Genomic DNA, 57671 nt, shown 5'->3' on the forward strand with positions numbered 1-57671 from the left:
AGTATATGGAACAACAGATCCTGTTTTTACTTATACGGTTTCTCCAAGCTTAGTAAGTGGTGATTCTTTCACAGGAGCTTTAAGCAGAACTGCTGGAGAGAATATTGGAAACTATGCCATTACACAAGGAAACTTAAGTGCCGGTTCTAATTATAACATTACTTATGTAAGCAAAGATTTTACTATTACGGCAAAACCTATTACAGTAACGGCAGATGCTTCACAAACAAAAGTTTATGGAACAGTAAATCCTGTTTACACTTATACGGTTTCTCCAAGTTTAATAAGTGGTGATTCTTTCGCTGGAACTTTAACAAGGACTGCTGGAGAAAATGTGGGTGTTTACGCTATCACACAAGGAAGTTTGAGTGCCGGTTCTAATTATAACATTACTTACGTAAGCAAAGATTTTACGATTACGGCAAAACCAATTACAGTAACAGCAACTCCATCACAAACCAAAGTATACGGAACAACAGATCCTGTTTTTACTTATACGGTTTCTCCAAGTTTAGTAAGTGGTGATTCTTTCACAGGAGCTTTAAGCAGAACTGCTGGAGAGAATGTGGGTGTTTACGCTATCACACAAGGTAACTTAAGTGCCGGTGGAAATTATACCATTATGCATAATGGCTCTAATTTTACTATTACGAAAGCAGATCAGGTAATTACCTGGAATCAGACTTTGGGATTAGGGTGTAATGGAGAAACTAGTATTGTTTTGACTGCTGTTGCTAATAGTGGTTTAGCTGTAAATTATGCTTCTTCCAATACTAACATTGCTACTGTTTCAAATAATTCATTAATTTTTCAAAATTATGGATCTGCAACTATAACAGCTTCGCAACCAGGTAACATGAATTACAACGCAGCTCCGGCTGTAGTTTTACCGGTAGTATCTAGTCAGCCTAACCTGATTAGAAAACAATTTGAAGATGTTATCTTCTTTGACAATAGTTCTAAGAGTTTTAAATCGTATAGCTGGTATAAAAATGGGGTTTTAGTTTCGGGACAAACTTCACAATATTTCAAAGAAAGTGGTCCTTTGAATGGAACTTATTATGCCGTAGCAACAAAACTAGACGGAACATTAATTACAACCTGTACGTTGACTTTCTCTCCAACAATAGAAGAAGAGTACATAAGAATTGTTCCAAACCCTGTTAGAAGCAATGCAAGTTTCCAATTGATAACGAATGTTAGTACAAGCAGATTACAAAATGCACGTGTTGAACTTTATAATTTAACAGGTAACTTACTGACTACTATTACAAACCCAAGTCAAAATACTATTGACATGAGTGCTCCGAGCGCTGAAGGAATTTATATTATAAAAATGACCTTAGCAAATGGTAAATATTTTACAAAAAACCTTCTCGTTAAAAATTAAAAATAATTTACAGAATAATCCATCCTCATATTTAATGAATGAGGATGGATTATTCTAATTTAAAAACAAGTATGAAATCGTCATTAACAACAAATTTGTGTAAACAAAAAGCAATGAGTAAAAAGGCGACAACATATAGGGACACTAAAAAATAAATTTTACATCTATGAAACTCAATATTAAAAGCATAATTGGAACTATAGCTTTCTTAATTTCCCAAGGAATAGCTGCACAGTTTTATGTAGGTATACAGTCGGGAATAGGGAATATTCAGAGTGATATTACTGGTATACAAACAGGTAATCGCCTTGGCGGAGCTGTAAAAGCAGGTTATATCTACTCTTTAAATAATCATTTTGGTATTGGTTCAGGGCTAGAGTTCTCACAATACAAACAAGAAGTTTCTTTGTCTCAGCCTTCTGCAACACTTTCTAGTTTTGAAGTTGATGCTTCCACTTCGGCATTTGTTTATAACGTTACAACCAACAATTATAGAGAAAAACAAACTTTACATGCTCTGCAAATCCCTCTTTTTGTGCAGTATAAAACAAATATTAACAAGGGTATTGATTTTAATTTTAGAGCCGGAGCTAAATATTTTTTACCTGTAAACTATAAAATTAAAGCAACAGCCGATTACGTAAATGGTAGCGCTTATTATCCAGATGTAAACCTGACTATTGATGATTTACCAGAATATGGTTTTGGTAGTCAGGATAATTATTCCTCATCAGGAGAGTATAAAACCAAAGGAATTATAATGAGTTCTTTTGAGTTAGGATTTACATTTGATGTAGGCAGAAAGAATTCGTTATATGCGGCAATGTTTCTGGAAAATGGATATGGTTCAATTTTAGACCAAAACAAGAATGAATCCTATATTGGTTATAACCCAACATCTGCATCTGATAGGAAAATTAATGGCTTGTACAGTACGGATAAAGATGCTGAAATTAAACCTGTAGCTTTTGGTGTAACACTAGGATGGAATTTTAAATAATCTGTATAGTTATTTTAGGACGACACACATGGATAAAGCATGGATAGTGCATGAATAATACATGAAAAAAAATTGTGCTTCTCTAATTGTATTTTAAGATTTGCCGGTAATGCTTTTTCAGCAGCAATAGCAGTATATTTATAATCCGGCTTTTGTAATTGCCCAACGAATTGTTCTACTAAAATTTGTTCGGACTGCTTACTCATTTCTTACGGTTTAATTTGTCATTTTCCCACACGATCGGATTTTGTATAATGTAATTCGCTATTCTTTGATATTCAAAATCATTTCTGACAATATGGTCGTGGTAATTGGGTTGAAAAAAATGATTTTGTTTATTGTATTTTGGTATTGGTAAATGATGTTCATCAATATAATCATCAATTTTGTTATTTACCGCCGATTTAAATCCCGCAATAAACGACGAAATGGATTTGGATAATCGGACAGGACGATTCGGTTTTATCGATTCAGATTCATTACCGGAATCACATATTTCCACAACCATATGCAAATGATTGGGCATGATAATATAGTCGTGCAAAAACAATTCATTACGAATTTCAAATGATTTCAAAAATTCATTTTCTACAATTTTGCCCATTTCGGATAATTTTATTTCCCCGGCGATAATATCACCCAAAACACATTCCCTGTTTTGGGTAACAATGGTAAGAAAATATAAGGCCTTTGAAGAATAATCCCAATGACGTAATCGGTGTGATCCTATTCTATATTTATTCCTGAATTTAGCCATTTCAAAATGATAGTCTGCGAAAATAAATAAATTATACAAATTCTATAATCATTTATCTTACAAATCCTGATTGAAGTACTATCTAAATGGATTAATTGAAAGTGGAGGATTCAGTAAAAAGAGTAGATAACCTGAGAAAATCTTAATCCATAAACAATAAATCCATGACTTTAGGAAATAAAAAAACTCCAAAATCATAAGACTTTAGAGTTTTTTGTACTTTGTGGGGAGAGCAGGATTCGAACCTGCGAAGTTCACACAGCAGATTTACAGTCTGCCCTCGTTGGCCGCTTGAGTATCTCCCCAAATTTGAGTGTGAATCTACAATCTTTCAACACTCTGAAAATCGTAAAAAAAAACTCCTCAATTTCTTAAGGAGTTTCTTGGTGGGCGATGAGGGGTTCGAACCCCCGACCCCCTCGGTGTAAACGAGGTGCTCTGAACCAGCTGAGCTAATCGCCCTATTTTACTAGGCTGCTATCATTTTGTGATTGCGAGTGCAAATATACACCTAGAATTTGTATTTGCAAGCCTTTTTGATAAAAAATATAAAATAAAATTCACGAATACTTTTAGAAAGCTATTTTTCAGCTTCTTAAAAACGAAATAAAACCGTACCTTGTCTTAGCATTTAGTTAAAAAACGAAATCCGGAAAGCTAATTTTAATTATTCCTTTTGTATTCACTTGCTATAGTCATACATTTGCATACCTTAATTGTATACTCAAATGGCAAGATTTCAGGAAAATGATTTACCGAAAGCTAAATTAAACTCTAACTCCCTTCAAAAAGCAATCCGAATTTTTAAATATGCTAAAAACCACAAATGGAAATTCTTCCTCGGTTTAGTTTTTTTACTCTTAACCAGTGCCACTGCCCTTGCCTTTCCGAAATTAATGGGAATGCTGGTAAACTGCGTTGCCAATAAAGATCTTGACAAAGCAAACGAAATTGCCATAGCTCTTATGGGAATCCTGGTTTTACAGGCCATATTCTCGTTTTTCAGAATTTCTCTTTTCGTCAACTTTACTGAAAACTCCTTATCGAACATTCGTTTTGCGTTGTATGAGAATTTAATCAAACTTCCAATGTCGTTTTATTCACAAAAACGTGTTGGGGAACTGAACAGCCGAATCAGCGCTGATATTTCACAATTACAGGACACTTTTACTACAACAATTGCCGAGTTTTTACGTCAGTTTATTTTAATTATCGGCGGATTTATCATCTTAGGAAATATTAGTTCAAAGTTAACTTTAATGATGCTGGCCATTGTTCCAATAGTTGCTGTTGCTGCTGTTATATTTGGACGATTTATTCGTAAGTACGGTAAAAAAACGCAGGACAAAGTAGCCGAAAGCCAGGTCATTGTGGAAGAAACGTTACAGGGAATCAGCAATGTAAAAGCGTTTGCAAACGAATGGTACGAAATTCAGCGTTATAAAAACAAAATCAGGGAAATTGTAAAAATCGCTATCAAAGGCGGTCAGTACAGAGGATATTTTGCCTCCTTTATTATTTTATGCCTTTTCGGATGTGTGGTGGCTGTTGTCTGGTACGGCATTACCTTAACGATAAAAGGAGAAGTTGAAGATGTGGGAGATCTGATTTCGTTTGTACTGTACACTACTTTTATTGGGGCTTCTTTTGGCGGTATTGCCGAAATGTATGCGCAGATTCAAAAAGCGGTTGGTGCTACAGAACGTGTTTTCGAATTACTGGAAGAAACTCCAGAAGCCATCAATGCAAGCCCAAAAGCATTTCCTATAGAAAAAATTAAAGGTAATGTCACTTTTAAAAATGTGGCTTTCAGCTATCCTTCAAGAAAAGAAATTCAGGTATTGAAAGAGGTTAATTTCAATGCTGATTTTGGTCAGAAGATTGCGCTTGTAGGGCCAAGTGGCGCCGGAAAATCGACTATTTCTTCGTTACTATTACGTTTTTACGATATTACATCAGGAGAAATTTTAGTGGATGGAAAAAATATTTACGATTACGATCTGGAAAACCTGCGCGGAAATATGAGTATCGTTCCGCAGGATGTGATTTTATTTGGAGGAACTATCCGGGAAAATATTGCCTACGGAAAACCGGATGCTTCAGATGAAGAAATAATACTGGCCGCAAAACAAGCCAATGCATTGAACTTTATAGACGGTTTCCCTGAAAAATTCGAAACGCTGGTGGGAGAACGCGGTGTAAAATTATCAGGAGGCCAACGTCAGCGTATTGCAATCGCAAGAGCATTATTAAAAAACCCGAGTATTTTAATTTTGGATGAAGCAACTTCTTCTTTAGACAGCGAAAGCGAAAAACTGGTTCAGGAAGCTTTAGAAGTTTTGATGGAAGGAAGAACCAGCATTATCATTGCACACCGTCTTTCGACGATTAGAAACGCCGACAAAATTTTAGTTCTGGATAATGGAAGAATCACCGAAGAAGGAACACATCAGGAGCTGATTAACCTTGAAAACGGAATTTATAAAAACCTGAGCAATCTGCAGTTTAGCAATTCATAGTAAGTTTTGGAAATCAATATTTAAATGCAATAAAACGTTTGGTCTTATTGCATTTTTTTTTGCACTCATAAATAATTAAAACAAAATATCTTTATCCCTAATAGCCCTAGCCCTGATGGAAGCGACATCCTTTTATACCGGGGTTCGGTATAAAAGATACAGCGTACAGCAGGATTCGCTTCTCAAATTTATTTTTAAAAAAAAGTTTTTCAATTAAACCTTTTTTCAACACCAATGTCTAAGTTTATTAGCATTAGAAAAATTGAAACAAAATAGCTTTAAAAACACTTGTACATACAAGTGTTAAATAACCATTAAGCCCTTTTGTATTCATATCAAAAAACTAAATTTGTAATCACCAATTCGAGACATAAAACTCATTTACCTCAATTTTCATGAAACTAAAACACCTAATTTACGCCCTTATAATTATACTACTCGGGGGTTTTATCACTTACCGTGTGATATCCAACAAAAAGAAAAATGAAGAATCTAAAAAATTTGGCGATAAGGACAGACCTACAACTGTTACAGGAATTGTGATCAAAACTTCGGTTTTTGACAATAATTTATCGTTATCAGGATCTATTGAAGCCAATGAACAGGTTGAGATTCACAGTGAAATTTCCGGAATTGTTGAAGGGATCTACTTTAGCGAAGGAAGTAATGTAAAGAAAGGTCAGGTACTTTTTAAGGTAAATGATATTGAATTGAGAGCTCAGCTGAGACAGGCTCAGACAAAAGAAGGTCTGGCAGGCGAAAATCAAAGAAGAGCTAAATTATTGTTACAAAAAGAGGCTATAAGCCAGGAAGAATTTGATGTTGCCAATGCGGATTACGCTTCCGCGAAAGCACAGACACAATTGATAAGCGCACAGATTGCCAAAACTTCTGTAAAAGCGCCTTTTTCAGGAAAAATCGGATTGCGTTCTATTTCACCGGGAACTTATATTACGCCAACTGTTTTAGTAGCAAAACTGGTCAATACAGGCAAACTAAAAATCACATTCTCTATACCTGAAAAATATGCTGCTCAGGTAACTTCGGGTTCTGTTATTGATTTTTCTGTTTCAGGATCAGACAAAGTGTATAAAGCTAAAATATACGCCATCGAACCGGAGGTAGAAGTGGCAACACGTACTTTAAAAATCCGTGCCATTGCAGAAAATAGTGACGGAAAACTTTTTCCGGGAACCTTTGCCGATGTAAAACTGCCTTTAAACATTATTAAAGACGCAATCGTGATTCCATCAGAAGCTATTGTACCGATTCAGGATGGTAAAAAAGTATACATTGCCAATATGGGCAAAGCCAAAGAAATTAAAGTAGAAGCAGCCACCAGAACCGATGCTTCAGTTTTAATTTTGTCAGGATTAAAAGCAGGCGACACTTTAATTACAAGTGGTGTAATGTCTTTAAAAGACGAAGCTCCGATAAAAGTTAAAGTAAAATAAGTCTTAAAGTCTAAAGTCTTAAAGTCTAAAGTTTAGAAATTTAAATTTAGAGACTTAAAATCATAAAACAAAATGAGTTTATCAACCACAAGTATAAAAAGACCTGTTTTAACCATTGTACTGAATCTTTTAATTATTTTATTCGGCTTTATTGGTTATACTTTTTTGGGTGTTCGTGAATTTCCTTCCATTGATCCCGCTCAGGTTTCGATAAGGACCAATTACACAGGAGCTAATTCTGACATTATTGAATCACAGATAACCGAACCTCTGGAAAAAGCTGTAAATGCTATTGACGGAATCCGAAATATTACATCATCCAGTAATCAGGGAAGCAGTAATATTACCATCGAATTTAACTTAGACAAAAACCTTGAAGAAGCGGCAAATGATGTTCGTGACAAGGTTTCGCAGGCTGTTCGGAATTTACCACAGGATATCGATGCGCCGCCCGTTGTCTCAAAAGCAGATGCAGACAGTGAATCTATTATTTCGATGACGGTTCAGAGTGATACCCGAAGCTCTCTGGAATTGAGTGATTATGCAGAGAATGTTATTTCCCAGCGTTTAGAAACCATTCCGGGCGTGAGCGGTGTTCAGATTTGGGGACAAAAACGGTACGCCATGCGTTTATGGATTGATCCGGTAAAATTAACGGCTTACAAATGTACCGTAGCCGATGTTCGTAATGCCTTAAATGCACAAAATGTCGAATTACCTTCAGGTAAACTGACCGGAGACAATACTGAACTTACCGTAAAAACAATCGGAAATCTTTCTAAACCGGAAGAATTCAATAACATTATCATTCGTACAGAGGGCGATAAAATTATCCGTCTGAGCGATGTTGGAGGCGCAGAATTAGGACCTGAAAATATTGAAACTTCCTTGACATCATCAGGACTTCCCATGATTGGTCTGGCTATTGTGCCGATGCCTGGGGCTAATTATTTAGACATATCATCCGAATTTTATAAAAAATACGAAACCCTGAAAAAGGATTTACCGAAAGATATCAAACTAAATATTGCACTCGATAATACGCTGTTTGTAAAGAAATCGGTATTGGAAGTTGCTGAAACTTTAGGGATTTCTATATTGTTGGTAATCATCATTATTTACCTCTTTTTTAGGGACTGGGCAATTGCCTTCAGACCTTTAATTGATATCCCTGTTTCCTTGATTGCTACATTTTTTATCATGTGGATGCTGGGATTTTCCATAAATGTATTAACCCTTTTGGCTATTGTTCTGGCAACAGGACTGGTGGTGGATGACGGAATCGTAGTTACCGAAAATATCTTCAAAAAAGTAGAAGAAGGAATGTCGCCGATTGAAGCAGCTATAAAAGGTTCTAACGAAATTTTCTACGCTGTAATTTCGATATCCGTAACGCTGGCAGCTGTATTTTTACCGGTAATTTTTCTGGAAGGTTTCGTAGGACGTCTTTTTAGGGAATTTGGCGTTGTGATTGGCTCGGCTGTATTGATTTCTGCTTTTGTATCGTTGACTTTAACACCAATGTTAAATGCGTATTTGATGAAAGGCGGCGAACAGAAAAAATCAAAATTCTATATTAAGACGGAGCCATTTTTCGAAAAAATGAATAGCGCGTATGCAGAAAGTCTTTCTAAATTTATGGATAGAAAATGGATCAGTTTCCCGATTCTGATTGCCTGTTTTGGAATCATTTATCTATTTTTCACCATCCTTCCAAAGGAAACGGCTCCTTTAGATGACCGTAGTTCTGTTGTAATGCGTATGACAACTCCGGAAGGGTCTTCTTATGAATATACAGACCGTTTCATGCAGGAGATTTCAAAATTGGTAGACGATTCTATTCCTGAGAAAAAAGTGAGTCTGGTGATTACCTCACCGGGATTTGGTTCTTCATCCGTAAATAGTGGTTTTATCAGGCTTTCGCTAAAGCAACCCGACGAAAGAGTTCGTTCTCAAAAAGATATTGCGGATAAATTAACCAAATGGACCAAGCAATATCCGGACGCTAAAACATCTGTCATTCAACAGCCTACCATTGCCGTTAACAGACGTGGCGGTTTACCTATTCAATACATTGTTCAGGCACCTACCTTTGAAAAATTAAGAGAGAAAATCCCCGTTTTCATGGAAGAAGTCGGTAAAAGCGATGTGTTCTCTATTAGTGATGTGAATCTAAAATTCAACAAACCTGAAATAAACGTAAGTATCGATCGTGAAAAAGCGGAGAGTTTAGGGATTTCTATAATGGATATTGCACAAACTTTACAGCTTTCTTTAAGCGGACAGCGTTTTGGATATTTCATTAAAAACGGAAAACAATATCAGGTAATTGGCCAGTTTAATCAGGAAGACCGTTCCAAACCGCTTGATTTGACTTCTATTTTTGTAAAAAACAAAAACGGCGAATTGATTCAGATGGATAATGTGGTAAAAATTGTAGAACAAAGTAATCCGCCTCAATTGTACCATAATAACCGATACATGTCGGCAACAGTTTCTGCTGGTTTAGCACCCGGAAAAAGTATCAGCGATGGTATTGAGGAAATGGACCGAATTAAAGCGAAAGTTTTAGACCAGAGTTTCACCACTGATTTAAGTGGAGAATCACGAGATTTTGTCGAAAGTAGTTCCAATACTTCATTCGCCTTCGGATTAGCATTGTTGTTGATTTTCTTAATTCTGGCAGCTCAGTTTGAAAGTTTTATTGATCCGTTAATTATCATCTTAACCGTGCCAATGGCAGTTGCAGGAGCTTTATTCTCCTTATGGCTCTTCAATCAGAGCTGGAACATTTTTAGCCAGATTGGTACAGTAATGCTTATTGGACTGGTTACTAAAAATGGTATTTTAATTGTAGAATTTGCCAATCAGCTCCGGGAACAGGGAAAACCAAAATTAGAAGCCATTATGGAAGCATCAGAAGCACGTTTACGTCCGATCTTGATGACCAGTCTAGCCATTGCATTAGGAGCCTTGCCAATTGCAATGTCACTTGGAGCGGCTTCTACGAGCAGAATTGGTATGGGGGTTGTTATTGTGGGAGGTACTATTTTCTCTTTAGCATTAACCCTTTTTGTTATTCCGGCAATATATCTGATGTGGTCAAAAGCCCGAAAACATTATCCGGAATTTGATCATATTGACGAATACGAAAAAGAAAGCAAATAATTTATTAGCCTGGAATTCAGTTTTAAATTTCAGTCAAAAGAAAAAAATATGAATACTAAAATTCTATTCCGTAGTTCAATACTATTCTTCTTTTGTATGATTAGTATACAAGCGCAAGAAGTTTTGACCATTGAAGAGGCTATGAAAATAGCCTTAGAAAACAATTTTGAAATAAAGATTGCCAAAAACAATACAAAAATTAGCGAAACAAATGTAACGATTGGAAATGCAGGAATGCTTCCAACAGCAACGGCTTCAGTTGTTGATAATAATAGCATTACCAATTCAACCCAGGTACGTCAGGATGGGACCTCTACATCTTTGGATAATGCGAAAAATAATAACCTGACATATGGAGTAAGTTTGGGATGGACCGTTTTTGACGGAATGAGAATGTTTGCCAGATTAGACCAATTGAAAGAACTTCAAAAATTAGGTGATACAGAGTTAAAAAGGACAATTTTAATGAAAATTGGGCAAGTCAATTCTGCCTATTATGATCTTGTACAGCAACAGCAGCAATTAGCTGCCTTAGACACTACGATTGTAATCTCAAAACAAAGATTAGATTTGGCAAAGAACCGATTTACAATTGGGAAAGCTTCAAAATTAGAGGTTTTAAATGCACAGGTAGACCTTAATACCGATATGGTAGCTTTGTTAAGACAAAAAGAATCTTATGCAAATTCGAAAATTTTGCTGAACCAGCATTTGGCGCGTGACCCAAAAATAAATTTCACCGTAACTGATGAAGTTACGGTTGATAATAAATTACTTTTTGCAGATTTATTAGATCTGGCACAGAAACAAAATCCTGCCTTAGAGTTACAAATTATCAATAAACGTATTGCAGAACTGGAACTTAAACAAATAAAAGCAGACCGATACCCGGTTCTGAATTTAACCTCCGGTTATAATTTTACTGAAAGTCAGTCAAGTTTAGGATTTACCAGCGAAAATTCATCCAGAGGTTTTACGTATGGTTTTAATGCTTCTTTAAATATTTTTGATGGTTTTAACCAAAACAGAAATGAAAAAGTAGCAAAAATTCAAATTGAAAATTCAAAAATTGCTATCGAACAGCAAAACATGATCCTGAATACACAATTAAGTACTGCCTTCCAGACCTATTTAACCAATTTAGAACTTATTGAACTCGAAGACAGTAACGAATCTATTGCGAAACAAAATTTAGAAATCACTTTAGATAAATTCCGTATTGGAACAATCACTACTTTAGAGTTCAGAACAGCCCAATTAAATTATGTCAATGCAAAAGTACGTCACAGTAACGCAGAATATCAGGCAAAACTATCAGAAATTGCATTAAAAGAGTTAGCTGGTAATATCAGTTTTTAGTTTAAATTTGTTTCAAAATTAAAATTAAATGATCTCATATAATACTAAGGACTGGTTTTCTTTTATCTTTCGTTTTCATAAATCGGATACCGTTAGAAAACTCTTTCCCATTATGCTTGCCATAGGAGTGTATGCTGCAATTGTTGGGTATGTTGAAATTGAATATTTTAAAATTAGTAAGAACGACTATATTCATAATATTCCAATAATGCATGGAATGCTTGGATTTGTAATTTCGTTACTGCTTGTTTTTAGAACCAATACAGCATATGATCGTTGGTGGGAAGGCAGAAAACTATGGGGTTCACTTGTCAATAACAGTCGAAATCTGGCTATCAAACTTTCGGCTATTTTAAAAGACGAAAATGACAAGAAGTTTTTCAGGGAAATTATTCCAACTTACGCCTCATTTTTACAAAAACATTTAAAAGATGAGGAAACCAGCAAACAGCTTTTTGAAGATGTTGATCTCGAAATTGACCATCATAAACACAAGCCAAATCAGGTTAAAAGAATGATGTATCATAAAATTAATTCTTTGTACGAGGCAAAAAAAATTACAGGAGACCAACTTATAACGTTAAACGAAGAATTGCAATCTTTTACAGATATATGTGGTGCTTGCGAGCGAATCAAGAACACTCCTATTCCCTACTCATACAGTGCGTTTATCAAGAAGTTTATCTTTTTTTATACCATGACACTTCCTTTTGGATATTCAGTTAGTCTAGGATATTATGTAGCTCCTGTGGTGGTTTTCATTTTTTATGTATTAGCAAGCTTAGAACTTATTGCCGAAGAAATTGAAGATCCTTTTGGAGATGACGAAAATGATCTGCCAACCAAAAAGATAGCTGAGAACATTAAAAAACATGTTGAAGAACTGATTTAAACCTAAAATAAAAAAGCAAAACAAACACCTGTACAATAAAATTTTAACTTTACAATTCCGTTTTAAACCAGCATACATTAAGCAATACTACTACAGACAATTACAATTTAAGCTATAGTGGAAACGGCAGTTTCTGGATAATTGTACATGCCGGAGTTTGTACGACCAAATAATTTAAAACTGATAAATAAAGAGAGAATTTAAGTTCTCTCTTTATTTAATCTAATTTCATGTCTTTTAAATTTGAAAAATAGTCACAGGCAAAAAACAAAAAAATAGTTTCCAACTCCCGCAATCAATCCTTATATTTACACCTTTATTTAAGAACAATAGCGTTAACATGAAAATATCTTATAACTGGTTAAAACAATTCATTAAAACAGACTGGACATCAGAGCAAACCTCTGAATTACTGACGGATTTAGGTCTTGAAGTCGAAATTGTCGAAAAATATCAATCAGTAAAAGGCGGATTAGAAGGAGTTGTAGTAGGACACGTTCTTACTTGCGAAAAACATCCTGATGCAGACAGATTAAAAGTTACCACCTTAGATATTGGTTTAGAAAATCCAATTCAGGTAGTTTGCGGTGCTTCAAATGTTGCAGCAGGACAAAAAGTACCCGTTGCTACTATCGGAACCATTTTATATGATAAAGAAGGAGGAGAATTTACCATTAAAAAAGGTAAAATTCGTGGTCAGGAAAGCCATGGAATGATCTGTGCCGAGGATGAATTAGGTCTTGGATCCGGACATGAGGGAATCATGGTTCTGGACGAAGCTTTAAAACCGGGAACTCCTGCGGCTGATGTTTTTAAAATTGCCAACGATGAAGTTTTTGAAATTGGATTAACCCCCAACCGTGCCGATGCCATGAGCCATTTTGGTACAGCCCGTGATTTAAGAGCCGGAATGCTGCAACGTGGAGTAAACGTAGAATTAATCACACCTTCTGTGAGTAATTTTAGGGTTGACATGCGCACACTGAAAATTGATGTTAGTGTAGAGGAACCTGCATTAGCGCCAAGATATTGTGGTGTAACTATTTCCGGGATTACAGTAGAAGAATCTCCGACATGGCTAAAAGATCGTTTAAAAGCTATTGGATTAACTCCAAAAAATAACATAGTAGACGTTACGAATTATGTTTTACACGAATTAGGACAACCTTTACATGCTTTCGATGCTTCAAAAATCAACGGAAAAGTAATTGTAAAAACACTTCCTGAAGGAACAAAGTTTGTTACTTTGGATGATGTTGAAAGAACGCTACACAAAGAAGATTTAATGATTTGTGACGAAAAAGGACCACTTTGCATTGCCGGTGTCTTTGGCGGAAAAAAATCAGGAGTTTCTGACGGAACTACTTCTATATTTCTGGAAAGTGCTTATTTTGATGCTGTAAGCGTTCGAAAAACAGCAAAAAGACATCAATTGAATACAGATGCTTCGTTCAGGTTCGAAAGAGGAATTGATCCAACTATCACAGAATATGCTTTGAAGCGTGCTGCCCTTTTAATTCAGGAAGTAGCAGGTGGAAAAATCACGTCAGATGTTATAGAAGTATATCCTAAAAAAGTAGAAGATTTTTCTGTTTTACTGAATTTCAGCCATGTATCTAAAATTATCGGACAGGAAATTCCAAAAGATACTATCAAAAAAATATTAGTTTCTCTTGACATTAAAGTAAATAGTGTTTCTGATTCCGGCTTAGGATTAACGATTCCGGCTTATCGGGTTGATGTACAGCGCGAAATAGATGTAATCGAAGAAATTTTAAGAGTTTATGGTTATAACAATATTGAGTTTTCTAAAAAGTTCAACGCAACTGTTTCTAACTCACCAAGAACAGAAGATTACAAAGTACAAAATGTAATTGCGTCACAATTGAACTCTCAGGGTTTTCATGAAATGATGGCAAATTCGTTAACAACAGCTGCGTACACAAAATTATCTGCCGTTTTAAAAGAAGAACACAACGTTACAATGCTAAATCCTTTGAGCAGTGATTTATCGACGATGCGCCAATCATTATTATTCTCAGGTTTAGAAGCGATTTCATACAACATTAACCGAAGAAATTCTGATTTGAAATTATTTGAATTTGGAAAAACATACCATAAATACCTAAGCGGATACGAAGAACACAAACATCTTACTTTATTCATATCTGGAAACAGAAATAAAGAAAGCTGGACAAATCCACAAAAAACTACAGATTTCTTTTTATTGAAAGGATATGTAACCGGAGTTTTGAATCGTTTAGGAATTGAAAAAATTTCGAATACACCTTCTCAATCTGATATTTTCTCTGAAGGGACGGCGAAGGTATACAATAATGAGGTTTTGGTCGAAATTGGACTAATTAAAAAATCTATATTAAAACATTTCGGAATTAAACAAGATGTATTTTATGCCGATTTTAAATGGGATTTGATTTTAAAAATCATTACCGGAAAAATAAAATATACTGAAATCCCTAAATACCCTGAAGTTCGCAGGGATTTGGCTTTATTGATTGATGAAAAAACAACTTACGAAAGCATTTATAACCTGGCAAAACAAACAGAGAAAGCGCTCTTAAAAGATGTTAATCTCTTTGACGTTTACGAAGGCAAAAACCTTCCGGAAGGCAAAAAATCATACGCACTGAGCTTTACGATTCAGGACAATACCAAAACGCTTACTGATGGTCAGATTGATAAAATTATGACCAAATTACAGCAAACTTTTGAAACAGAACTTGGAGCAAGTTTAAGATAAGATGATAAAAAAAACACCGGCATTTGCCGGTGTTTTTTTTATACTGAATATTCTAGTTAACCTTTTTAAACAATTTCTTAAACAAATTCACAACAACTAAAACTACAAGTCCTAATACAAGCCCAACAACAAATTCTTTTATAATTGCAGGCATATTAATTTTAGGTGATAAATCATGAAAAAATGGAATGTAATGCACAAAAATACCTCCGGCAACTAATAATAAAGCGATTGTACCAATTACAGTTAAACTTTTTATAACTAACGGCAGTGCTTTAACCAAAATATTACCTATAAATTTTGAAACACTTTTATCTCTTTTACTAAATTTAATCAGCTTATAACCTGCTTCATCCATTCTGACAATAAGAGCTACAATACCATAAACACCAACTGTTGCTACTAAAGCAATTATTGAAGTCACGATAATTTGCTGAGTAATTGGTTTTCCAATTACAGTACCTAAAGCAATAATTACAATCTCTACTGATAATATAAAGTCAGTTACAATTGCTGATTTAATTTTACCTTTTTCAGCTTCCAGAATTTCTTCTTCCGTAAAAGTTTCGCCTGTTATTCCTTCTGAATCTTCATGCGAATGAGGAAATACAAATTCGTAGATTTTTTCAGCTCCTTCGTAAGCCAAAAACAATCCTCCAAGTACAAGAATTACAATAATTGCAAAGGGTAAAAATGCACTTAATAAAAATGCGATTGGCAAAATAATAATTTTGTTAAGAAGCGAACCTTTACTAATTGCCCAAAGCACAGGAAGCTCTCTCGAAGAAGCAAATCCAGAAGCTTTTTCAGCATTTACAGCTAAATCATCACCAAGAATACCGGCAGTTTTCTTTGCTGCAACTTTACTCATTACTGCAACATCATCCATGATTGCTGCTATATCGTCTAATAGTACGAAAAAACCTGATGCCATTATATTTTGTAGTTAAATTTTAATTGTGCGAATCTACTACTTTTTGATTATTTTATCTATAAAATTTTAACTGCATTGTCCTAAAAGGAACCAAAGAATAATAAAAATTATAATTGTTCCGAAACAACCGCCTCCTAATTTTTTCGCACCGTATCCGGCAAGCAATCCTCTAAATAAATTGTTCATGATATATATTTTTAATTGTAAGTAAATTTCAGAACTTAATCCGTAAACGCACTTATAAAACTTTTAAAATAAGTTTCATGATTTACGGATATAGTGAATCAATTCTATTCCGAAAATATTTTAATTACTTTAATACTGGTTAACTTTTACCAATTATGAGGTAATTATCTACATATTAAAAAAATAATTTTACTCCTAACTTGCTTTATCAATGAAAGTTAAAAGCCACAAGTAATTAATAAGCATTTTTTACACAAACAGAAATAGTTTACAAAACTTATTAATCCAGTCAGAAATTTTATTTCAAAAAAATAACAACCAAAAATCCCTATTATGAAAGAAAAAAAAATACTTCATTTTCTACCATTTCTATTTTTTAGCGTCATTATGCTATTTGCAGAAAAATTAAATGCACAAACGAATTTAGCTTTGTTAAATTCGACAAAAATTACTACATCACATGTGTCTCCTTGGGAAAGCCTTAATGCTGTAAATGATGGGTTTTCTCCGATTAGCTCAGAAGACAGAACTAATCCTGTTTATGGAAACTGGGACGGAGAAGCAGCTTACAACACTTATAACTGGATTGAATACGAATGGGATTTTGCCCACGAAATAAATTCTGTTGGAGTCTATTGGTTTACAGATTATGGTGGTATTGGACAACCTACAAATGCGTACATTCAATATTGGAATGGAATTAGTTGGGTAAATGCTGGTAACATTGGATTAACTTTAAACCAGTTCAATACTATCGAAAATCTAAGCTTTAAATCCAGAAAATTAAGAATCTATATGAAAAGCGCAACAGCAACGGGCGTAACTGAATTTCAAGCTTTTGGTATTCAAACCACTGAATGTAATGCTACTGAAGTTACAGCTAATCTTGTTGTAAATAACGGTCAGGAAAAAAATGTCAATTTTGCTGTAATTTCTTCAGACGATAACATACAATTTAAACCTTCGATAGCTAATATGGAAGTTGGTGCTAAAATGAAATGGTCTGGCCCAAATAACTTTACATCTTTGGATCAAAACATCACTTTGTCTAATTTACAGGAAGTAAATTCAGGAACCTATACGTTCTTATATATCAACAATTGCGGCACCGAAAGTTCTGTAGACTTTTATTTAACCGTTAAAGGAGAAAATAGTAATTTTACTTCATGGCCAGCTTATGACTCAACACTTCATTATGATTTTAAAAGCGATTATCCGGATTTTCCAAAACCATTAAAAAATTTAGAAGAAGACTATCCCGGATATAGTGGATGTAACAGTACTTCGTCAAGAAACTATGGTTCATGGACCTTTGTTAAAGGACCAAATGCCAACCCTTTAGTGACAGATGTTGCTGTAGATGCATTATTAAAACGTTTAGATGGAGATTTTACTTTCCTAAGGGATAATATGGGGTGGCCACCAGACAAATTGTACAGAGCAGGATATCGCAGTTCAGTATACTTATATGGATCTGGATTATGTACCGACACTGCATCGAATACAGATTTAGGAGGATGGCAAAGCGGAGTTGGCACTCCTGATGGTGAAAGTTGGCCAATGGTACTTTTATCTTATTATCCTGTAGCCAGTTTCGACCCTAATACTACTTTTCCCGATGCTCAATATCAAACAGGAGCTTGTACACATGAAGGTATTCATGCTATATACGCATCCTTGCTCGGATGCAGAAAATCAGCCTGGTTTCATGAGGGTTCTAACGTTTGGCTGCAAACTGTTTTGGATATAAAAAAAACAGGCAGCCAGAACTACAGCAATGTTGATTTGGGATGGTTAAGTGCCGGGTCTGTAATTGCTCCTTTTATTCCAATAGAATGTTACAGCGGATGGCTTCAGGATGGAACCTTTGGAGGCCCTTCTGCTGAAGGTGTAGATTCCGGAGTTCAGAATGAAAATGGTGTTACTTTAAGATTGACCAGAGATATTATTGGCGGCGTTCAATATAGTTCTGTATTTCCAACCTTCTTGGGTGAAATTGTTGGTGAAAAAAGTTTACCATGGATCTGGAATTATTGTGAAGGGCGTGTATTAGAAGGCATAGCAAATGGTAATGGAACCGTTAATGGCATTGGTGACACTAAAATGCGTAAAATGGTTCAGGAATACAGAGCCAGATTAGCATTGGCTGATTTCGGAAAATTCGAGCAGCCAATTTTAAGTTTATACCGCAATAATATGGGACGTGAATTAGGTCCTGAGCAACCGGCTCTTATAAATGTAGAAAAATGGAAAGCAACACCTTACGCTAAAACAACAACAGAAGAAAACGGATACTTAATCCCAGAAGAAAAAACCCTACCTGGCTGGTCAGGAGCTAATTTTATTCCGATTCATGTTCAAGGAAATCAGGCTACATTGTTTTTTGAACCATTAGGAAAAAATATGTCAATACAATTATGCTATCGTACCAAAGAAGGAAAAACCATATATTCTCAGCCCGTGTACGCCGGAGATTGCACAATTTCTTTCGATCAGGGTATACCGGCAAATGGGGTTATATTTGCAGTAATCTGCAATTCAGATTATATTTTTAAAGATGAATCTACCCGAAAAACTAAATTTAATTACAAAATTAAACTTGGAGAAGGTGCTATAAGTACAGCCGGAATAGATAAAAATTGGTGGGACTGGAAAGCTGTTATTTCTGAAAATCTTTCTGTAGTTAACAATTCAGGTTCAAATTTTATTATTTATCCAAATCCTACAAATATTTCTTCACTAATTAATATTAAATTACCCAATACCAACTCTGGTACTGTTGGCTTAAAAATAACCAATACTCAGGGACAGGTAATATTCGAAAAAAGAAATTATAATCCTGAAGAACAATATTATACAGGAGGTTTATCACAAGGAGTTTATTTTGTAACTGTAGAAACACAAAATTTCAAACAAACAAAAAAAATTATAGTAAAATAAATAATTCTGCACCTGTAAGATAAAGAAAACACCAACATTGCTGTTGGTGTTTTCTTTATTGAATTAATGTTTATTATGAATGCTCTACTCTTTCTGTTTGATTTCTAAAAACCAATTTACCATCAAAAGCATCAATTAAAATAATACTGTCTGTTGTAATATTTCCTGCCAGAATTTCTTTAGATAACTGATTTAAAACTTCTCTTTGGATTACCCTTTTTACCGGTCTTGCTCCAAATTCCGGATCATACCCTTTATCTGAAAGATATTTGATTCCTTCAGGTGTTGAATCCATTGTAATGCCTTGCAATGCCAGCATTTTGTTAACACTTTTAAGCTGTAAACTCACAATTCTAGAAATATTATCAACTGTTAATGGCGTAAACATTACAATTTCGTCGATACGGTTTATAAATTCCGGACGAACCGTTTGTTTCAATAAACCTAAAACTTCAACCTTTGCAGCTTCAGTTGCCGCTTCGACACTTCCTTTCAAATTTTCAAATTTCTCTTGTATAATCTGACTTCCCATGTTAGAAGTCATGATGATAATCGTGTTTTTAAAATCTGCCAGACGGCCTTTATTATCAGTTAGTCGGCCTTCATCTAAAACCTGCAACAGAATATTGAAAGTATCCGGATGTGCTTTTTCGATCTCGTCTAATAAAATCACAGAATACGGTTTTCTACGTACCGCTTCTGTCAATTGACCACCTTCATCATACCCTACATATCCCGGAGGTGCACCAACTAAACGGCTCACACTGTGACGTTCCTGATACTCACTCATGTCAATACGTGTCATGGCATTTTCATCGTCAAAAAGATATTCGGCCAATGCTTTTGCCAACTCTGTTTTACCAACTCCGGTTGTTCCTAAAAACAAGAACGTTCCAACCGGTTTTTTCATATCCTGCAAACCGGCACGACTTCTTCGAACAGCATCACTAACTGCTTCAATTGCTTCTTCCTGACCAACTACTCTTCTATGCAGCTCCTCTTCAAGATGAAGGAGTTTTTCCCTTTCTGTCTGAAGCATTTTCATTACCGGAATTCCTGTCCATTTTGCTACAACTTCTGCAATATCTTCGCGGGTTACTTCTTCTTTAATCAAAGAATTTCCGGATTGATATTCTTGCAATTGTTTCAATAAAACGTCAAGACGTTCCTGAGCTTCTTTGATCTTTCCATAACGAATTTCAGCCACTTTTCCGTAATCACCTTCTCTTTCAGCACGTTCTGCTTCGTGTTTAAAATCTTCAATTTCTAATTTCACTGCCTGAACTCCATCTACAACATCTTTTTCAGATTTCCATTTGGTATAGATTACATTTCGTTCTTCTTTTAAATTAGCCAGATCCATACGCAGGATTTTAAGCTTAGCTTCTTCTTTTTCACGTTTAATGGCTTCAATTTCAATTTCTAACTGCATTATTTTACGATCTAAAACATCCAGTTCTTCTGGTTTTGAATTGATTTCCATACGCAATTTAGAAGCCGCTTCATCCATCAGATCAATCGCTTTATCCGGTAAAAATCGATTTGTAATATAACGTTGTGAAAGTTCTACAGCTGCTATAATTGCTTCATCTTTAATCTGAACTTTGTGATGCGTTTCATATTTTTCTTTTATTCCACGTAAAATCGAAATCGCACTTTCAGTATCGGGTTCGTCTACTAAAACTTTTTGAAAACGGCGCTCCAAAGCTTTATCTTTTTCAAAATATTTTTGATATTCATCTAATGTCGTTGCCCCAATCGCTCTTAATTCACCACGAGCTAAAGCCGGTTTCAGGATATTAGCCGCATCCATAGCCCCTTCACCGCCGCCTGCGCCTACAAGTGTGTGAATCTCATCGATAAATAAAACGATATCACCTTCGGCAGCCGTTACTTCCTTAACAACAGATTTTAAACGCTCTTCAAATTCTCCTTTGTATTTTGCACCGGCAATAAGCGCTCCCATGTCAAGGGAGAAAACGATTTTGTTTTTTAGGTTTTCTGGCACATCGCCATCAACAATTCTGTGGGCCAAACCCTCTGCAATTGCTGTCTTACCAACACCTGGTTCACCCACCAGCATTGGATTATTTTTGGTTCTGCGGGTAAGAATTTGTAATACACGACGAATTTCTTCATCACGACCAATAACCGGATCCAATTTGCCTGTACGTGCTAGTTCGTTTAAGTTTTTAGCATATTTATTAAGAGCGTTATAAGTTTCCTCTGCTGAAGCCGAAGTTACTCTTTCGCCCTTTCTAAGTTCTTCAATAGTGGCTTTTAAAGCTTTTCCGGTAACCCCCTGATCTTTTAAAATTTGGGCAACTTTACTTTTTGAGTCAAAAATGGCTAAAATTAAATGTTCGATCGAAACATATTCGTCGCTCATTTTTTGTGCAATAATTTCGGCTTCATTCAAAGCTTTATTCGCATCTCTGGAAAGCAATATATCTCCACCCGAAACTTTTGGAAAACTCTGAATCGTACTATCCAGAACTTGTAAAAACAAAGGCACATTTACGTTGAGTTTCTTCAAAATGAATGGTGCCACATTTTCATCAACCTCAAAAATGGCTTTAAAAATATGTTCGTTTTCTATTTGCTGTTGTCCGTATCGTTGCGCCAATTGTTGAGAAAGCTGTATGGCTTCCTGCGATTTAGTCGTAAATTTATTTATATTCATATCTGTAAGATTTAGGATTGCATTATTATTTTTTAATACTCGATAACATTAAAATTAGAATTTATTGCATTACATTTTAACTTTAAATACCATAACTTTGTTTCCTGTTTCAAAATATATTCCATACTAAAATTACAGACAAAATGACATTTAAAACTACTTTTTAGTTAATTTTAAACGTCAAAAAGTCATAAAACAAGCCAAATATGAGTTTTTTTAATTCAATCTTCGGAAGTTCAGACAATTCAGAAGCACCAAAAAGTAACGTAAACTGGACGGAATTAACAGATATTCTTCAATTACAGGAAGTTGAAGCAATATCAAACGAAAAACCAGTTGTAATTTTCAAACACAGCACACGATGCAGCATTAGCCGAATGGCTTTGAAACAATTTGAAAGAGAATATGATCTTGAAAATGTTGTTAATGCTTACTTTTTAGATTTGATTGCACATCGCGATATTTCAAACGAAATTGCAGACAAATTTAATGTCTATCACGAATCCCCACAATTGATTTTAATCAAAAATGGAAAAGCCGTTTATAATGTTTCACACAGCGATATTGATGCTACAGCGTTAAAAAACAAGATTTAGTTTTCTTCTGTTTAAAATACAATTAAGAAGGCAGAGTTTACATCTCTGCCTTTTTTATTTCCACAAATTGTATTGATTTACCATTATAAATAAATCATAATATCTATTATCGTTGCTACCTTTTTTATAAATTTGACAAAAATTAAATCAATTGAAGAAATTACTCTTTTTCATATCTTTTTGTTTGCTTTTAGGAAGTATTGAAAGCTTATTTGCACAAGCTCCTAAAAAAATAGTAGTTGAAAACTCAGACTTTTCAGATGTCAACGAAGTAGAAATTCCCGGTGCTCTTCTGCTTACCGGAAATGTAAAAATAAATCATGATGGTGTAGTCCTTACTTGCAATAAAGCCTATTTCTTTCAAAGAGAAAATTATATTAAAGCTTTCGGAAACGTGCAACTCGTACAAGGTGATACATTATTCTTAAACAGCAAATATGCTGAATACAGCGGTAACGTAAAAAAAGCTTTCGCAACCGGAAATGCAGTGATGACCTCTCCGGATGCAACTTTACAAACAGACACCATCAATTTTGACCGAAATGTACAGGAAGTTTTTTACAATACTAAAGGTACAATTGTCAGCAAAAACAATACTTTAGTAAGTAAATCCGGAAGATATTACGTAGCTCAGAAAAAATTTCAGTTTTTAACGGAAGTAACGCTTACAAACCCGAAATATGTTATGAAATCTAATCACTTAGATTATTACAGCAACTCCGGGCACTCTTATTTATTTGGTCCATCAACCATTACAAGTAAAACAAATTATATTTATACCGAAAATGGTTTTTATGACACCAAGAAAAACCTGGCACATTTCCTTCGAAAATCGTACATAAAATACAATGACCGGCGAATAGAAGGCGACAGCCTATTCTATAATCGAAATACCGAATTTGCTTCCGCAACACGAAACGTAAAAATTACAGATTCTATCAACAAAGGAATCGTAAAAGGTCATTACGCCGAATTATATAAACTAAAAGATTCTATGTATGTAACTAAAAGAGCGGTTGCTATAAATCTGGTTGAAAAAGATTCAGTTTATATACACGGTAAAAAATTAATGGTTACCGGAAAAGAAGGTGAAAGAATTATCAGAGCCTTTAAGAATGTTCGTTTTTACAAAATCGATATGAGCGGAAAATGTGATTCGCTTCATTCAAACAGTAAAACTGCGCTCACAAAATTAATAGGAAACCCAATTTTATGGAGTGAAGAAAATCAAATTACGGGTGATATTATGCATTTAATTGGAAACAATACTACCCGAAAAATAGACTCGCTAAAAGTACTCAACAATACTTTTATCATCTCAAAGGACACCCTCGGCACAGGGTATAATCAGGTCAAAGGGCTCAATTTATTTGGGAAATTCAAAGATGGAAAATTACATTATGTAGATGTAATAAAAAACACAGAAGCTATTTACTATGCCCGAAATGATGCGAATGAATTAGTAGGAATCAATAAAAACGTAAGTAGTAAAATCAATCTGATTATAGAAAACAATGCTATTGAAAACATTACTTTTTTCAATAATGTTAATGGAAATCTTTACCCTGAAGCCGAGTTGCCAGAAAATGACCGTAAACTAAGAGGTTTTGTCTGGCGTGGAGATGAGAGAATAAAATCAAAAGATGATATTTTTCCTCCTGAAGAAAACGAACTCAACGATAAATTAATCAAAGAAGGAAAAGCTGAAGAAGCCAAACCAAATGTTCCGATGAAAGTCAGGAAGGAAACATTAAATTACGACAAAAAGAAACCTGCTGCAAAAAACGGTACAATGCCAGGCGTAAAAACTAAAAAATAATTCAGATTACAGTTTTCGATATAATAAATTTTCCGTCACTATGCTTAAAGATGTCGATATACCTTTTTAGAATTGGCAAAAACTAACATAAGCTTAAAATTTAAAACTCAGAACCTTAGTATCTTTGCTACTTAGAACCTCAAAAAATGAATCCAGATTTTATAAAATATCAGGCACAAACCTCACCATACCCACTTGGAATGGAAGTTTCACACGCATTTGGTTCTTATATTTACGATGCCAACAATAAAAAATATTTAGATTTTGTTGCCGGAGTCTCAGCTTGTACACTTGGACATGTACACCCAAGAGTCAATAAGGCAATAAAAGATCAACTGGATAAATATTCACACGTAATGGTTTACGGAGAATATTCACAAAGCCCGGCCGTTCAATATTGCAAATTAATAGCTTCACTCCTGCCCAAATCTTTAAACAAAACCTATTTAGTCAACTCAGGTACAGAAGCAATCGAAGGCGCCCTTAAATTAGCCAAACGTTCAACAGGACGCAGTCAATTAATTTCCTGTCATAACGCATACCACGGAAACACCATGGGCTCTATGAGTGTTATGGGATTCGAAGAACGCAAACAAGCCTTTCGTCCATTACTTCCGGATGTTGATTTTATCACTTTCAATAACGAAGAAGATTTACAAAAAATAACTACACGAACAGCTGCAATTTTACTTGAAACCATTCAGGGAGGAGCTGGTTTTATTGAACCAAAAGACAACTTTCTGCAAAAAGTACGCAAACGATGTGACGAAGTAGGTGCTATGATGATTGTAGACGAAATTCAGCCTGGTTTTGGCCGCACCGGAAAATTATTCGGTTTCCAAAACTACGATGTCGTTCCGGATATTGTTGTAATGGGAAAAGGAATGGGTGGCGGAATGCCGGTAGGAGCTTTTACAGCATCTGCAGAAAAAATGGATCTCTTAACTGAGAACCCAAAATTAGGACATATAACCACATTTGGAGGTCATCCTGTCATTGCGTCAGCCTGTTTAGCGACTTTGCAGGAATTAACTGAAACTAATCTGATGCAGGAAACTTTAGAAAAGGAAAAACTCTTCAGATCACTTTTGGTACACCCTTTGATAAAAGAAATTAGAGGAAAAGGATTAATGCTTGCACCAATGACTGAAAGTCCGGAAATAACCAATCAGGTAATTTTAAACTGTCAGGAAAAAGGACTCATTTTATTCTGGTTATTATTTGAAGGATGTGCCATAAGAATAACACCGCCATTAACTATTTCTGAAGAAGAAATAAAAGAAGGATGTGCTGTAATTCTCGAAGTTATGGATGAAATTTTAAAAAAAGAACAAAAAGCATAATCAGGAACTATTTCCAGCACACGAGGCAAAGACGAACTGTCGAAGCAATACACTATATCTTTTATTTTTTAAAGAAAAAAAACAAAAGGATGTCGTTCCTATCTGAGCCAGGCCGCTGAATTAAAAATAAAAACCAGAATATCAAACAAATAATCTTTTATAAATCAAAAGATTAAAACAAAAAACAGAACATAAATTCTGTCCATATTGTTAATTAAATTGTTCAAAACAATAAATTTCCTTATCTCACAAAATAATATGGTTGCCTAAATTTATAACAGGCTAATTTCAAAAATACAAAGTATGCAATTAAGCAACGAAGAAGAAGATTATAACCTATCCCTATCCAAATTTGAGTCGATGTTAAAAACAAACAAAGTACTCTTTTTTGATTCTGAAGAATTCGAAGAAATTATTCTTCATTATTTAGATATAGGTAAGGCTAATTTAGCAAAAAAGGCCTTAAAACTTGCATTAGACCAACATCCAAAATCTACAGGCTTAAAATTAGTACAAGTAGAAATGCTGGTTTACGACGATAAACTGGACATCGCCGAGAAACTTTTAAATGAGTTATATGCAATCGAACCTAACAACGAGGAAATTTACATCCAGAAAGCCAATATTTGTTCCAAAAGAGATCAGCACGAAAAAGCAGTAGAATTACTTAAAATTGCCCTGCAATACACAGACGATTTTGCTGATGTTTACAACTTAATCGGAATGGAATATCTTTTTATGGATAATCTCGAGATGGCAAAAGAAAGCTTCATCAAATGTCTTGAAGAAGATTTAGAAGATCAGTCTGCCTTATACAATGTGGTGTATTGTTTTGAGTTTTTAGATCAAAATCAGGAAGCCATTCTATATCTTAATGATTACATTAATAAAAACCCATATAGCGAAATTGCCTGGCATCAGCTAGGGCGCTTACATTATGGCGTAAAAGAATATGAAAATGCCATTCGCGCTTTTGACTATGCAACTCTAATCGATGAAGAATTTCTGGGAGCATTCATGGAAAAAGCAAAAGCTTACGAACGCCTCAAAAAATATACTGAAGCAATTGAAAGCTATAACCGTACCATTGAATTAGATGATGCAACTTCATATGCTTTATTGCGAATTGGTAAATGTTATGAAAAAATAGGAAATACTGTTTTAGCTCTAAAATATTACAACCAAACGGTTCATGAAGACCCCCTTCTTGACAAAGGATGGATTGCTATTACTGATTTTTACGTTCGCCAGAAAAACTTTCAGAAAGCTTTATTTTTTGTCAATAAAGCATTAGCAATAGACAATCAAAATCGTTTGTATTGGAAACGCTATGCTACTATAAACAAACAAATGAACTTTTTTGAAGAAGCCGAATTTGGTTATAGAAAAGCAGTAGAATTTGGAGATTATGCATTAGAGACTTGGTTATACTGGGTAGATATTCTTCAATTTTTAGGAGAATTTGACAGTGCAATACAAACATTATTGCAGGCTTCCGAATATTTTCCGGAAGAAAACGAAATTGAATACCGTTTAGCAGGATTGTATTTTATGATTCAGGACAATACAAAAGCTAAATTTCATTTAAGTAATGGCTTGCGTTTAAACTTTGATAATTATATTTTAATTGAAGATTTATTCCCTGTAGTCTGGACAAAAAAAATGGTAAAAAATTACATTGAAAAACATAGAAAAGAATAATGATTGATATTTTAAGAAGACGTTTTGGCTTATTAGGCCGCAATATTAGTTACTCCTTTTCAAAAGGATATTTTACAGAAAAATTTAGTGATGAAGTTTTTACAGGTAACACTTACGAAAATTTCGACATTTCTGAAATCAGTCATTTTACTGGATTAATTAAAAATAATCCAGATCTGAAAGGCCTAAACGTTACCATTCCATACAAAGAGCAAGTCATTCCTTTTCTGGACAAACTTTCAAAAAAAGCAACCTTAATTGGTGCTGTAAATACAATAAAATTTAACAAAAACGGAAAATTAAAAGGATTTAACACCGATTATTACGGTTTTAAAAAATCCTTAAAGCCATTATTAGAACCGCATCATAAAAAAGCCCTTATTTTAGGAACTGGAGGAGCATCAAAAGGAGTTGCTTTTGCTCTTGATGAACTCGGCATTCCCTATACTTTTGTTTCAAGAGAGGCTAAAGAAAATATTATTGATTATAATTTAATTAATGCCACAACTTTTGACAATTTTCAAATCATAATAAACTGCACTCCAGTTGGAACAAGTCCAAACATTGAGGCCTCTCCTGACCTTCCCTATGAGTTTTTTACAGACAAGCATATCGCTTATGATTTAATTTACAATCCTGCCGAAACTCAATTCTTAAAGAATGCTAAAGAAAGAGGAGCCATAATAAAAAATGGTCTTGATATGCTTATTTTTCAGGCGGAAAAAGCATGGAAAATCTGGAACAAATAATTCTAAAAAAAATAATTTGAGGCTGTATTTAAAATGCAGCCTTTTTTATTGTTATTTAATTTGTAAAACCAATCTGCAAAGCACGGTGAAAAAATTAATTTTACACCCATAAATTGCATCTTAAAACACAAATAAGCAGTATTTTTAATCCAAAAAATACATAAACAAATGATTTATTTTGTATTTAGAAACACCTTTACTATCTTTCGCAATGTTTAAAATATAAACCTTATACATTTAAAAATGTTAGAAGAAAAGAATGATAACCTGCATGAAGCAGATGGAAAATCAGGAATCGGCCTAAACGATTCTTCACCCGATGATGCAATTGAAACATCAATTTCTGAAACAACAACAGAAAATGAAACTTCACTTCCTGAAAGTGAAGTAGAAAATATTGAAGCCGAAGAAGCAGATCATCAGGAAGCATTAGATGCAATAACAAATTCCAATGCTGAAGAAAGCGAAGACGAAACACTAAAAGAACGTCATGCTATTCCTATGCAGGATTACGATACCTTTTCGTTAGATGCACTTGTCGATGAATTAAAAAGGCTTGTAAATACAGACAAAGTAATGTCTGTAAAAGACCATATTGAAGAAATTAAAAAATCATTTTCACTCCAATTTAATCATCTTATTGAAGAGAAAAGAGAAGAGTTCAATGCTTCAAACCAGGATCCTAATGAAGAATTTCAATATCATTCTCCACTTAAGTCTAAATTTGATGAATATTATAGCATCTTTAGGGAAAAAAGAAATGCTCATTTTAAACATCTGCAAACTAACTTAAAATTAAATTTAGAAAATCGGCTTACTATAGTTGAAGAACTAAAAGAGCTTATAAATCCACAAGAAAATATCAAAGATACTCTTAAACATTTTAATGAATTAAGAGAAAGATGGAAAAATGCCGGAGCAATTCCTAAAGATAAATACAATCACGTATGGAATAATTACCACTTTCATGTTGAGAATTTTTATGATTATTTACATTTAGATCGTGAAGCAAGAGATTTAGATTTCAAATACAATTTAGAACAAAAACAAAAAATAATTGCTCGTGTTGAAGAATTGGCAAATGAAACCGACATCAGCAAAGCATTTAGAGAGCTACAGGATTTACATAGAATCTGGAAAGAAGATATTGGTCCCGTATCCAAAGAACATCGTGACACAATCTGGAATAAATTTAGTGAGTTAACTAAAAAAATTCATGATAAAAGAGAACTGTTATTTGAAAGTCAAAGAGCCAATGAACAGCAAAATCTCGAAATTAAAAAAGAAATTATTGCTACAATCGAAGTTTTAGCCACTGAAAAAGTAGGCTCTCATTCACAATGGCTCGTACAAATACAAAAAGTTGAAGCACTTAGGAATGAATTTTTTGCTGCCGGAAAAGTACCTGCCGAAGTAAACGAACAGACCTGGGCTGCATTTAAAACCGCTGTTAGAAACTTTAATTCTTTCAAAAACTCATTTTATAAAGACATAAAAAAAGACCAGAACGATAATTTAAACAAAAAAATGGCTCTTGTTGCAAAAGCTAAAGAATTACAAGAAAGTACTGACTTTAGTGCAACTACACCAATTATGAAACAAATCCAAGAAGAGTGGAAACAAATTGGTCACGTTCCTAAAAAATATTCTGATAAAATCTGGAAAGAATTCAAAGATGCCTGCAACCATTATTTTGATAAATTAAAAGAACACAAATCTGAAGAGAATAGTGATGAAGTAGCAGCTTTTGACAATAAAAAAGCCTACTTAGATACGCTAAGAGAGTTTCAGCTAATCGGAGACCACAAAACTGATTTAGATGCCATTAAAGCACATATTGAAACATGGAAAGGTTTTGGTAAAGTTCCTTTTTCCAGACGCCATATTGAGGGTAAGTTTAATAAAATCTTAGATGCACTTTTTGAAAAATTAAGTCTAAGTAAAAAAGACACTGAAATGATGCGTTTTTCTAACAGAATTGATTCTTTATCCGAGAGTAACGATACACGCAAATTAGATAATGAAAAGATTTTCATTATGAGGAAAATAGAAGAAGTTCAAAATGAAATTTTTCAATTAGAGAACAACATTCAATTCTTCACCAATACAAAAAATGCAAAAAAAGAAAACTCTATAGTTCTTGAAGTTCGTAAAAACATTGCTATTCACAAAGAAAGTCTGGAAGTATGGAAAGATAAACTGAAACAATTGCGCAATCTAAATCAACAACAATAAGATATTAGATTTAAAATTTTAAAGGGTGAATGGAAAATTCCATTACACCCTTTTTTTTATTTTTCAATAACAAATTCATAAGGCAAAACTGTAAAAAATTGATTACATTTGATTGACACATGATCGATTGATAATCAAACTAATAAAAAATTAAATTACTAACTATAATAAGAACGGAAAATGAAATTCACAAGAAAAGCTAATGCCAACTGGAAAGGAACCGGTATGGAAGGAACCGGAACCATCAGTACACAAAGTACAACTTTGAATAATGCACAATTATCTTTTAAAACAAGATTTGCTGATGGCGTAGGAACCAATCCCGAAGAACTTATTGCAGCTGCCCATTCAGGTTGTTTTACAATGCAATTAAGCTTCTTATTAAACGAAGGTGGATTTGTTGCTGACGATTTATCAACAGAAGCCACAGTTACTTTTGAAGACGGTACAATTACCTTAATTCATTTAGAACTAAAGGGAAAAGTGCCTTCTATAACAGCAGAAAAATTTGCAGAAATTGCAACTAAAGCAAAAGAAATTTGCCCAATTTCAAAATTATTAAAAACTGAAATTACATTGGGTATTAATTTAATTTAAAAATTCTAAATTTAGGCTCTCTATTTTCAATCCATAAAAAAGCTCCTATATACTCGGAGCTTTTTTTATTTATTTAAGATACTGCTTTACTTTTAACAACTAATCTGAAACCTTCACCGTGAATATTTAAAATTTCCACATCCTCATCGGCTTTTAAATACTTCCTCAGTTTTGCAATGTAAACATCCATACTTCTTGAAGTAAAATAGTTATCATCTCTCCAGATTTTTGTCAACGCTAACTCTCTTGGCATTAAGTCATTTTCGTGCAAAATAAGCATTTTAAGCAATTCATTTTCTTTTGGAGATAATTTTATTGGTTCATCGTTTTCAAATGTCAAAAATCTTAATTTTGAATTTAAATGGAATTTGCCAATATTAAATTCAAACTGAACTTGTTCTGCTTTTGTATCAGATGATTTTCTTTGAATAATGGCTTTAATTTTCATCAATAAAACTTCCGAATCAAACGGTTTATTGAGATAGTCATCCGCTCCTGCTTTATATCCTTTTAAAACATCCTCTTTCATTGATTTTGCTGTTAAAAAAATAATCGGCACTTCACTATTTTTTTCTCTGATTTCTTTTGCTAAAGTATAACCATCCTTGTAGGGCATCATAACATCAAGAATGCATAAATCATAAACATCCTTCTTGAATTTTTCGAAACCTTCCATACCATTTTTTGCAAGAGTAACTTCAAAGTCATTCAGCATCAAATAATCTTTAAGAACTGCACCAAAATTAAGGTCATCTTCTACTAAAAGTATTCTTTTATTAATATTTTCCATATTTTAATTTATTAGTGGTATTTTTATTATGAAGGTACTACCTTTTCCCTTTTCACTCTCTACATAAACCTGACCATTATGGTCCTCTACAATTCTTTTTACATAAGCAAGTCCTAAACCATGTCCTTTTACATTATGCAAATCGCCTGTATGTTCTCTGTAAAATTTCTCAAAAACTCTTTTTTGAGCGGTTTTACTCATACCTAAACCGTTATCTTTTATTTTTATGAGAATAACATCCTTGACATTCTCAGTAAATACTTCTATTTCCGGAACATCCGGGGAATATTTTATAGCATTTTCTAAAATATTGACCAGAACATTTGTAAAATGCACTTCATTAACCAGACAAGTTGTTCTTGCTGCATTAAAATGTTTTACAATTGTACCTTGCTTGTCTTCTAAAATTAAATTAACATGCTCAATTGCATCTTCAATAACATCATGAATTACAGTAGGCTCTTTACTTATATCCAATTCTTTTTTCTCTAATTTGGAAATTCGAAGTACGTTTTCAACCTGAGCATGCATTCTTTTGTTTTCATCCCTAATCATCTGCAGATAACGAAATACCTTCTCTTTATCTTCTATAATTTTCGGATTTCTAATTGCATCAAGAGCTAAATTTATGGTAGCAATTGGAGTTTTAAACTCATGCGTCATATTATTTATAAAATCTGTTTTAATCTCAGATATTTGCTTTTGACGTATTAACTGATTTAGAGCACTTGTATAAGCAATTATAATAATTAATGTAAAAATTATAGACAGTATCGTAATACTTACCAACTGTGACAATAAAAACTTCTTTTTATATGGAAAAGTAACCAATAATTCATATTTACTATTACCTTCATTATCTGTAAAGACCGGAATATTGTAAGTAGCATCCTTATCATAGTGAAACCCTTCCGATTTTATTTTTGTAGGAAAACTATTACTATAAATTCCAAATTCTAGTTTAGTTTTTATACCATGTTCTTTAAGTTCTTTCTTCAAAAGAGATTGCAATTTCTCTTTTGTAATTCTTTCCTCTATTGGCAGTATTGAAGCATAATCCTTATATGTAATTTTTAACTGCGCTTTATTTAAAATATCTAAGCTTCCTTCTTTTTCATCTCTTAAATCCGGAATTGTACTTTGATTTAAATCTAAATTATCAATAGTGTTATTACTATTATAAACCTCCGTTAATCTTTTGGAACTAAAACTTTTAAATCCATCAGATCCAAATTTTTTATTAAATAGCGATCCATTAATATCGTAATTCTCAGAAGTGATACTGTTTTTATAGACAATTGTTTTATTTGTTTTTGTATTTCTTTGAACAAATAAAATTTCCAGCAAATCTTCCTTTTGCGGAATTTTACCAGTGCTGTCTTTTATATGATTAATTTTATCTCGAAAACTATATTCTTCCTGTTGTGCAAGTTTATCTGACACATCACTAATTGCCTGGGTTACGTGATATTTAAACTGTTCGTCATTGTTTTCTAATGAAGAATTGAACCAATACACCTGAACCAGAATTATCCCAATTAAGGACAAACTCATTAGCAAAACAAGAATTCTAAAAAATAATTTATTCATCGAGACAAAATTAATATTTTAACAATATACTAAATAATACATTAACCAAATATTAACATTTAAGACTGATTTTGTTTAATATTTAAAATTTTAAGAATTTTAACAACTTCTTCTTTTGCCATTTTAAGATTATCATTAAAAATAACAAAATTACTTTTAGCAATACGTTCTTCCTCTTTCCATTGCATTTTCATCCTGCTCAAAACCTGTTCCTTACTTGTTTTATCCCGTTTTATGACTCTTTCAATTCTTACTTCTTCAGGAGCCGTCACAGTTATAACAATGTCACAATCTTTATATCTGCCGCTTTCAAATAAAATTGCCGCCTCATAAACTATATAGTCATAGTTTTGTTTTTTTTGTAACCATGATTCGAAATCTTTTTTAACAGCCGGGTGTATAATAGTATTTAACTGATTGAGTTTTTCACTATCATTAAAAACAATTTCTGCTAATTTCGCTCTGTTAAGAACTTCATTTTCAAATACTACACCACCAAATACCGTTTTAATTTGCTCAATTATGTATTGCGATTGCATTATTTTTTTTGCCTCATCATCAGCAATATAAACAGGGACACCCTTTTCTTCAAAATAATTTGCAATGGTTGTTTTTCCGCTACCTATACCACCGGTCAAGCCAATAATTTTTGTCATATTATATTTAAAAAAACATACGTGGAAAAGCTTCCTGTGGCTTTCTCTTCAATAAAATAATTTTTACAAAAGATTCTAAAAAACCTGTTCCATAACCATAAAATTGCTTCCAAACAGCGATTACAGAAAGATATCCAATTTTGATGCTTTTATTTTTAACACTAGCTGTAAGAAAAATTATAACGAAATATACAAAATATATTTGTAATAAAAGGTCAAAATTAAAAATTAACAGTAAAAAAGCTAATAATAATCCTGACATGAAGAATGTAGGAAAGAAAAAAGTTAATTTATTATGTTCAGGATACCAGCTATTTAATATTGGTCTTGCTTTTCCAAATTTATTTACCTGAATAGAAAATTTCTCCCAATCAATTCTACGTTTATGATAAACAAATGCATCAGGGAACAATCTCGTTTCAAAACCCAAGTTCCATAATCTAATAGATAAATCCGGATCTTCTCCTGGATGAATGTTTCCAAACCCTTTTGATGCCTCAAAAGCTTTTTTGGAAATTCCCATATTAAAACTTCTTGGCTGAAATTTTCCAATTTTCTCCGAACCTCCACGGATTCCGCCTGTTGTAAGAAAAGAAGTCATTGCAAAGTTTATTGCTTTTTGTATATCCGAAAAGCTATCTAAAGCTTTATCCGGACCGCCAAAACAATCAACATACGCTCTATCTAATTCTTTTCGGACTTCCGTTAAATAATTAGACGGAATTATACAATCTGAATCAAAAATGATAAAGTAATTGCCTACTGCTTTTATCATTCCGAAATTCCTTGAATCTCCAGGCCCTGAGTTTGGTTTAAAATAATAGGATATATTTAGTTTTCCCTGATAACTCTTTACGACTTCTTTACATGGAATGGATGACCCATCTTCAACAAGAACAATTTCAAAAGCCTCATTATAATCAGATTTTGATAAACTTTCGAGAAGTTCATCAACTTCATCCGGACGATTAAACACGGGTATAATTAGAGAAAAAACCATAGTAGAATATGCAGTATTTAAGCTGTAATTTTTAAAATTCAAATTTTGTGCAAAGATATGTTAAATTCACAAAAAAACCATCAACTTTTGGTTGATGGTTTGATTTATAAATTCTTAATTTTTAGTTGATACTTTCTATTTCAACAACTTCATTTACTTCTGCCTCATAATCCACTCCAGAAAATTCAAATCCAAAAAGATTTAAAAAGTCATTTTTATATCCAGCCAAATCACCAATTTCAGACAAGTTTTCAGTTGTAGCCTCAATCCACAATTTAGCAACCTTCTCCTGAACGTCATCACGCATCTCCCAGTCATCAATTCTGATTCTTCCCTTCTCATCAACAGGAACTTCAGAACCGCTATATAATCTGTCATGAAATAAGCGTTGAATTTGTTCGATACAACCTTCATGTATTCCTTCTTCTTTCATAATTCTATATAAAAGAGAAATATATAAAGGAATAACAGGAATTGCAGAACTCGCCTGCGTTACCAATGCTTTATTTACAGAAACATAAGCCTTACCTCCTATTGATTTTAAACTATCTGTAATAGTAAATGCTGTAGCCTCTAAATCATCTTTGGCACGTCCAATTGTACCTTTACGATAAACTGCTTCAGTCAAAGATGGACCAATGTATGAATAAGCAACCGTTGTAGCACCTTCCGCCAATAAATTTTCATTTTTTAAAGCATCAATCCACATAGCCCAGTCTTCACCTCCCATTACAGCAACAGTATTATCAATGTCTTCATCATTAGCCGGAGCTATTGAAACTTCGGATACTTTTCCTGTATGAAAGTCAACAGTTTTATTGGTAAAAGTCTGTCCAATAGGCTTCAATGTAGAACGGTGTAAAACTCCTGTATTTGGATTTGTACGTACAGGCGATGCCAAACTATAAATTACAAGATCTACCTGCCCTAAATCAGCTTTAATTAAATCCAAAGCTTCTCTTTTTATTTCGTTTGAAAAAGCATCTCCATTGATACTTTTTGCATACAATCCTGCTTTATGTGCTTCAGATTCAAAAGCCGCAGAGTTGTACCAGCCTGGCGAAGCGGTTTTTCCTTCAACTGGCGGTTTTTCAAAGAAAACTCCAATTGTAGCTGCATCAGATCCAAAAGCACTTGTAATTCTTGAAGCTAAACCAAAACCTGTTGAAGCACCAATTACCAATACTTTTTTAGCTCCTGCAATAGGACCTTTTGATTTTATATATTCAATTTGATTTTTAACATTCTGCTCTGCTCCCTTTGGGTGGGCTGTCAAGCAAATAAAGCCTCTCATTCTAGGTTCTATAATCATATTTTTATTGTTTATTCGTTGATTTGGCAAACTGGGTGACTGTTATTCTTTTATTCTTTTTATATGACAAATATAAAGCATTTCTTTAGTTCAACAAGGCTTTAGCGTGATTTAAAGCTGAATCAGAAACCACCGCTCCGGATAGCATTTGAGCAATTTCCATAACTCTTTCGTCCTGAGATAAAAGCTTTAATTCTGATTGCGTATCATCATTTGTTGTAGATTTAAACACTTTAAAATGAGAATCACCTTTCGCAGCAATTTGTGGTAAATGTGTAATTGCAAATATTTGCATTTTTGCACTCATCTCTTTCATAATCTCTCCCATTCTAATAGCAATTTCTCCAGAAACACCGGTGTCAATTTCATCAAAAATCAAAGTCGGTAATTTAGAATACTGAGCTAAAATTGCTTTAACTGCCAACATTATACGCGACATTTCACCTCCAGAAGCAACTTTTTTCAGCAAGCCAAAATCAGCTCCTTTATTAGCCGAAAACAAAAACTGCAATTCATCTTTACCATTTTGAAAATAGGTTTCGGATGACAGTAGTTCCATTTTAAATCTGGCATTCGGCATTCCTAACGTTTCCAATATTCCAATTAACTGATTTGATAAAACCGGGATTGCACTTTCTCTATTCTGATGAATTTTAGCCGAAAGCATATCCAATTCTTCTGTTTTTTGTTCTATAGATTTAACCAAAATAGCGATTTCCTCTTCAATATTACCTAATTCTAAAACTGAATTTTCCAGACTGATCTGAATTTGTAGTAATTCATCAACAGTTACTACCTGATGTTTTTTCTGCAAATTATAAATCAGCTGCAATTTCTGATTGGTTAATTCTAACTTCTCAGGATCGTTTAATAATTTTTCAGAAGCATTTTGCAACTCTCTCGAAATATCATCAAATTCAATTGTTACACTTGTAATTCTTTCAAACAGATTTTGATATTCTGGTGAAAAAATTGCGATTTTTTGCAGCAAAACTTTAATTTCATTCAGGTTGTGAAAAACGCCAAATTGTTCTTCATTACCGATTAGCAATGATTTATCAATCGATTCTTTAATAATCTCAACATTATTTAGCTTTTCAAAATCGGCCTCCAGCTCTTCCTGTTCTCCTGATTTTAATTTTGCAGCAACCAATTCATTCAATAAAAAAGTATTGTATTCCTGTTCCTTACCCGCATCGCTTTGTTTTTTAAGCAATGCATTTAATTTTGATTTTTCAGATTTATACAATCTTAAAAGCTTTTTATAAGAATCAATACTATCTGAATTATCTGCAATTGCATCAATTATTTTAAATTGCACATTTTCATCTGAAAGTTCCTGAGTTTGTTGTTGTGAGTGAATGTCAATCAAAAAAAAGCTTAAATCTTGTAATTCCTGAAGATTTACCGGACTATCATTTATAAAAGCTCGTGATTTACCCGAAGGCAGGATTTCTCGTCTTATGATAGTTTCATCTTCATAATCCAAATCATTTGCTTCAAAAAACTCTTTTAAATTATATTTAGAAATTTCAAAATGCGCTTCAATTATACACTTTTCTTCTTTATTTTTAAGAGATGTTAAATCCGCTCTTTTTCCTAAAACTAAACCTAATGCGCCTAATATAATTGATTTACCAGCACCTGTTTCTCCTGTAATTATAGAAAAACCTTTAGAAAAATCTATAGTTAGTTTTTCAATTAATGCATAGTTTTTAATTGATAATAAAGTAATCATATAGCTTTAAAAGTAAAATTAATGAAGAGGTAGATTGGCAAAAATTGAATTAATATTTAATTTCTGACCATTTTGTTGAATTTAACGGTGAAACCTTATTCAAAGTGTCTGTTAAGTCTGTAACTGCAATGCTTGGCCCTCCCGAAAAAATAGACACAATTTCATCTGATTTTGCATCGAAAAACACTCTAGTTAAAAAAGCGTTTGGCTTAACCGAATTCAATTTTGCTATATTCATTAATGAAGATTTTATTTTTTCTTTTGCACCTTTCAAATCCTGACTCATTATATCCAGACCAGCATGATACCCAAAAGTGGTTTGTCGCAAATCAGAATAAGTTGGAGCAATCATATCATTTATCAAAAAGTAACGATTCTGAACTCCATCAGCCTGAGTCCATCCTTTAGAACCACCTTGTTGAGCAATATTTGCAATATTTTGGGCTGTTTCAAAATAAGGGCTTCCGCCTGCAAGCTGAAATGTATCTGAATCTATACCTAAAATCATATAACTGTAAAATGATATCACAGATACTAAATTAGATTCAAATGTAGTAGGATTATATAATAAGGGTTCAAATTCTGTATACCTGAAATTAAAATCCTTATCGTTAAAATTAAATACAGGTGAAGAATACGTTGAATTGTAAATTAATCTTGAAGACTGTATTTGTATAGTACCTGAAAACTGGTCGGAACTATGAGAAAAAAGAGTTATGTAGATTGAACAATTAATACGCTCATTTTGCTTAAGCACAGAACCAGTCCAATCTGTTTTGTTTACAAACTCAGACAATGATGTCTGAAGTGTTTTATAAACTTGTTGATTAGGATTTGGTAATCTTTCGCTATTTATTGTAACTGTACAATTTAACTGTTGAGCCTGTGCAAAACCAAAAAACAAAAACGTTAAAAAAGTAACTAATTTACACATAAAAATGTTCTATAACTTTGTTTAAAATATCAACTGCAACAGATTCTTTTGACTTTAAGTCCATTGGTTCAATTTTAAATTCTTTGTCTATAAAAGTAACTTTATTTGTTGGTTTTTGAAAACCCGCTCCTTTATCCTGTAATGAATTTAAAACAATCAAATCTAAGTTTTTTTTCTGAATTTTCAACTTCGCATTTTCAATTTCATTTTCAGTTTCCAAAGCAAAACCAATTAAAAATTGATTTCTTTTGATTTTTCCCAACGATAATAATATATCTTTTGTCTTTTCAAGTTCAATTGAAAACTCATCAGTGGCTTTCTTAATTTTCTGAACAGCAATTACTTTTGGCTTATAATCTGCTACTGCTGCTGCTGCAATAGTCACATCTACATCATTAAAATACAAATGGCAGGCATCGTACATTTCTTGTGCAGAAATCACATTAACAACATTAATGAGAGAATTTTTTATATTTAAACTTGTCGGGCCAGAAACTAATATGACCGAAGCCCCTAAATTGGCTGCTGCACTTGCAATATCAAATCCCATTTTTCCTGAAGAATGATTTCCTATAAAACGCACGGGATCTATTGCTTCGTATGTTGGACCTGCAGTAATTAGAATTTTTTTTCCTTTTAAAGGTAATTTACTTTCAAGATCAGCTTCTAAAAAAGCAATTATGTTTTCTGGTTCTGCCATTCTGCCTTCTCCAGATAAACCACTTGCCAATTCACCATTTTCTGCTGGAATCATTACGTTCCCAAATTGTTTTAAAGCAGTAAAACTTGAGATTGTAGAAGGATGTTTGTACATATCCAAATCCATTGCCGGAGCAAAATAAACGGGACATTTAGCCGATAAATAAGTTGCAATAAGAAGATTGTCACAGTTTCCGGTAGCCATCTTAGATAATGTATTGGCAGTTGCCGGGGCAATTAACATTAAATCTGCCCAAAGACCTAGTTCAACATGATTATTCCAAATAGCATCTTGATCATCCTGATTAAAAAAACTGGAGTGTACAGGATTTTTTGACAATGTAGATAATGTAAGTGGAGTTACAAAATCCTTAGAAGCAGGTGTCATGATCACCTGGACATGTGCACCTGCTTTTATAAAGAGTCGTACTAATGAGGCTGTTTTATACGCTGCAATTCCACCGGAAACACCCAGTAAAATTTTTTTTCCGTTTAAAACTGACATTGTACTATTATTTGTTTGAACCTCTGTGGTATGTTTTACCGTCTAACCACTCCTGAACAGCTAAAGCGTGTGGTTTAGGTAATTTTTCATAAAATTTAGAAACCTCAATTTGTTCTTTATTTTCAAAAACTTCCTCAAGACTGTCATTGTAAGTTGCAAACTCTTCTAATTTTTCAGTTAATTCTTTTTTAATTTCAGAATTAATTTGGTTTGCTCTTTTAGCCATAATGGTAATTGCCTCATACACATTTCCTGTTGGCTCTTCAATAACTGTTTTATTGTAAGTTATTGTATTTACAGGAGCATTCGTCTTTTTTAAATCCATGACTTTTATTTATTTAGTAAATTTTTGTAAATCTGTTTCAACTCTTGCATTCATTTCGTCTGCCTTCACTTTGTATTTTGTGTCACTTTTAAACTTCAATAAATTATTATAAGCAGCTTTAGCAACATTTAAACGCTCTTCCATTTTAGCCGGAACACTATTGATAGCTAACTGATATGCTGAATCGTATTTGTAAAACAATGCATCTTCTTTAAAAGGAGTTCCAGGAAAATCTGCAATAAAATTATCAAAAGCAATTAATGCAGATTTATAATCCGAAATGGTATTATAACCCTTAGCATTTTCATATGCTTTTTTCTCTAATTTCCCACTTAAAACTTTCACAGCTTCATTTGCCTGGGCAATATATTCTGAATTTGGATAATTATCAATAAAAGCCTGTAACTTATCTAATGCCTTAACTGTATCGGTCTGATCTAAACTGTAAACAGGTGCTAATTTTGAGTAACTGTAAGCTCCTAGAAAAGCAGCTTCCTGAACTTTTTCACTTCGTGGGTAACCTGAAACAAAACTCTCAAATTGATAACCTGCCAAATAATATTGTTTTGTTTTGTAATAGGCCTGAGAAAACATGTAAAATAATTTTTCTGCCTGAGGTTTTCCTCTGTATGTTGGTGCTAATTGCTCAAAAAGTCTAATTGCTTTATTATACTTCCCTGCTTCATACATTTTTGTTGCAATTTCAAACTTTGCTGCAACATCTTCATTTTTTAATGCTTTTTGGTAATCACTACAAGAACACAAAAGGGCAACAACAATTAACAGCGATACTATTTTTTTCATTTTCTTACTTTTATTATGATTCCTTAGACAATTATGCCAAAGCAAAATCACACCGAAGTTTCGGTGGCAAATTTAGTTATTAATTTAGCTACTACAAAATATTTTTTGGTATAATAAAAAACAGCTGTTTTTATTTTATTTTAAGGCTGATTTTACGAATTTATCTAATCGATCTGCTAATGATTCATCTACTGGCACCAATGGCAAACGTACCGTGTTATCTGCAATTCCAAGTGATTGAAACACATGTTTTATTCCGGCAGGATTTCCTTGCTCAAAAATCATATCAATACAATCTGATAAAAAATATTGGGTCTTGAAAGCTTCATTTACTTTTCTGTTCAACCCTAATCTTATCATTTCTGAAAATTCCTTTGGAAAACCTTGTCCAATAACCGAAATTACTCCTGCCCCGCCTGCTAAAACTATTGGCAAAGCAATCATATCATCGCCGGAAATTACTAAAAAATCTTTGGGTGCATTTTTAATCAATTGCAAAGCCTGAGCCATATCGCCTGCAGCTTCTTTTATTGCTACAACATTATCAAATTCATTTGCCAGACGAATAACAGTTGAAGGTAACATATTACTCGAAGTCCTGCCGGGAACATTATATAAAATTACCGGAACGGGAGAAGCTTCTGAAATAGCTTTAAAATGCTGATAAATTCCTTCTTGTGTAGGTTTATTATAATAAGGAGAAACTGAAAGAATCGCTTCAAATGCTGAAAAATCTCTTGTTTTCAATTCTTCAACTACCTGCATTGTATTGTTACCTCCAACTCCAAGAACTAAAGGCAATCTTCCGTTATTAACTTCAATTACGGTATTAATAACCAACTCTTTTTCGGATTGAGTTAGAGTTGCATTTTCTGCGGTTGTACCCATTACAACCAAATACTCTACTCCACCATCAATCGAAAAATTAACAATTCGCTGTAATGCTTCTATATCAATTGAAAAATCTTTTTTAAATGGAGTGACCAGGGCAACACCAGTTCCTATTAATGATTGCATACTTTACTTTATATTTTACTTTATATTTTTTAAATACTTAAACAATTCGAAAACGAAAAGCTTATAATTTTCTAAAGAAGTATTTATCATCCAGCGATTTATATTTTTATCAACAGATGCAAATCCAACTTTAAATTTAGCTTTTGATTTATTCGTAATTAGCTTCAAAATTGGATTTTGAACATCATAATAACTAATCAAAAGATCAAATTCTGTTTCAATAAATTCAGTTAAAAAAGCTAATTTCGTACCTCCGTTCCAATCTATATGCGCTTTTGTAAAAGTCGGAAAGGCGTATTCTTTTTTGTCATCAAATTTATTGCGATACACAACGATTTTAATATTGTCAGAATTAATTTTATTTGAAATCAGTTCTGCAATAAGTGGTTTTGAGTAACCGAAATCACTTTCGTCAATTAATAAACCAATCGTTTGTACATTACTGGTAAAGGCTTCATTTTTTACATTAAGCAAATTATTTTTTAATGTTTTTTTTATGAAAAAATCCTTCAAATAATTTAAAAACATACTACTTTTACCAGATTACAAAATTAATTATTTAAGTCGCATTTAAGATGGTAAAACTAAAAAAGTATAACGGATTTTTAAAACTTTTTGTTATATTCTTAACACTTTTTTTTCTATTTTCATGCAGTCCAAAAAACTATAATGTAACTAAAATTGAAGCTAAACAACTTTCAATTTCTGAAAAAAACGCTGAAACGCAGGAAATTGAAAACTTTATTAAACCTTTTCGTGAACATATTAATAAAGATTTAGATCATGTATTGGCCTATTGCCCGGAAACCCTTGATAAAAGCAATGGAAAATGGCAGACTACTATTGGAAATTTACTAGCTGATGTTTGCTTAGAAAAAGGAGGTCAGGTTTTTAAAACCCGTGAAAAAAAAGACATCGATTTGTGCTTTTTGAATCATGGAGGCATCAGAGCGATATTACCACAAGGAAATGTTACAACCAGAACTGCTTTTGAAATTATGCCTTTTGAAAACAATTTGGTAGTTCTGGCTTTAAAAGGTGAGCAGATTTTAGAAATGACAGCTTATATTATCAAAGAGAAGAAAGCTCATCCTTTGTCAGGAATAACTTTTACAATTGCAAAAGACAATACTGCTCAAAATATTCTAATTAAGGGAAAACCTCTGGATAAAACCCAAACATATTATGTCGCTACAAATGATTATCTGGCAAATGGTGGTGACAACATGAATTTTTTCCTTAAAAGTCTTCAAAAATTTGATTTAGATTATAAACTTCGAAATGTACTGATTGATTACTTTAAAGAAGTTGACACGATTCCTGTACCAAAAGATATTAGAATCTCTGAAGAATAATCGGATTTAAACCCAAACTAAAAAAACAGGCACTTTCGTAAAAACATACACCATGAAAAGAAGAGAATTTATCGAAAAAACTGCTGCAAGCACTGCTTTATTAAGTTTAGGCTTATCATTAAGCAGCTTTGAAACAAACGATATAAAACACCTAACGGTTCTACATACCAATGATGTACACAGCCACATAGATCCTTTTCCTGCTGATGATCCCCGTAATCCTGATAAAGGCGGAGTATCACGACGTGCTGCATTGATTGAGACCATTCGAAAAGAAAATCCAAATGTGCTTTTACTGGATGCCGGAGATATCTTTCAGGGAACCCCTTATTTTAATTATTACGGAGGTGAACTTGAATTTAAGCTGATGAGCATGATGAAATATGATGCGTCTACCATTGGGAATCATGATTTTGACAATGGTCTTGACGGATTATATGCACAAATGCCACATGCCAGTTTTGAATTTATCTGTTCAAATTATGATTTTAAAAACACAGTCATGAACGGATTTGTAAAACCGTATAAAATTTTTAATAAAAACGGAATAAAGGTTGGTGTTTTTGGACTAGGAATACAACTTGAAGGGCTTGTTGAAAAAAAAATGTACAAGGAAACCGTATACCATAATCCTGTAGAAATTGCTCAGGATATGACTCAATTACTAAAAAAAGAAGAAAAATGTGATTTGATCATTTGTCTTTCACATTTAGGATACAAATACAAAGATGATGCTTCAAGAATCTGTGACCTGAAATTAGCAGAATTAACACAGGATATTGATTTAATCATTGGCGGGCATACGCATACCTTTTTAGACAAACCTACTATTGTAAAAAATAAAGCAGGCGAAGATGTTCTGGTAAATCAGGTGGGATGCTACGGAATAAATTTAGGGCGAATCGATTTTTATTTCGATAAAAATAAATCTCATACCAATCAAGCAAAATCAATTATCGTTTAACTCTCTTTTTACCCGAGTTTATAAAATATTTGGAAATAAAAAAGTACGCCAGAATCTGAGTCACATCACAGATTAATGTTAACACTAAAGAATAAGAAAAATATCGATTGAAGATAAAGAACATATCCGAAATTATAAAACATGTTGCCATTAACGTTAAAAGCAAAGTAACATAATTTCCTCTGGTTATATAGTTTGCGTAACATATGAATCCTAAAACGCTTAAGACAGTTCCATAGAGGGCATATAAAAAGTCAAAACCATCCATTTTATCAAACTGTAAACTCAATACAGAAAACAATAAATATAAAATCAGTAAGATTACTAAAGCAATTGGCAGTACATCGCTCTTTTTTAATCTTATTCTGTCATAATCTATTACAATTATTTTAATCAGCATTAAGTAAACAAACAAAAAGCATATCATAGAACCCTGATCGGAGATTTCTACATTCATTAAATGAAACACTTCCCCAACAAAACACAAAATATAAATTAAAATCTGAGTTCTATTAATTCTGAAATTATTTGATGAATAGAAATAAAAAAAAACAGAAGGCACAACAATTGACTTCATACAAATTGTGAGATAATCGTATTGAAGAATATCAAACACAATTGTAAAAACAAAGGCAGCTAAATAAAGAATAAGTGAAGGTCTACTCGCTTTCATTCAGTTTCGTTATAAATTCCTGTTCAGATAGTATTGGAATATTTAATTTATTTGCTTTTTCTAATTTTGCCGGTCCCATATTATCTCCTGCTACTACAAAATCTGTTTTTGCAGAAATAGAACTTCCCACTTTTCCTCCGTTATCTTCTATTGTTTTCTTTAATTCATCTCTTGAGAACTGTGAAAAAACTCCTGATACAACAAATGTTTTCCCGATGAACTTTTCAGTTGCATTTGGATTTATTTTCTGGACAATTTCAAATTGAACACCATAACTTTTTAATCGTTCAATTATTTTTTGATTTTCTTCATTCTCAAAAAATTCAATTACGCTTTTTGCAATTCGTTCTCCAATTTCATCTACTAAAATCAAATCCATTAATGAAGCCTGACTTAATGCATCGATATTTTTATAATGCTTGGCTAATTTTTTAGCGACAGTTTCTCCAACAAAACGAATTCCGAGAGCAAACAGAACACTTTCGAATGGAATTTCCTTGGATTTTTCAACACCGTTTACCAGATTTTCAGCCGATTTTTGCGCCATTCTTTCCAAATGCAAAATATCTTCTACTTTTAATTCATACAAATCAGCATAATTGTGAACCAAATCATTTTTGAAAAGTAAGGCAACTGTTTCTCCCCCAAGCCCTTCAATATCCATTGCTTTTCTCGAAATATAATGCTGGATTCTCCCAATAATCTGTGGAGGACAACCGTAAAAATTAGGACAATAATGATTTGCCTCACCTTCATTCCGAACTAATTCTGTCTCACATTCAGGGCAATGTGTAATATATCTTGTGATTTCTGAATTTTCAGGACGCTGTTCTAAATCTACAGCGATAATTTTTGGAATAATTTCGCCCCCTTTTTCCACAAAAACGGTATCATTTATTCGAATGTCTAATTTTTCGATTTGGTCAGCATTATGCAAAGAAGCTCTTTTTACAATTGTTCCTGCGAGCTGTACAGGTTCTAGATTTGCAACCGGAGTAATAGCTCCTGTACGTCCAACCTGATATGAAATTGACTTTAATTTAGTTGAAACCTGCTCAGCTTTAAATTTGTAGGCGATGGCCCAACGAGGTGATTTTGCAGTGTAACCTAACTCTTCCTGATGACGGAAACTGTTTACTTTTACAACGACACCATCAGTTTCGTAAGGCATTTTGTGACGATGAGTATCCCAATAATCAATAAAGTCGAAAACTTCCTGCATGTTATTGGCTAATTTTGCTTCGCTTGGCACTTTAAACCCCCATTCGCGTGCTAATTGCAATCCTTCTATTTGCGAAGAAAAGGGTAAATTATTACTTGTCACCGAATACAATAAACATTCTAAAGGACGTTTGGCAACCTCAGCACTGTCCTGTAGTTTTAAACTTCCAGAAGCTGTATTTCTTGGATTTGAATATGGTGTTTCTCCAATTTCAATTAAGTCCTGATTCATTTTTTCGAAACCTTTTAATGGTAAAATGATTTCGCCACGAATATCGAATCTATCAGGATAATTTCCTTTTAATTTCAACGGAATTGATTTAATGGTTTTGATGTTGTTTGTAACCTCATCACCCTGAAAACCGTCTCCTCGTGTTAAAGCCTGAACCAGTTTTCCGTTTTCGTATGTAATGCTTATTGAAGCTCCGTCATATTTTAGTTCACATGTATATTGTAAATCAACATTTCCCAAAACTCTCTGAATTCGGGTTTCCCAATCTAACAAGTCTTCTTTCGAATAAGAATTATCCAGAGAATACATTCTGAACTGATGTGCTATGGTTTTAAAGTTTTTGGTAACTGTTCCACCAACCCTTTGTGTTGGAGAATGCTCGTCAAAAAATTCAGGATGTTTGTTTTCTAAATCCTGAAGTTCTTTTAATTTGAGATCAAAATCATAATCAGAAATTGTAGCGTCATCAAGTACATAATAATTGTAATTGTGTTGATTAAGTTCGTTTCGTAATGTCTGAATTGTGTCTTGAATACTCATAAAATATTAAAAATAATGCTGATTATAATTTCTAAAAACCGAATATCAAAATTAGGATTATTTTTTGTTGTAAAATATTAAAATCCAAAAGTTTTAAAAGTCAAAAATCAAGTTGCAAAATCATGCAACTTGATTTTCTTCTTGTCCATTATTCTTAAAAAAGAATCAAACAAAACCAACTTCCAAATGGTTTTTACGTTCTACACTTTTAAAAGTGATAATCAACAACCTAATAAACAACCAAATTTATTTTTGAATAATAATGAAATCCGAACGTCTGTTTAATAAATGTTCTTCTTCTGTACATTTTACACCATTTTTACATTTATTAATTAATGGGCTTTCTCCGTAACCAATGGCACTTTCGATTCGTGAAGCGTCAATACTTTGTGAAATAATATAATCACGTGTCGATTTTGCCCTGTTATCAGAAAGCTTTAAATTGTAAGCATCTTTTCCGCGTGAGTCCGTATGAGATTCAATTTTAATACGGATGTTTGGGAATTTTTGCATGATAAAAACCACTTTTGTCAATTCTTCGATAGCCAAAGGCGTGATATCGTATTTGTCATAATCAAAATAAATTGGTTTTACATCTACTTTTTCAACACCTTTTTTCTTTACAACCAAATCATCATAATTACTCAGTTCAAAATTGATGTTTGGAATTTCAGCTCCATTTTCTAATGTAGTTTCTACGCTTTTTTCATCACTGCTGTAATTTGGTTTTGCCTTTTAAAAAGAACTTTTACTCAATTATCCCTTAATAATAGTATTAATTTGAGTAAACAATTGCCCATCACTTAAAAAAGCACCCTGTTGGATCAATTCGAAAATAGATGAATTTCGATCTTCAATAAAAACTTTCTTTCCCGTTTTCATTTCAATAGCATCTGTAAACATATTATCGCTTAACCATTGCAAACCTTCTCTTGTCAGAAAATCAGTTTCAGAAACTAAAGATTTTAAAACAATAGACTCAACATAAGTATCAAAACATTGAAATAAAAATATGTGATTTTTAGAAAAATGTTCCAGAAATTCAGCTCTGGACAAAACACCTTCCCAAATTAAATCCGAAAAAACATCCAACTCCTGTTCAGCAACTTCAGGTTTATTCATTTTAAGTTCATCCCACTCCCCTTTATCAATAGCTTGTGTAGCTAAAAAGCTGGCGAACTCCGCATGTAATTCTTCAAATTGTTCTTTTGTTAATCTTGTATATTTCATTATAAATATTTTAAATCTCAAGCTATAAGCAAATGCCAATGACAAATAGCCTTAACTTTTATTATTACTTTTATTTAAACAAAAAAAAATCCCGACTCACATCGGGATTTTTTTATCTTAACTAAAAACTATTACTTTTCAGCAATAATTTCGTAAGGTAAATCAACAATAACATCTCTGTGTAAACGGATGCTTGCAGAATATTTTCCAGTACGTTTTACAATACCGCTTGTGATAAATTTTCTATCAATAGCGTTACCTGATTTTTCTAAAGCTTCAGCAATGTCGATGTTTGTGATAGAACCAAAAAGTTTTTCTCCACCTGCTTTTGCAGAAAGTTTAATTTCAAGAGCTTTTAATGTTTCAGCTAATGCTTTAGCATCAGCAACAACTTTAGCTTCTTTATGTGCTCTTTGTTTTAGGTTTTCAGCTAAAACTTTTTTAGCAGAAGGAGTTGCTAATGTAGCAAAACCTTGAGGAATCAAAAAGTTACGACCATAGCCTGGCTTTACAGATACTACATCATCTTTAAATCCTACGTTTTGAACGTCTTGTTTTAAAATAATTTCCATGTTGTTGTCCTTATAAGTTAGAAGTTAGGTTCCTTTTTGAGTGGAAACCAACAACTTTGTTTTTAATACTATTTTAATAAATCGGCCACGTATGGCATTAAAGCTAAGTGACGAGCTCTTTTTACAGCCACAGACACTTTTCTTTGGTATTTTAATGAAGTTCCTGTTAAACGACGAGGAAGAATTTTACCTTGCTCATTAACGAATTTCAATAAAAAATCAGCATCTTTATAATCGATATATTTAATTCCTGATTTTTTGAAACGACAATACTTTTTAGTTTTGTTCGTTTCTATGTTTAAAGGCGTTAGATATCTGATATCTCCGTCTTTTTTTCCTGAAGCAGATTGTTGTAATGTTGCCATGATAATTAAGCTTTTGTAGATTTAAGTTTAGCTCTTCTTCTTTCAGCCCAAGAAATAGCATGTTTATCCAAACTTACAGTAAGGAAACGCATAACTCTTTCGTCACGTCTGAATTCAGTTTCAAAAGCAATTAGAACTTCTCCAGCTACTTTGAATTCGAATAAGTGATAAAAACCACTTTTTTTGTTTTGGATTTCGTAAGCCATTTTTTTCAGACCCCAATCCTCTTTCGATACCATTTCAGCTCCTCTACTAGTAAGAAATTCTTCAAATTTCGTTACTGTTTCCTTTACCTGAACTTCAGATAAAACGGGATTTAAAATGAAAACAGTTTCATAATGATTCATAAATACAATATTTATTTGTTAAAATTGGGTGCAAAAGTAACCATTATATTTTAATAACCAACATTTTTTTTCTTTTATTCGTTGAAATGCAAAAAATAGGCTTCCATCTTAGTTTTTTTTCCAAAAAAACAATACATTTACTATTGAAATCCTGAATACATTAAATTTAAACTCTTATGAAACTAAACTGTGTTGTTGTAGATGATAGTTCTATACAGAGGGCAATTATTGCAAAATTAGCCAATAATCATCCTGGTTTACACCTGGTCGGAGACTTTTCAAATGCAATCGAAGCTAAAAGTTGTATCTCTTTAAATAATATCGATTTAATATTTTTAGATATTGAAATGCCTGTTATTAACGGATTTGATTTTCTTGATGGTTTAAAATCTAAACCACAAATTATATTTATTACTTCTAAGGCTGAATATGCTTTAAAAGCTTTTGATTATGATGCCACAGACTACCTTCAGAAACCTATAGCCGTTGATCGTTTTAATGCTTCTGTAAAAAGAGCAATTGACATGCATATACTTAAAAAAGAAGTCAAGGAAGAAGAAGGAGAACATATTTTCATCAAAAGCAACTTAAAAAAACTAAAAATTTTTACAGCAAAAATCAAATGGATTGAAGCTTTTGGAGATTACGTAAGAGTTGTCACTGAGGACGACAGTAATTTAGTACTTTCAACAATGAAATCATTTGAAAATGATTTATCAAAAGAAAAATTTATTCGTGTTCACAAATCTTACATTATTAATATTGATAAAGTCGAACGCTTTAATAGCAAATTTGCAGAAATTGGTATTACTAAAATTCCCCTTAGCCGAAACAAAAAGGAAGATTTAGTCAGAGCATTATCAACATAAACAAATTTAATAAAAGTCGACATTTACAGCCAACTTTATAGTCCTGTACTGAGGTACTGCTTCAAAACTATTCAACATTTTCTGGATAGTTTTTTTTGTACCCGCTAATGGCAAATTTTGTGGAATCTTAATTAAAATCGTTCTAATAAACTCATTTCTGATTCTGTTAATTGCAGGCTCTTCAGGCCCTAAAACCGGCATATTTAAATTTTGGCTCAAAACCTTATACATCCACATCGATCCTTCTTTCAATTTATCAAAATCACGATGCTTTAAAGTTAATTTTATAATTCTAAAATAAGGAGGATACTTATAAATCTGACGATCATATAATTGCTCCTTATACATACCTAAATAGTTGTTGTTTGTAACCTGCTGTATTGTATTATGGTTTGGATTATAGGTTTGAATCACAACTTTTCCTTGTTTTTCAGATCTTCCTGCTCTTCCTGCAACCTGTGTCATCATCTGAAAACTGCGTTCAAAAGCCCTGAAATCAGGATGATGTAACATATTATCAGCATTCATAATTCCGACCAGACTAACATTATCAAAATCCAATCCTTTAGCCAGCATTTGCGTACCGACTAAAATATCTATTTGTCTATTTTTAAAAGTATCTATGATTTTTTCAAAACCAAATTTCCCACGAGTTGTATCCTGGTCCATCCTTCCTGTTTTGGCTTTCGGAAAAAGAGAAACCAATTCCTGCTCGATTTGTTCTGTACCAAAACCTTTTGTAGTCAAATCAATACTCGAACAACTATGACAGTGTGTTGGTTTTGCAATAGAGTACCCGCAATAATGACATCTTAATTGATTTTTATGTTTATGAAAAGTCAAACTCACATCGCATTGTTGACAATGCGGAACATGACCACAAGTCAAACACTCAATTATAGGAGAATACCCTCTTCTGTTTTGAAACAAAATCACCTGTTCTCCCAAAGACAAAGCTTCTGCAATTTCCTCAATTAAAAGATCACTAAAATGACCCGTCATTCTTTTCCTGAAATGCTTGTCTTTTAAATCCACCAAAAGAACTTCCGGCATTCTGACATTATTATAACGTTCCGTAATGGTAACTAAACCGAATTTTTCAATTTGAGTATTAAAATAAGTCTCAATACTTGGAGTTGCAGATCCTAAAAGCACTTTGGCACTATGCAAATTAGCTAAAACAATTGCAGAATCCCGCGCGTGATATCTCGGTGCCGGATCTGTTTGCTTAAAAGTCTGTTCATGTTCTTCATCAACAATCAACAAACCGAGATTATTAAAAGGCAAAAACAAAGCCGACCTTGCCCCTATTACAATTTGTGCTTTATCTGAATTTTCAAGTGTTTGTTTCCAAACTTCTACTCTCTCATTGTTACTGTATTTAGAATGAAAAACCGCTACTTTATCTCCAAAATAGAGACGCAAACGAGAAACCAACTGTGTTGTAAGCGCAATTTCAGGTAATAAATATAAAACTTGTCTCCCCGTTTTTAAATATTCTTCAATTAACTTTATATATATCTCCGTTTTACCACTGGATGTAACGCCATGAAGCAGACAAACTTCTTTTTCTAAAAAAATATTTTTAATTTCTGCGAAAGCAATTTCCTGCGCAGCACTTAAAAACAATTTTTTCTCCGAAGCTCTTCCTTCAAAAGTAACACGATCATGCTGAAGATAATATTCTTCAAAAATTTCTTTTTCAATTAATGCTTTTACAACTGCCGAAGTCGAATTTGAAGCTTCAACCAATTTCTTAACCGTAATCGGTTTTTTTTCTGAAGCTGTAATTTGAAAATAAGCCAAAACAATTTCTCTCTGCTTATTGGCGTTTTTCAATACTTCTAATAATTCATTTAAACCGCTATCTGATTCGTATTTGGAGTGTAGTTTTACGTATCGAATCAATTTTGGCTTGTAATTTTCTTTTATTTCTTCTTCTAAAACAATAATATCTTTAGCCATTAACTTTTGAAGAATCGGAAAAATATTCTTTTTGTTTAAAATCGAAATAATTTCCTGAACCTTTAAAGAACTCTGTTGCTGCAAGGCTTCATAAATCAAAAATTCTTCATCTGTGAGTTCATTTTGATTCACAATTGCATCTATTTTATGCGAAATAATGGTTTCACTTTCCAGTAGCAATCCGCTGGGAAACGCTCCACGATAAACATCACCAATACCGCACATATAATAATTAGCAATCCAAAGCCAATGTTTAATCTGAGTTTCTGTTGCAATAGGTTTTTCATCTAATATCTGATGAATTTCTTTTGCTTCATATAAAGTCGGAGCATTTTCATGAACATCTAAAACAAGCGCCGTATAGATTTTGCTTTTAATAGGTACTGCAACGCGCATTCCTTTTTTAATAAAATAGAATTCAGCCTCAGAAACACGATAGGTCAAGGTTTTGGTTAAAGAAAGAGGCAAAACAACTTCTACAAAAAACATGTAATTATTTTAAAATTGGTGAATTATTTTTTACCCGAAGTTTGTACAGTATTGTATTTTTGCACCATCTTCAAAGTATGCCTTAGTGATTCTATATCTGCCCAATCTTCATGACCTGTAATAATATAGATGGGATTCTTAAATTTAGTTTGTACCCTTTTGATTGATTTCTCCCATTCTTTAACATCAGCATCTCCTAAATAACCCAAATCTTTTGCTGCTGCGCTTTTTACAAAACATCCTCCATAAAGCAGTTTTTCTTTATCAAACCAAACTACAATATTGTCTGGAGCATGTCCTTTTCCAGGATAATAAACCTGAAAAGTATGATCCCCAACAGTAAACATGGTATCATTTGGAATTATAAATTCAGCTCTTTTTTTGCTTTCCTTTTTAAGAATTTGATCCGTTAGTTTTATAGTATATGTTTTAATTCCTTTTTTTCTGTAAAAACCTAAACCTCCTGATCTGTCATCATGAGAATGTGTAGCAAAACACATAATAACTTCTTTATTATGTTTTGCTTTTATGATGTCCAGCAAAGGCTGAAACTGTGTTTGATCCCAAGGTGCATCGAACAAAATAACGCCTTTTTGTGTAACAAGATACATTGCATTGGCAGAAATTAATACCCCTTTATAATCATGAAAAGTTTTATAAACATAAAAGTCACCTGTAAGATGACTTATTTGTAATGCAGAATCCTTAGATTGCCCAAAACTATTTGACAGGATTATAAGGAATAAAATTAATGATGCTAATTTTCGCATTTTATCTAAAAAATTATTTTTTTACCCTTGTCCAATATTGTGTTCTTCCCACAATAGAAATTCCGACATAACCTCGAAGTTTTAATTTATCAGCCGACTCTAATTCAATATAACATTTGTATTTTTTTCCATTTGTTGGATCCAGGATTGTCCCTCCATTATACTCAGCCCCGTCTTTTTTAAGTCCGTTGATGATTACCATCCCTAAAATTGGTTTGTTTTTTTCTGCACCATCACATTTTGTACATACATCTTTTTTATGATTAGCACGCAGTATTTCTGCAACTTTACCATAGATTTTTCCTGATTTTTCGTAAATTTCTACTATTGATTTTACTTCACCAGTTTCATCATCAATCGTTTTCCATTTCCCAACAACACTTTGCGCCTGAATAGTGCTTAATGTTAGAAAAAAAACACTAAAAGTTAAAATCCATTTTTTCATAATCTATTTGTTTTTTGTCTCAATTTCCTGATAGTCGCATTAAGTTCAAAACCTAAAAGCAGTATCATACAGTTTATCCAAATGTAAAACATTAGAATTAATAATGTCCCAATAGAACCATAAAGTTCGTTGTATTTTGAAAATTTTATAACCCAAATCCCAAAAAAGAACGAAGATATAACAATTAATACCGTCGTAAAAACAGATCCAATGCTGATAAAAGGTACTTTATTATATTGTTTTGTACCATAACGCAATAATATTGAAGACGTTATCAAAATCATCAAAATAACAAACAGGTAACGCCCTAAAATAATTAAAGGAATACGATCACTCAATACATCCTGAATTATTGTTTTCTGGATAAAAACCTCAAAAACAACTATAGTAGCCACCGTTACAAATAGTATGACAGTCATTACAAGTGAAATTGCCAACGCTACTAAATATTGATGAAAAAAACCTCTTTTATCAAAAACATGTTTTGAAGATTCAAAACCACTCAAAATTCCGTTAATACCATTTGCCATTAAAACAATAGAAAGTAAAAACCCTGAAGAAAGCAACCCTGAATGACTATTATTTAATATGTCACTGATAATTTTACTGATGGCATCGTAAGTATTGGGTGGTACACTCTGCTGGACAAAAAGCAAAAAATCCTGTTGAAAATTATCTATAGGAATAAACGGAATTAAATTTAAAATAAACAATGCAAAAGGAAATAAAGCCATGAAAAAGCTAAAAGATACCGCACTCGCATGATATGAAAAAGCGCCTTCAAGTATACCAAAAATATACATTTCCAGCAAATCATATAATGAAAAACCTTCTAGCCACGGCAATTTTATGTTCTTTAAAAACCGAACTAATAAACGTACGACTGGTACTTTTTCAAGCCGATTTCCTATCTCTTGCGACATATAAATGATTTTAGATTTTAGAGTTTCTATTTTAGAATATTTTGGTCATCTAACTTGTAACACATTACTTCTTTTAAAACGCTTTTAAACTCAAATCCATATTATAAATTGAATGCGTTAAGGCTCCAGATGAAATATAATTTACACCACAAAGTCCATATTCGCGAATCGTTTTTTCGCTTATATTTCCAGAAGACTCTGTTTTGCATTTATTGCCAATCAATGCCACAGCCGTTTTTGTATCTTCGTAATTAAAATTATCAATTAGGATTCTATGAACTCCATCACTTAGTAAAATCTCACGAATCTCATCTAAATTTCTTGCTTCAACAATAATTTTTAAATTTAAATTATTGGATTTCAGATATTCTTTGGTTTTACTTATTGCAAGCGTAATTCCGCCGGCAAAATCAATATGATTGTCTTTCAGCATCACCATATCATACAATGCGTAGCGATGATTTTCTCCTCCTCCTATTTTTACAGCCCATTTTTCAGCAATTCTGAAATTGGGTGTTGTTTTACGGGTATCTAATATTTTAGCCCCCGTTCCCTCCAAAAGCTTTACATATTCATTGGTTTTTGTTGCAATGGCAGACATTCGCTGCATTGTATTTAAAACCACTCTTTCAGATTTTAAAATAGATTGTGAGCTACCTGAAACTTCAAAAACAACTTCACCATATTCGACATGGGTTCCATCTTCAATAAAAGTCTTTATATTTAATTTTGGATCAACATATTCAAAAATCATTTTAGCTAATGCAACGCCAGCAATAATTCCCTGGTCTTTCACTAATAATTTAGCTTGTCCATGCGCAATATGAGGAATACAGGCAAGCGAACTGTAATCTCCTGTACCAACATCTTCTCGTATAGCGTTGGCAATCATTAGTTGTAATTCGGCATGAAATTGTACTTCGCTGATCATCTTTATAAATTTTATGAACTGCTAAATTAGGATATATTTTATGGATTTAAAAGTTTCGGTTTAATTTTAAAAATTGTAAATTAACAAGTAAGATACAAAAATAAAGCTGGAACTTAATTTCTAAACACTCTGTGAATTCAAAGAACATTAAATATCTTTGAAACTCATTCAATCAAAATTTATGGGATTAATTAAGGATATATACTCCGTTTCTTTTTACAAAAAATTTAGTCAGGCAGTCGCCGAAGTACATCCATCATTCAATAAACAAAAATTTATTGAGACAATTTATGAAGGTAATTTTTTTGAGAAAGAATGGAAAGACCGAATGAAACATACTACAGTGGTTTTGCATCAGTTTATGCCTGAAAATTTTTCTCAAGCTGTTTCTTTAATTGAAAAAATAATCGAAAACCTTAAGAAAAATAATTTTTCAGACAGCAATCTGGCTTTTATCTTTTTTGCCGATTATATCGAAATATATGGTTTAAAGGATTTTGAAACTTCGATGAAAGCCTTTGTTTCAATAACACAATTTATAAGCTGCGAGTTTGCCGTTCGCCCTTTTATTTTAAAGTATAAAGAAAAAATGATTGATGAAATGACTAAATGGTCTTTACATGAAAATCATCATGTCCGCCGATTAGCGAGTGAAGGTTCACGACCAAGATTACCATGGGCAATGGCGATTCCGTTTTTGAAAAAAGATCCTTCTTCTATTCTTCCGATTTTAGAAAATCTTAAAAATGACCCTTCAGAGTACGTTCGCAGAAGCGTTGCAAACAATCTCAATGATATTGCAAAAGATAATCCGGGAATTCTACTTGAAATCGCTTCAAGATGGAAAAATCATAGTAGAGAAACTGATGGAATCATAAAACACGGCTCCCGAACTTTATTGAAACAAGGACATCCTAAAATTTTAAGTCATTATGGTTTAGAAAGTACGAACATTGAACTTTCTTCTTTTGTAATCAAAACACCTATTGTAAAAATTGGATATTATCTGCAGTTTTGTTTTTACTTAAACAACAAAAATGAAGAACCAAAAACAATTCGTTTAGAATATGCTATTCATTATAAAAAGGCAAAAGGTCATCTGGCACAAAAAGTGTTCAAAATCAGCGAGAAAATTTACCCTCCAAACCAGCTCACAAAGATTGAAAGAAACCAGTCATTTAAGTTAATAACAACTCGTGTTTTTCATACCGGAGTTCATCAATTATCGATTATCATTAATGGAACCGAGAGCGAAGCTTTGGAATTTGAATTGATTAATTAAAACTTGTGCTTCTTTTTTATTTCTTACTTTTATAATGTAAATCCA

General features: G+C 32.9%; 48 protein-coding genes and 2 tRNA genes. 20 read left to right on the forward strand and 30 right to left on the reverse strand.

Annotated features, from left to right (window positions below; translation table 11 throughout):
- Both FLACHUCJ7_RS20905 and FLACHUCJ7_RS20910 read left to right on the forward strand, forming a co-directional pair.
- A partial coding sequence (locus FLACHUCJ7_RS20905; RefSeq protein WP_180910317.1) for an MBG domain-containing protein occupies positions 1 to 1390 on the forward strand: 1390 nt, incomplete at its 5' end.
- 166 nt (positions 1391 to 1556) lie between these two features.
- Positions 1557 to 2390: an outer membrane beta-barrel protein gene (locus FLACHUCJ7_RS20910; protein WP_180910318.1), complete on the forward strand. Its 834-nt coding sequence runs from the start codon at positions 1557 to 1559 to the stop codon at positions 2388 to 2390.
- A 14-nt stretch (positions 2391 to 2404) separates the two neighbouring features.
- On the opposite strand, the gene FLACHUCJ7_RS20915 is transcribed toward FLACHUCJ7_RS20910, so the two are convergent.
- The 4 genes from FLACHUCJ7_RS20915 to FLACHUCJ7_RS20930 form a co-directional block, all read right to left on the reverse strand.
- Positions 2405 to 2596: a hypothetical protein gene (locus tag FLACHUCJ7_RS20915; protein WP_180910319.1), complete on the reverse strand. Its 192-nt coding sequence runs from the start codon at positions 2594 to 2596 to the stop codon at positions 2405 to 2407.
- On the reverse strand, positions 2593 to 3186 hold the full coding sequence (locus FLACHUCJ7_RS20920; protein ID WP_180910320.1) for a transposase: 594 nt from the start codon (positions 3184 to 3186) through the stop codon (positions 2593 to 2595). The genes FLACHUCJ7_RS20915 and FLACHUCJ7_RS20920 overlap by 4 nt, the downstream gene beginning before the upstream one ends.
- A 185-nt stretch (positions 3187 to 3371) precedes the next feature.
- A tRNA-Tyr gene (locus FLACHUCJ7_RS20925) sits at positions 3372 to 3452 on the reverse strand.
- Positions 3453 to 3531: 79 nt separating this feature from the next.
- Positions 3532 to 3609, reverse strand: a tRNA-Val gene (locus tag FLACHUCJ7_RS20930).
- Between the two features lie 266 nt (positions 3610 to 3875).
- Between FLACHUCJ7_RS20930 and FLACHUCJ7_RS20935 the strand changes: the two genes are divergently transcribed.
- The 6 genes from FLACHUCJ7_RS20935 to pheT all read left to right on the forward strand — a co-directional run bounded on the left by FLACHUCJ7_RS20935 (position 3876) and on the right by pheT (position 15300).
- The gene (locus tag FLACHUCJ7_RS20935) at positions 3876 to 5666 is read left to right on the forward strand and encodes an ABC transporter ATP-binding protein (protein ID WP_180910321.1); all 1791 of its coding nucleotides are present in this window, start codon (positions 3876 to 3878) and stop codon (positions 5664 to 5666) included.
- Between the two features lie 395 nt (positions 5667 to 6061).
- Positions 6062 to 7120, forward strand: coding sequence for an efflux RND transporter periplasmic adaptor subunit (locus FLACHUCJ7_RS20940; protein ID WP_180910322.1), 1059 nt, complete (start codon positions 6062 to 6064; stop codon positions 7118 to 7120).
- A gap of 72 nt (positions 7121 to 7192) precedes the next feature.
- The gene (locus FLACHUCJ7_RS20945; RefSeq protein ID WP_180910323.1) at positions 7193 to 10288 is read left to right on the forward strand and encodes an efflux RND transporter permease subunit; all 3096 of its coding nucleotides are present in this window, start codon (positions 7193 to 7195) and stop codon (positions 10286 to 10288) included.
- Positions 10289 to 10336: 48 nt separating this feature from the next.
- Positions 10337 to 11647, forward strand: a complete 1311-nt coding sequence (locus FLACHUCJ7_RS20950; RefSeq protein ID WP_180910324.1) for a TolC family protein — start codon at positions 10337 to 10339, stop codon at positions 11645 to 11647.
- A gap of 28 nt (positions 11648 to 11675) precedes the next feature.
- Complete coding sequence (locus FLACHUCJ7_RS20955) at positions 11676 to 12539, forward strand: bestrophin family protein (RefSeq protein ID WP_031454964.1); 864 nt, start codon at positions 11676 to 11678, stop codon at positions 12537 to 12539.
- 340 nt (positions 12540 to 12879) lie between these two features.
- Positions 12880 to 15300 (forward strand): phenylalanine--tRNA ligase subunit beta, encoded by a 2421-nt coding sequence (gene pheT / locus FLACHUCJ7_RS20960; protein ID WP_180910325.1) that lies wholly within the window; start codon positions 12880 to 12882, stop codon positions 15298 to 15300.
- Positions 15301 to 15352: 52 nt separating this feature from the next.
- On the opposite strand, the gene FLACHUCJ7_RS20965 is transcribed toward pheT, so the two are convergent.
- Positions 15353 to 16234, reverse strand: coding sequence for a DUF808 domain-containing protein (locus tag FLACHUCJ7_RS20965; RefSeq protein ID WP_078229705.1), 882 nt, complete (start codon positions 16232 to 16234; stop codon positions 15353 to 15355).
- A gap of 519 nt (positions 16235 to 16753) precedes the next feature.
- Between FLACHUCJ7_RS20965 and FLACHUCJ7_RS20970 the strand changes: the two genes are divergently transcribed.
- Positions 16754 to 19360, forward strand: a complete 2607-nt coding sequence (locus FLACHUCJ7_RS20970; protein WP_180910326.1) for a T9SS type A sorting domain-containing protein — start codon at positions 16754 to 16756, stop codon at positions 19358 to 19360.
- Positions 19361 to 19433: 73 nt separating this feature from the next.
- Here the strand turns inward: FLACHUCJ7_RS20970 and clpB are convergent, their stop codons facing one another.
- Positions 19434 to 22043 carry an ATP-dependent chaperone ClpB gene (clpB, locus tag FLACHUCJ7_RS20975; protein WP_180910327.1) on the reverse strand — a complete coding sequence of 870 codons (2610 nt, stop codon included), beginning with the start codon at positions 22041 to 22043 and terminating at the stop codon, positions 19434 to 19436.
- Positions 22044 to 22249: 206 nt separating this feature from the next.
- On the opposite strand from clpB, the gene ytxJ reads away from it, so the two are divergent.
- From ytxJ to FLACHUCJ7_RS21010, 7 genes are all read left to right on the forward strand, one after another.
- Positions 22250 to 22639 carry a bacillithiol system redox-active protein YtxJ gene (ytxJ, locus tag FLACHUCJ7_RS20980; RefSeq protein WP_078229708.1) on the forward strand — a complete coding sequence of 130 codons (390 nt, stop codon included), beginning with the start codon at positions 22250 to 22252 and terminating at the stop codon, positions 22637 to 22639.
- A gap of 151 nt (positions 22640 to 22790) precedes the next feature.
- The gene (locus FLACHUCJ7_RS20985; RefSeq protein ID WP_230408891.1) at positions 22791 to 24458 is read left to right on the forward strand and encodes an OstA-like protein; all 1668 of its coding nucleotides are present in this window, start codon (positions 22791 to 22793) and stop codon (positions 24456 to 24458) included.
- A 146-nt stretch (positions 24459 to 24604) separates the two neighbouring features.
- Positions 24605 to 25801 carry an aspartate aminotransferase family protein gene (locus tag FLACHUCJ7_RS20990; RefSeq protein WP_031454973.1) on the forward strand — a complete coding sequence of 399 codons (1197 nt, stop codon included), beginning with the start codon at positions 24605 to 24607 and terminating at the stop codon, positions 25799 to 25801.
- A 303-nt stretch (positions 25802 to 26104) separates the two neighbouring features.
- The gene (locus FLACHUCJ7_RS20995) at positions 26105 to 27502 is read left to right on the forward strand and encodes a tetratricopeptide repeat protein (RefSeq protein ID WP_180910328.1); all 1398 of its coding nucleotides are present in this window, start codon (positions 26105 to 26107) and stop codon (positions 27500 to 27502) included.
- Complete coding sequence (locus FLACHUCJ7_RS21000) at positions 27502 to 28251, forward strand: shikimate dehydrogenase family protein (RefSeq protein WP_180910329.1); 750 nt, start codon at positions 27502 to 27504, stop codon at positions 28249 to 28251. The genes FLACHUCJ7_RS20995 and FLACHUCJ7_RS21000 overlap by 1 nt, the downstream gene beginning before the upstream one ends.
- A 243-nt stretch (positions 28252 to 28494) precedes the next feature.
- Positions 28495 to 30486, forward strand: a complete 1992-nt coding sequence (locus FLACHUCJ7_RS21005) for a DUF349 domain-containing protein (RefSeq protein WP_180910330.1) — start codon at positions 28495 to 28497, stop codon at positions 30484 to 30486.
- Positions 30487 to 30666: 180 nt separating this feature from the next.
- Positions 30667 to 31083 carry an OsmC family protein gene (locus tag FLACHUCJ7_RS21010; protein ID WP_031454977.1) on the forward strand — a complete coding sequence of 139 codons (417 nt, stop codon included), beginning with the start codon at positions 30667 to 30669 and terminating at the stop codon, positions 31081 to 31083.
- A 73-nt stretch (positions 31084 to 31156) separates the two neighbouring features.
- Here FLACHUCJ7_RS21010 and FLACHUCJ7_RS21015 read toward each other — a convergent pair whose 3' ends face one another.
- The 12 genes from FLACHUCJ7_RS21015 to FLACHUCJ7_RS21070 all read right to left on the reverse strand — a co-directional run bounded on the left by FLACHUCJ7_RS21015 (position 31157) and on the right by FLACHUCJ7_RS21070 (position 42981).
- Positions 31157 to 31873, reverse strand: coding sequence for a response regulator transcription factor (locus FLACHUCJ7_RS21015; RefSeq protein ID WP_078229714.1), 717 nt, complete (start codon positions 31871 to 31873; stop codon positions 31157 to 31159).
- Between the two features lie 3 nt (positions 31874 to 31876).
- Positions 31877 to 33463, reverse strand: a complete 1587-nt coding sequence (locus FLACHUCJ7_RS21020; RefSeq protein ID WP_180910331.1) for a sensor histidine kinase — start codon at positions 33461 to 33463, stop codon at positions 31877 to 31879.
- A gap of 59 nt (positions 33464 to 33522) precedes the next feature.
- Entirely contained in the window at positions 33523 to 34119 is a 597-nt protein-coding gene (gene coaE, locus FLACHUCJ7_RS21025) for a dephospho-CoA kinase (protein ID WP_078229716.1), read from the reverse strand.
- Positions 34120 to 34126: 7 nt separating this feature from the next.
- Positions 34127 to 35119 (reverse strand): glycosyltransferase, encoded by a 993-nt coding sequence (locus FLACHUCJ7_RS21030; RefSeq protein WP_180910350.1) that lies wholly within the window; start codon positions 35117 to 35119, stop codon positions 34127 to 34129.
- 121 nt (positions 35120 to 35240) lie between these two features.
- A complete protein-coding gene (fabV, locus tag FLACHUCJ7_RS21035; RefSeq protein ID WP_180910332.1) occupies positions 35241 to 36431 on the reverse strand; it encodes an enoyl-ACP reductase FabV in 1191 nt (396 codons plus the stop codon).
- A gap of 85 nt (positions 36432 to 36516) precedes the next feature.
- Entirely contained in the window at positions 36517 to 38169 is a 1653-nt protein-coding gene (gene recN / locus FLACHUCJ7_RS21040) for a DNA repair protein RecN (protein WP_180910333.1), read from the reverse strand.
- A gap of 49 nt (positions 38170 to 38218) precedes the next feature.
- Entirely contained in the window at positions 38219 to 39103 is an 885-nt protein-coding gene (gene porD, locus FLACHUCJ7_RS21045) for a type IX secretion system protein PorD (protein ID WP_180910334.1), read from the reverse strand.
- Positions 39096 to 40307, reverse strand: coding sequence for a bifunctional phosphopantothenoylcysteine decarboxylase/phosphopantothenate--cysteine ligase CoaBC (gene coaBC, locus FLACHUCJ7_RS21050; protein ID WP_180910335.1), 1212 nt, complete (start codon positions 40305 to 40307; stop codon positions 39096 to 39098). Before coaBC ends, porD begins: the two co-directional genes overlap by 8 nt.
- Before the next feature lie 7 nt (positions 40308 to 40314).
- A complete protein-coding gene (locus tag FLACHUCJ7_RS21055) occupies positions 40315 to 40632 on the reverse strand; it encodes a DNA-directed RNA polymerase subunit omega (RefSeq protein ID WP_007807938.1) in 318 nt (105 codons plus the stop codon).
- 9 nt (positions 40633 to 40641) lie between these two features.
- Positions 40642 to 41436, reverse strand: coding sequence for an outer membrane protein assembly factor BamD (locus FLACHUCJ7_RS21060; RefSeq protein WP_031454986.1), 795 nt, complete (start codon positions 41434 to 41436; stop codon positions 40642 to 40644).
- A 135-nt stretch (positions 41437 to 41571) separates the two neighbouring features.
- Complete coding sequence (gene dapA / locus FLACHUCJ7_RS21065) at positions 41572 to 42453, reverse strand: 4-hydroxy-tetrahydrodipicolinate synthase (protein WP_180910336.1); 882 nt, start codon at positions 42451 to 42453, stop codon at positions 41572 to 41574.
- 15 nt (positions 42454 to 42468) lie between these two features.
- Positions 42469 to 42981: a DUF6913 domain-containing protein gene (locus FLACHUCJ7_RS21070; protein WP_180910337.1), complete on the reverse strand. Its 513-nt coding sequence runs from the start codon at positions 42979 to 42981 to the stop codon at positions 42469 to 42471.
- 47 nt (positions 42982 to 43028) lie between these two features.
- On the opposite strand from FLACHUCJ7_RS21070, the gene FLACHUCJ7_RS21075 reads away from it, so the two are divergent.
- Together FLACHUCJ7_RS21075 and FLACHUCJ7_RS21080 are read left to right on the forward strand one after the other, a co-directional pair.
- On the forward strand, positions 43029 to 43808 hold the full coding sequence (locus tag FLACHUCJ7_RS21075) for a 5'-nucleotidase C-terminal domain-containing protein (protein ID WP_180910338.1): 780 nt from the start codon (positions 43029 to 43031) through the stop codon (positions 43806 to 43808).
- A gap of 52 nt (positions 43809 to 43860) precedes the next feature.
- On the forward strand, positions 43861 to 44772 hold the full coding sequence (locus tag FLACHUCJ7_RS21080; RefSeq protein WP_180910339.1) for a bifunctional metallophosphatase/5'-nucleotidase: 912 nt from the start codon (positions 43861 to 43863) through the stop codon (positions 44770 to 44772).
- Here the strand turns inward: FLACHUCJ7_RS21080 and FLACHUCJ7_RS21085 are convergent.
- From FLACHUCJ7_RS21085 to rpsF, 7 genes are all read right to left on the reverse strand, one after another.
- A complete protein-coding gene (locus tag FLACHUCJ7_RS21085) occupies positions 44762 to 45445 on the reverse strand; it encodes a hypothetical protein (protein WP_180910340.1) in 684 nt (227 codons plus the stop codon). The genes FLACHUCJ7_RS21080 and FLACHUCJ7_RS21085 overlap by 11 nt on opposite strands.
- Entirely contained in the window at positions 45432 to 47438 is a 2007-nt protein-coding gene (gene ligA / locus FLACHUCJ7_RS21090; RefSeq protein WP_031454992.1) for an NAD-dependent DNA ligase LigA, read from the reverse strand. The genes FLACHUCJ7_RS21085 and ligA overlap by 14 nt, the downstream gene beginning before the upstream one ends.
- Positions 47439 to 47684: 246 nt before the next feature.
- Positions 47685 to 48068: an OmpA family protein gene (locus FLACHUCJ7_RS21095; protein ID WP_317170942.1), complete on the reverse strand. Its 384-nt coding sequence runs from the start codon at positions 48066 to 48068 to the stop codon at positions 47685 to 47687.
- A 126-nt stretch (positions 48069 to 48194) separates the two neighbouring features.
- Positions 48195 to 48668 carry a DUF6495 family protein gene (locus tag FLACHUCJ7_RS21100; protein ID WP_078229728.1) on the reverse strand — a complete coding sequence of 158 codons (474 nt, stop codon included), beginning with the start codon at positions 48666 to 48668 and terminating at the stop codon, positions 48195 to 48197.
- A gap of 131 nt (positions 48669 to 48799) precedes the next feature.
- A complete protein-coding gene (gene rplI, locus FLACHUCJ7_RS21105) occupies positions 48800 to 49240 on the reverse strand; it encodes a 50S ribosomal protein L9 (protein ID WP_031457696.1) in 441 nt (146 codons plus the stop codon).
- Between the two features lie 68 nt (positions 49241 to 49308).
- Positions 49309 to 49605: a 30S ribosomal protein S18 gene (gene rpsR / locus FLACHUCJ7_RS21110; protein WP_007138295.1), complete on the reverse strand. Its 297-nt coding sequence runs from the start codon at positions 49603 to 49605 to the stop codon at positions 49309 to 49311.
- Between the two features lie 5 nt (positions 49606 to 49610).
- The gene (gene rpsF, locus FLACHUCJ7_RS21115; protein WP_007810575.1) at positions 49611 to 49952 is read right to left on the reverse strand and encodes a 30S ribosomal protein S6; all 342 of its coding nucleotides are present in this window, start codon (positions 49950 to 49952) and stop codon (positions 49611 to 49613) included.
- Positions 49953 to 50128: 176 nt separating this feature from the next.
- Between rpsF and FLACHUCJ7_RS21120 the strand changes: the two genes are divergently transcribed.
- The gene (locus tag FLACHUCJ7_RS21120; protein ID WP_031457695.1) at positions 50129 to 50821 is read left to right on the forward strand and encodes a LytR/AlgR family response regulator transcription factor; all 693 of its coding nucleotides are present in this window, start codon (positions 50129 to 50131) and stop codon (positions 50819 to 50821) included.
- A 6-nt stretch (positions 50822 to 50827) separates the two neighbouring features.
- Here FLACHUCJ7_RS21120 and priA read toward each other — a convergent pair whose 3' ends face one another.
- From priA to nadC, 5 genes are all read right to left on the reverse strand, one after another.
- Complete coding sequence (gene priA, locus FLACHUCJ7_RS21125) at positions 50828 to 53275, reverse strand: replication restart helicase PriA (RefSeq protein ID WP_078229729.1); 2448 nt, start codon at positions 53273 to 53275, stop codon at positions 50828 to 50830.
- Between the two features lie 23 nt (positions 53276 to 53298).
- Complete coding sequence (gene bla-B1-FLAV / locus FLACHUCJ7_RS21130) at positions 53299 to 54045, reverse strand: subclass B1 metallo-beta-lactamase (RefSeq protein WP_180910341.1); 747 nt, start codon at positions 54043 to 54045, stop codon at positions 53299 to 53301.
- A 13-nt stretch (positions 54046 to 54058) separates the two neighbouring features.
- The gene (locus FLACHUCJ7_RS21135; RefSeq protein ID WP_180910342.1) at positions 54059 to 54490 is read right to left on the reverse strand and encodes a DUF2147 domain-containing protein; all 432 of its coding nucleotides are present in this window, start codon (positions 54488 to 54490) and stop codon (positions 54059 to 54061) included.
- Complete coding sequence (locus FLACHUCJ7_RS21140; RefSeq protein ID WP_180910343.1) at positions 54487 to 55413, reverse strand: YihY/virulence factor BrkB family protein; 927 nt, start codon at positions 55411 to 55413, stop codon at positions 54487 to 54489. Before FLACHUCJ7_RS21140 ends, FLACHUCJ7_RS21135 begins: the two co-directional genes overlap by 4 nt.
- A gap of 73 nt (positions 55414 to 55486) precedes the next feature.
- A complete protein-coding gene (gene nadC, locus FLACHUCJ7_RS21145) occupies positions 55487 to 56344 on the reverse strand; it encodes a carboxylating nicotinate-nucleotide diphosphorylase (RefSeq protein ID WP_180910344.1) in 858 nt (285 codons plus the stop codon).
- Positions 56345 to 56525: 181 nt separating this feature from the next.
- Between nadC and FLACHUCJ7_RS21150 the strand changes: the two genes are divergently transcribed.
- Positions 56526 to 57626, forward strand: coding sequence for a DNA alkylation repair protein (locus FLACHUCJ7_RS21150; protein ID WP_180910345.1), 1101 nt, complete (start codon positions 56526 to 56528; stop codon positions 57624 to 57626).
- Positions 57627 to 57671 lie beyond the last annotated feature (45 nt).

The sequence above is a fragment of the Flavobacterium salmonis genome (genome assembly GCF_903819435.1).
GTDB lineage: Bacteria > Bacteroidota > Bacteroidia > Flavobacteriales > Flavobacteriaceae > Flavobacterium > Flavobacterium chungangense.

Coding starts and splice junctions, on each gene's coding strand:
- FLACHUCJ7_RS20955 (WP_031454964.1), top strand. CDS start 11,676: ATGATCTCATATAATACTAAGGACTGGTTTTCTTTTATCTTTCGTTTT.
- coaE (WP_078229716.1), bottom strand. CDS start 34,119: ATGACAAAAATTATTGGCTTGACCGGTGGTATAGGTAGCGGAAAAACA.
- FLACHUCJ7_RS20945 (WP_180910323.1), top strand. CDS start 7,193: ATGAGTTTATCAACCACAAGTATAAAAAGACCTGTTTTAACCATTGTA.
- FLACHUCJ7_RS21085 (WP_180910340.1), bottom strand. CDS start 45,445: ATGAAAGCGAGTAGACCTTCACTTATTCTTTATTTAGCTGCCTTTGTT.
- FLACHUCJ7_RS20970 (WP_180910326.1), top strand. CDS start 16,754: ATGAAAGAAAAAAAAATACTTCATTTTCTACCATTTCTATTTTTTAGC.
- FLACHUCJ7_RS21010 (WP_031454977.1), top strand. CDS start 30,667: ATGAAATTCACAAGAAAAGCTAATGCCAACTGGAAAGGAACCGGTATG.
- FLACHUCJ7_RS21070 (WP_180910337.1), bottom strand. CDS start 42,981: ATGTTTTTAAATTATTTGAAGGATTTTTTCATAAAAAAAACATTAAAA.
- rpsR (WP_007138295.1), bottom strand. CDS start 49,605: ATGGCAACATTACAACAATCTGCTTCAGGAAAAAAAGACGGAGATATC.
- FLACHUCJ7_RS21015 (WP_078229714.1), bottom strand. CDS start 31,873: ATGGAAAATATTAATAAAAGAATACTTTTAGTAGAAGATGACCTTAAT.
- dapA (WP_180910336.1), bottom strand. CDS start 42,453: ATGCAATCATTAATAGGAACTGGTGTTGCCCTGGTCACTCCATTTAAA.
- rpsF (WP_007810575.1), bottom strand. CDS start 49,952: ATGAATCATTATGAAACTGTTTTCATTTTAAATCCCGTTTTATCTGAA.
- FLACHUCJ7_RS21150 (WP_180910345.1), top strand. CDS start 56,526: ATGGGATTAATTAAGGATATATACTCCGTTTCTTTTTACAAAAAATTT.
- FLACHUCJ7_RS21080 (WP_180910339.1), top strand. CDS start 43,861: ATGAAAAGAAGAGAATTTATCGAAAAAACTGCTGCAAGCACTGCTTTA.
- FLACHUCJ7_RS21075 (WP_180910338.1), top strand. CDS start 43,029: ATGGTAAAACTAAAAAAGTATAACGGATTTTTAAAACTTTTTGTTATA.
- FLACHUCJ7_RS20915 (WP_180910319.1), bottom strand. CDS start 2,596: ATGAGTAAGCAGTCCGAACAAATTTTAGTAGAACAATTCGTTGGGCAA.
- clpB (WP_180910327.1), bottom strand. CDS start 22,043: ATGAATATAAATAAATTTACGACTAAATCGCAGGAAGCCATACAGCTT.
- coaBC (WP_180910335.1), bottom strand. CDS start 40,307: ATGTCAGTTTTAAACGGAAAAAAAATTTTACTGGGTGTTTCCGGTGGA.
- FLACHUCJ7_RS20995 (WP_180910328.1), top strand. CDS start 26,105: ATGCAATTAAGCAACGAAGAAGAAGATTATAACCTATCCCTATCCAAA.
- porD (WP_180910334.1), bottom strand. CDS start 39,103: ATGTGTAAATTAGTTACTTTTTTAACGTTTTTGTTTTTTGGTTTTGCA.
- fabV (WP_180910332.1), bottom strand. CDS start 36,431: ATGATTATAGAACCTAGAATGAGAGGCTTTATTTGCTTGACAGCCCAC.
- FLACHUCJ7_RS21000 (WP_180910329.1), top strand. CDS start 27,502: ATGATTGATATTTTAAGAAGACGTTTTGGCTTATTAGGCCGCAATATT.
- ytxJ (WP_078229708.1), top strand. CDS start 22,250: ATGAGTTTTTTTAATTCAATCTTCGGAAGTTCAGACAATTCAGAAGCA.
- FLACHUCJ7_RS21135 (WP_180910342.1), bottom strand. CDS start 54,490: ATGAAAAAATGGATTTTAACTTTTAGTGTTTTTTTTCTAACATTAAGC.
- FLACHUCJ7_RS21060 (WP_031454986.1), bottom strand. CDS start 41,436: ATGAAAAAAATAGTATCGCTGTTAATTGTTGTTGCCCTTTTGTGTTCT.
- FLACHUCJ7_RS21140 (WP_180910343.1), bottom strand. CDS start 55,413: ATGTCGCAAGAGATAGGAAATCGGCTTGAAAAAGTACCAGTCGTACGT.
- FLACHUCJ7_RS21020 (WP_180910331.1), bottom strand. CDS start 33,463: ATGAATAAATTATTTTTTAGAATTCTTGTTTTGCTAATGAGTTTGTCC.
- priA (WP_078229729.1), bottom strand. CDS start 53,275: ATGTTTTTTGTAGAAGTTGTTTTGCCTCTTTCTTTAACCAAAACCTTG.
- FLACHUCJ7_RS20965 (WP_078229705.1), bottom strand. CDS start 16,234: ATGGCATCAGGTTTTTTCGTACTATTAGACGATATAGCAGCAATCATG.
- nadC (WP_180910344.1), bottom strand. CDS start 56,344: ATGATCAGCGAAGTACAATTTCATGCCGAATTACAACTAATGATTGCC.
- rplI (WP_031457696.1), bottom strand. CDS start 49,240: ATGGAAATTATTTTAAAACAAGACGTTCAAAACGTAGGATTTAAAGAT.
- FLACHUCJ7_RS21055 (WP_007807938.1), bottom strand. CDS start 40,632: ATGGATTTAAAAAAGACGAATGCTCCTGTAAATACAATAACTTACAAT.
- FLACHUCJ7_RS20950 (WP_180910324.1), top strand. CDS start 10,337: ATGAATACTAAAATTCTATTCCGTAGTTCAATACTATTCTTCTTTTGT.
- recN (WP_180910333.1), bottom strand. CDS start 38,169: ATGATTACTTTATTATCAATTAAAAACTATGCATTAATTGAAAAACTA.
- FLACHUCJ7_RS20940 (WP_180910322.1), top strand. CDS start 6,062: ATGAAACTAAAACACCTAATTTACGCCCTTATAATTATACTACTCGGG.
- FLACHUCJ7_RS21120 (WP_031457695.1), top strand. CDS start 50,129: ATGAAACTAAACTGTGTTGTTGTAGATGATAGTTCTATACAGAGGGCA.
- FLACHUCJ7_RS20990 (WP_031454973.1), top strand. CDS start 24,605: ATGAATCCAGATTTTATAAAATATCAGGCACAAACCTCACCATACCCA.
- pheT (WP_180910325.1), top strand. CDS start 12,880: ATGAAAATATCTTATAACTGGTTAAAACAATTCATTAAAACAGACTGG.
- FLACHUCJ7_RS21005 (WP_180910330.1), top strand. CDS start 28,495: ATGTTAGAAGAAAAGAATGATAACCTGCATGAAGCAGATGGAAAATCA.
- FLACHUCJ7_RS20935 (WP_180910321.1), top strand. CDS start 3,876: ATGGCAAGATTTCAGGAAAATGATTTACCGAAAGCTAAATTAAACTCT.
- FLACHUCJ7_RS20910 (WP_180910318.1), top strand. CDS start 1,557: ATGAAACTCAATATTAAAAGCATAATTGGAACTATAGCTTTCTTAATT.
- ligA (WP_031454992.1), bottom strand. CDS start 47,438: ATGAGTATTCAAGACACAATTCAGACATTACGAAACGAACTTAATCAA.
- FLACHUCJ7_RS21100 (WP_078229728.1), bottom strand. CDS start 48,668: ATGAAATATACAAGATTAACAAAAGAACAATTTGAAGAATTACATGCG.
- FLACHUCJ7_RS21030 (WP_180910350.1), bottom strand. CDS start 35,119: ATGGTTTTTTCTCTAATTATACCCGTGTTTAATCGTCCGGATGAAGTT.
- bla-B1-FLAV (WP_180910341.1), bottom strand. CDS start 54,045: ATGCGAAAATTAGCATCATTAATTTTATTCCTTATAATCCTGTCAAAT.